Below are 57671 nucleotides of genomic sequence, written 5' to 3'. Positions count from 1 at the left end.
TGTGCTGCACGAGCAGCACGATCGAGATGGTGAGCATCGCGAACGGCTGGCGCGCCGCGAAACCGGGGAGCAGAAACGTCCAGGCGCCGCGGGTGCGCAGCAGCCGGCCGTATCCCGGGCGGGACGGCGCCGCCGGCTTCTGCGACGGCTCGGTGGTGACCGTGGATGCCACGGCCGTGCCTTTCTGCTGCCTGGTAGCGCGGCCCCTTCAGGTGGGGGGCGGCGCCGAGAGCTGTCCTCTTGCGCGGAACTGCGGTAGATACCGGTGTCCACTGCGAAGAGCGTTCCGGCCGCCATACGGTCGCGCCAGCTCTGCGTCAGGCAGAGTTGGTTCGATCAGGGTGCTTTCATAGTACAGGGCTCCACACCCCCGTACACCTGTGAAAACGGGCACCACGGGGGTCGTTCACCTGGGATTGGTGGGGGTGTGAACCGCCCGAAACGCACCCTTGACACGCGCCTCGCGGGCCCCGCGTCCGCAGCCGTTCGCACCCGCGCTCACCGCCCGGAGGGCGCACCGGGGCCCGCGCCCGCGCCCGCGGTACCGTTCGTGCCCAGCCAGCCCGCCAGCTTGCCCCCGTGCCCGACCGCGCGCAGCCGCCGTTCCGCCGCGTCGCGCACCGGGTCGGTGGCGACCACGAGAAGCTCGTCCCCGCGCCGCAGCACCGTCGCGGGCAGCGGAACAAACGATTTTCCTTCGCGGACGACCAGGGTGACGGCGGCCCCGGCGGGCAGCCGCAGCTCATTGACCTCGACGCCGTGCATCCGCGAGCCCTCGGGGATGGAGACGGACAGCAGATGCCCGCGCAGCCGCTCCAGGGGTGCGGACTCGATGCCGAGGTCGGCCGCCTCCGGGCCGTCGCCGAGCCGCAGTTTGCGGGCCAGCCAGGGCAGCGTCGGCCCCTGGACGAGGGTGTAGACGACGACCAGGACGAAGACGATGTTGAAGATCCGGTGGCTGGTGTCGACGCCGTTCACCATGGGGATCGTCGCCAGGATGATGGGCACGGCGCCGCGCAGCCCGGCCCAGGACATCAGGGTCTGCTCCCGCCAGGGCACGCGGAACGGCGCGAGGCTGACGAACACGCTCAGGGGCCGCGCCACCATGGTGAGCGCAAGCCCGATGATCAGGGCCGGCCAGATGTCGTCGCCGAGTTCGTGCGGGGTGACCAGCAGGCCGAGCAGGACGAACATGCCGATCTGGGCGATCCAGCCGAGTCCTTCGGCGAAGCCGCGCGTGGCGGGCCAGTGCGGCAGCCTGGCGTTGCCGAGCACCATGGAGGCGAGGTAGACGGCGAGGAAGCCGCTGCCGTGCGCCAGCGCGCCGCCGGCGTACGCGGTGACCGCGATGGCCATCACGGCGATCGGGTAGAGGCCGGAGGCGGGCAGGGCGACATGCCTGAGGCCCCAGGAACCGAGCCAGCCCACCGCGAGCCCTATGGCGGCGCCGATGGCCAGTTCCAGGGCTATCTCGCCCACCAGGACGTACCAGTGCTCGACCGGGCCCGCGGTGGAGAAGGCGACGACCAGGATGACCACCGGGGCGTCGTTGAAGCCGGACTCCGCCTCCAGCGTGCCCGTCACGCGCGCGGGGAGGGGAAGGCGCCGGAGCACCGAGAAGACCGCCGCCGCGTCCGTCGAGGACACCACCGCTCCGATGATGAGCGCCTGCCGCCACTCCAGCCCGACCAGGTAGTGCGCGCCCGCCGCGGTGACCCCGACGCTCACCCCGACCCCGACCAGGGCCAGCACGGAAGCGGGCGCCAGGACCGGTTCGACCTCCTTCCACTTCGTGCCTAGACCACCCTCGGCCAGGATCACGACCAGGGCCGCGTATCCGATGACCTGGGTCAGTTCGGCGTTGTCGAAGTGGATGTCGCCGATGCCGTCCTGGCCCATGAGGACGCCGATCCCCAGGTACACGAGCAGGCTGGGGAGCCCGCTGCGGGAGGAGATCCGGACCGCCGCGACGGCGACGAGCAGGACCAGGGAGCAGACGAGCAGGAGCTGGTTGAGGTGCTGGACAGTCAGTGGCGATTCCCTTCCTCGGCTCGCGCGCGGGCGACGCGGAGGCTCACGTACACAGGACCCGAGGGTGCGGCACTGCACACCCAAGCACTTCGTTACCTTACCTAACTCTTGACGCTTTCTTGACGCTTCGCCGGGCAAGATCGAACGCACGTGCCCGCTGGTTCCCGACTCCGCGTCAAGGCGCGTCAGACCCTGCGCCTATGGTTGCTCCAGCACTCCAGGACCGCCTGCCGCTCGCGTTAGGACAGCAAGGACAGCGATGCCCCCCAACACCACCGCCACAACGGGTGACAAGCCTGGCAAGTCCGGCAGGAAGAAGGGGCGCAGAGCCCGCCTGATCGTTCTGGTGCTCGTTCTCGCCATCGTCGGGGGCATCGCCTACGGGGCGTACTGGTCGATCAGCACGGTCCGCGCGTCCTTTCCGCAGACCAAGGGTTCGCTGACGCTCAAGGGCCTGTCCGGACCCGTGACCGTGAAGCGGGACGGCTACGGGATCCCGCAGATCTACGCCTCGTCCGACGCGGACCTGTTCATGGCGCAGGGCTACGTCCAGGCGCAGGACCGGTTCTACGAGATGGACGTGCGCCGTCACATGACGTCCGGGCGCCTGTCGGAGATGTTCGGCAAGGGCCAGGTGAAGAACGACGAGTTCCTGCGCACCCTGGGCTGGGACCGGGTCGCGAAGGAGGAGTACGACACCAAGCTGTCGGACTCCACGAAGAATTACCTCCAGGCGTACGCCAAGGGAGTCAACGCCTACCTCGACGGCAAGGACGGCAAGGACATCTCCCTGGAGTACGCCGCCCTCGGGCTCACCAACGACTACAAGCCAGCGCAGTGGACCCCCGTCGACTCGGTCTCCTGGCTGAAGGCGATGGCCTGGGACCTGCGCGGCAACATGCAGGACGAGATCGACCGTGCCCTGATGACCAGCCGCCTCGGTCCGCAGCAGATCAAGGACCTCTACCCGGAGTACCCGTACGGCCGCAACAAGGCGATCGTCCAGGAGGGCCAGTACGACCAGCTCACCAAGACCTTCGAGCAGAGCGGCTCCACGAGCGGCTCTGGGACCTCGACGGGCGCAAGTGCCTCCTCCACCTCATCGGCCACCGGTTCGGCGCTCACAAGCCAGCTGGCGGGCCTCTACAACGTCCTGGACGACGTCCCCACGGCCGTCGGCGTGAACGGCCAGGGCATCGGCTCCAACTCCTGGGTCGTCGAGGGCAAGTACACCATCACCGGCAAGCCGCTGCTCGCCAACGACCCGCACCTGTCGGCGTCGCTGCCCTCCGTCTGGTACCAGATGGGCCTGCACTGCACGACGGTCTCCAGCAAGTGCCAGTACGACGTCACCGGTTACACCTTCGCCGGCATGCCCGGCGTGATAATCGGCCACAACGCCGACGTCGCCTGGGGCATGACCAACTCCGGTGTCGACGTCACCGACCTCTACCTCGAGAAGCTCTCCGGCGACGGCTACCTGTACGACGGCAGGACCAAGCCCTTCACGAGCCGTGAGGAGACCATCGAGGTCGCCGGCGGCACGTCGAAGAAGATCGTCGTACGGCAGACCGCCGACGGCATGCCCCTGCTGTCCGACCGCGACGACGAACTCGTCAAGGTCGGCAAGAAGGCCTCCGTCGACACCGCCGCACCCGACCGCGGCGACGGTTACGGCGTCGCCCTGAAGTGGACAGCGCTCGAACCGGGCACCACCATGGACGCCGTCTTCGCCCTCGACAAGGCGTCCGACTGGAGCAGCTTCCGCGACGCGGCCGCTCAGTTCGACGTGCCCTCGCAGAACCTGGTCTACGCCGACACCAAGAACAACATCGGCTACACCCTGCCGGGGAAGATCCCCACGCGCTCGTCGGCCGACGACGGCTCCATCCCGGCGCCGGGATGGGACTCCAAGTACCAGTGGACCGGCTACATCAAGCAGGACGAGCTGCCCTACGAGTACAACCCGAAGCGCGGGTACATCGTCACCGCCAACCAGGCCGTGGTCGACAAGGACAAGTACCCCTACACGCTCACCACGGACTGGGGCTACGGCACCCGCAGCCAGCGCATCACCGACCTGATCGAGTCGAAGATCAAGGACGGCGGCAAGATCTCCACCGACGACATGCGCCAGATGCAGCTGGACAACAGCAGTGAGATCGCCAAGCTGCTGGTGCCCAAGCTGCTGAAGATCGACCTCCCCGACAAGGACGTGCGTCAGGCCCAGAAGCTCCTTGAGGGCTGGGACTACACCCAGGACGCCGACTCCGCGGCCGCCGCCTACTTCAACTCGGTCTGGCGCAACATCCTCAAGCTCGCCTTCGGCAACAAACTGCCCAAGGAGCTGCGGGTCAAGGGCCAGTGCCTGTGGGTCGACAAGGCCGACAGCACCGGTCCCGTCGACGACGACGCCAAGGTCCGCGAGTGCGGCGAGCGCGACGCCGACCAGGCCCAGCCGGACGGCGGCGACCGCTGGTTCGAGGTGGTCCGCACCCTCATGGACAAGCCGAACAGCGACTGGTGGAAGACGCCCGCGTCCGGCACCCGCCCCAAGGCCGACAACATGGACCAGCTGTTCAAGCGTGCCATGATCGACGCCCGCTGGGAGCTGACCGCCAAGCTCGGCAAGGACATCGACACCTGGAGCTGGGGCCGGCTGCACCGCCTGTTCCTGAAGAACCAGACCCTGGGCACCGACGGCCCGAGCATCCTCCAGTACGTCCTCAACCGCGGCCCCTGGAAGCTCAGCGGCGGCGAGGCCACGGTCAACGCGACCGGCTGGAACGCCGCCGGCGGCTACGGCGTCGTCTGGGTTCCCTCCATGCGGATGGTCGTCAACCTCGACGACCTCGACAAATCCAAGTGGATCAACCTCACCGGAGCCTCCGGCCACGCCTTCAGCGCCCACTACACCGACCAGACGAACAAGTGGGCCGACGGCGAGCTGCTCCCGTGGTCGTTCTCGGACAAGGCGGTCGACAAGAGCACCGGCGACACGCTCGTCCTCAAGCCCTGACCCCGCTGACCTGACGCCGCTGAAACGGCCCTCCACGCACGCGTGGAGGGCCGTTTCACCTACCGGTGCCCGCCGCCGCCCCGCGCCTCAAGGGCCGCAGGAGCCCGCGAACCGGCGGGCACCCGACGGTGTCACCACCGCCTGCACCGGCCGGTCGTGCGCCTCCGCCGGCACGCGCTCGACGACCTCCGTGTCGTACAGCAGCACCACCAGCGCCGGGCGCGCGCCCGCGCGATCCAGACGTGCCAGTACACGGTCGTACGACCCTCCGCCGCGCCCCAGCCGCATCCCGTGCGCGTCGACCGCGAGCCCGGGCAGCAGCACGACGTCGGCGCAGAGCACGGCGTCCGGGCCGAGGAGTTCACCTGAGGGCTCGAACAGCGCCATCTTCCCGCCGTGTTGGACGCGCGTGAGGGAGCCCTCCCCGGCGTAGGCGCCCCAGTCCAGGTCGTGGTCCGGCAGGAGCACGGGGAGCAGGACGCGTACGCCCCGTGTGAGCAGCGCGTCGAGCAGCGTGAGGGTGCCGGGCTCGCTTCCGACGGAGACGTACGCTGCTACCGTGCGTGCACGCGCCAGCTCGGGCAGTTCCAGAGCGTGCTCGGCCAGCGCGTCGGCGGACTCCCTGACGACATCGGTCGTCAACCTGTTCCTCACCCCCAGGAATTCTCGCCGCAACGTTCGCTTGTCAGTCTCGCCCCCAGGTTCACCGTGCTGCACAGGTCGTCCCCGCATCCTTTCCAACCAGCTCATATGAGTGCCAATTAACCGGAGCCTCAGATTCTTCGCAAAGGCACCGGATAAGGTTGCGGACATGACTCAGTCGCACCCCAGGATCAGCAAGGCTGTCATTCCCGCGGCAGGCCTTGGCACCCGGTTCCTGCCGGCCACCAAGGCCACTCCCAAGGAGATGCTGCCGGTCGTCGACAAGCCGGCGATCCAGTACGTGGTCGAGGAGGCCGTGTCGGCGGGGCTCGACGACGTCCTCATGATCACCGGACGCAACAAGCGTCCGCTGGAAGACCACTTCGACCGCAACTACGAGCTGGAATCGGCGCTCCAGAAGAAGGGCGACGCCAGCCGGCTCGCCAAGGTCCAGGAGTCCAGCGACCTGGCCACCATGCACTACGTGCGCCAGGGCGACCCCAAGGGCCTCGGTCACGCCGTGCTCTGCGCGGCCCCCCACGTGGGCCACGAGCCCTTCGCCGTCCTGCTCGGTGACGACCTGATCGACCCGCGCGACCCGCTGCTCCAGCGCATGATCGAGGTCCAGGAGCAGTACGGCGGCAGCGTGATCGCGCTCATGGAGGTCGACCCTGAGCAGATCCATCTCTACGGCTGCGCCGCGGTGGAGACCACTGTCGACGGCGACGTCGTCAGGGTGACCGGCCTGGTGGAGAAGCCGGACGCGGCGGACGCCCCGTCGAGCTACGCCATCATCGGCCGCTACGTCCTCGACCCGCACGTCTTCGACATACTGCGGCGCACCGAGCCGGGCCGCGGCGGCGAGATCCAGCTCACCGACGCCCTCCAGCACCTCGCCCAGACGTATTCGTCAGCGGCCACCGCCGAGGAGAAGGTCGGCGGCCCCGTGCACGGCGTCGTCTTCAAGGGCCGCCGCTATGACACCGGCGACCGCGGCGACTACCTGCGTGCCATTGTCAGGCTCGCGTGCGAACGTGAAGACCTGGGCCCGGACTTCCGGACCTGGCTTCGCAGTTACGTAGCCGAGGAGATGCAGCAGAGTTGAGCAGCGCCGCGACCCGCCCCGCCGGCCCGGACCACCTGTGGTCGGTGGACGAGCACCTGGAGGACATCCTCACCACCGTCCGCCCCCTGGAAGCCATCGAGCTGCAACTCCTCGACGCCCAGGGCTGCGTCCTGGTCGACGACGTCATGGTGCCGGTGTCGCTGCCGCCGTTCGACAACAGCTCCATGGACGGGTACGCGGTACGGGTCGCGGACGTGGCGGGCGCCAGCGAGGAGTTCCCGGCCGTCCTGGAGGTCGTCGGGGACGTCGCGGCGGGCGCGGTGGAGCTCACCCCGGTCGGCCCCGGCCAGGCCGCCCGGATCATGACCGGTGCCCCGCTGCCGCCCGGCGCCGAGGCCGTCGTCCCCGTGGAGTGGACCGACGGCGGACTCGGTGAGGGACCGGTCGGGGGGATGCGAGCGCGCAGCCTCGCGCCCGAGGGCGCCGAGGGGCACGTGCGCGTGCACAGGCCGGCCGAGGCACGCGCGCACGTGCGCGCGATGGGCAGCGACGTGCGGGCCGGCGACCGCGCGCTGGAGGCGGGCACCGTTCTCGGCCCGCCGCAGATCGCGCTGCTCGCCGCGATCGGCCGCGGCTCGGTACGGGTGCGCCCGCGCCCGCGTGTGGTCGTCCTGTCCACCGGCAGCGAGCTCGTCCAGCCCGGCGAGGAGCTGGGCAGCGGCCAGATCTACGACTCCAACAGCTTCGCCCTCACCGCCGCCGCCCGGGACGCGGGTGCCATCGCCTACCGGGTGGGCGCGGTCGTCGACGACGCCGACGCCCTGCGCGCCACCATCGAGGACCAGCTCGTCCGCGCCGACCTGGTGGTCACCACCGGCGGCGTGAGCGTGGGGGCGTACGACGTCGTCAAGGAGGCGCTGTCGCACGTCGGCGACGAGGACGAGGCGGGCGGCGGCGTCGACTTCCGCAAGCTCGCCATGCAGCCCGGCAAGCCCCAGGGCTTCGGCTCCATCGGCCCCGACCACACGCCCCTGCTGGCCCTGCCCGGCAACCCCGTGTCGTCGTACGTCTCCTTCGAGCTGTTCGTCCGCCCCGCCATCCGCACCCTGATGGGCCTCCCGGACGTGCACCGGCCCCGCACCACGGCGATCCTCAAGGCGAACAAGGCGCTCGGCTCGCCCAAGGGGCGCAGGCAGTTCCTGCGCGGGGCGTATGCCGACGGCGAGGTGACCGCCGTGGGCGGCGCCGGTTCGCATCTGGTCGCCGCCCTGGCGCACGCCGACGCGCTGATCGTCGTACCCGAGGACGCGGAGTCCGTCGAGCCCGGCAGCGAGGTCGAGGTCGTCCTGCTCGGCTGATCCGCGCGCGTACCCGTCCGCCGGGCGGTCCTGCCCGGTGGCGAGCGCCGGCTTGGCGGTAGCGTGTCGCGCACAGCAGGCCCGAGCGCCGCACCGCGACGGGCCCGGACCGGGAGCGCCACACAGCATGACTGAGCCTTCCCGGGGGGAGACCCCCGGACGCCCTGTGCCAGACCACCTGACGCACATCGACGACGCGGGCGCCGCCCGGATGGTCGACGTGTCCGGCAAGGACGTGACCGCGCGCACCGCACGCGCCAGCGGACGCGTCCTCGTCTCGCCCCGCGTGATCGAGTTGCTGCGCGGCGAGGGCGTCCCCAAGGGTGACGCCCTCGCCACCGCGCGGATCGCGGGCATCATGGGCGCCAAACGCACCCCGGACCTGATCCCGCTGTGCCACCCCTTGTCGGTCTCCGGTGTGAAACTGGATCTGTCGGTCGCGGACGACGCCGTGGAGATCCAGGCCACCGTCAAGACGACGGATCGCACGGGCGTCGAGATGGAGGCCCTCACGGCGGTCTCCGTCGCCGCGCTCACCGTGATCGACATGGTCAAGGCGGTCGACAAGGGAGCGGTCATCACGGACGTACGCGTGGAGGAGAAGACGGGCGGCAAGTCGGGCGACTGGAGCCGGGCGTGAACGCGGGGCCGTCCGCCGGTGGTGCGCCGCGCGCGCCGTACCGTGCGCTGGTGGTGACCGCCTCCAACCGCGCCGCCGCCGGTGTCTACGAGGACAAGGGCGGACCGCTGGTCGCGGCGGGCCTGGAGGGCTTCGGATTCGCCGTGGACGGGCCGCAGGTCGTGCCCGACGGCGACCCCGTGGCGGCCGCCCTGCGCGCGGCCGTCGAGGTCGGGTACGACGTCGTCGTCACCACCGGAGGCACCGGCATCTCGCCCACCGACCGCACGCCCGAGGCGACCCGCGCGGTGATCGACCACGAGGTGCCGGGCATCGCCGAGGCCGTCCGCGCGTTCGGACGGGAGAAGGTGCCCACCGCCGCGCTCTCCCGGGGCCTGGCCGGGGTGGCGGGCCGGACACTGATCGTCAACCTTCCGGGGTCCACCGGCGGGGTGCGGGACGGCCTGGCCGTCCTGGAACCGCTGCTGGCGCACGCCGTCGACCAGATCCGAGGCGGCGACCACCCCAGACCCAGCACCGGGGGTGCGAGCTGAACAGTCCGTCCTGGCCCGTCGTGCTGGGGGACGGCGATGTCGTCCTCCGGCCCATAAGGCTGCGCGACCAGCGTGCCTGGCGCGAGGTCAACCGGCGCAACCGCGACTGGCTGCGCCCCTGGGAGGCGACCATCCCGCCGCCCACGCCCAGCGGCCCGATCGCGCACCGCCCGACCTACCGGCAGATGGTCCGGCATCTGCGCGCCGAGGCGAACGCGGGCCGCATGCTGCCCTTCGTCATCGAGTACCAGGGGCGCCTCGTCGGGCAGTTGACCGTCGCCGGGATCACCTGGGGGTCGATGTGCTCGGGACACGTCGGCTACTGGGTGGACCAGGGGGTGGCCGGCCACGGGGTGATGCCGACGGCCGTCGCGCTCGTGGTGGACCACTGTTTCCGCACGGTTGGCCTGCACCGCATCGAGGTCTGCATTCGCCCCGAGAACCGGCCCAGCCGCCGGGTCGTGGAGAAACTCGGATTCCGTGAGGAGGGGCTGCGGCCGCGTTATCTCCACATCGACGGAGCCTGGCGCGACCACCTCGTCTTCGCCCTCACCGCGGAAGAGGTGCCCGAGGGGTTGCTCGGCCGCTGGCGGCGGGAACGCTCCCGGAGCGGGTCCCCGAAGACACCGGGCACGACCGGCACTCCGCAGGTGCCCTGGAATCCGCAGAACACTCCAGGGAATCCCGCCTAGCCGAAAAATGGAATACGTGTTCGAAAATGATCGACTGGTGACCGTCTAGGGGCATTGAATTCGCGGCTTCGACGGCCTGCTGATCGCATCGGTCACAAAAAAAGCTCGAAATATCAGCCAGATCGTGCGACACACCGGCGCAATTGGCAGATGGCCCCATGCAAACCCCTCTACCGTGTGAGGCGTGAGCAGCAGCGGCCTCATCTACGCAGTCATTGTCGGGGCCTGGGCCGCCTACTTGGTGCCGATGTGGCTCCGTAGGCAGGACGAGCTGAACGAGGCCCGTCCGACGGAACGCTTCAGCACCGCCATCCGGCTGCTGTCCGGACGGGCGGGGATGGAGCGTCGGTACGCCAGGGACCTGCGGGCGCGCTCCGCCTCTGAGGGGGAGCAGGGCGCCGGTGATACGGACGCCGTCACCGACTCGGTGGACGTCCGGGCCTTCGCCATGCCTCCGACCCGCCGTCAGGTTCGGGCAGAGGCGGAGCCGGAGGCGCCCGGGCGCCAGGAACCGGCGCGCGACCACGCGGTCGCACCGGCGGCCAAGTCCCCGTCCGCACCGGCCCGTCAGACGGGCACCACGCCCGCCCCGGCATCCGCCTCCGCGCGTAAGCGAGTTCCTGCTCCGCGGCGCGCACCCTCGACACAGACGGCCGCAGCGCGCGCCCGGCGTACGAAGGCACTCGCGCGCCGTCGGCGCACCACCGTGCTGCTCTTCGTCGCGTTCACACTGGGCGCGATCGTCGCCGCCGTCGGGGGGCTGGCGTTCCTGTGGGCGCCGGGCGTACCCGCCGTGATGCTGAGCGCCTACATCGCCTACCTGCGCGCCCAGGAACGCCGGCGGTTCGCCTACCACATGGACCGGCGTCAGGCCGAGGCCGCCGCCCAGCGGTTGCGGGAGCGCCAGCCGCGGCGGCGCGCGCCCCTGGACCCGGGCGCGGTCGCCGACGAACCGGACGGGGGACCAGGCACCGAGACCGACCCCGGCCTGTCCGCGCTCGCCGCGGACCGGCGCGCCCTCGTCGAACAGACCGACCACGCCGAGTGGGTCGACCAGCAGCGCGAGCGGCAGCGGCGGCCCGGGCACGGGGACAGCTGGGACCCGGTGCCGGTGCCACTGCCGACGTACGTGACCGCGCCGGTCGCGCCCCGCGCCACCTCCGATGTGGACCTGGGGGCGCCCGACGCCTGGAGTTCGGCGCGGTCCAGCTCCGTCGCGCCGGAACAGGAGACCAAGCCGGTCGCAGCGGATTCCGAGGCGGAGGCGCCGGAGTCCGCCGCCGACGACAGGTCGGCGGACGGCCGGACCGACGCGCGCCGCGCGGCTTCCGCGCGCCGGGCCCGCGAGCGCGGCCGCACGCCCCTGTTCGACCAGTACGAGGACGGCGACCGCCCGCGCGCGGCCAACGAGTGACCCGAGGAGAGCGCGGCGCGCCTCGCGTGACCCCTGCCCTGACCAGTCAGGGAACGGATTTCCAAGCACCCCGACGGGGATGCTAGAGTTTCACTCGTTGCAAGGGCCTGTGGCGCAGTCCGGTAGCGCACCTCGTTCGCATCGAGGGGGCCAGGGGTTCAAATCCCCTCAGGTCCACTGCACGATGAGATCCCGGCGATCATGACGATCGCCGGGATCTCCGTCGTTTCCGGGGCCTTTCGACGCGGTGGGCGCCGAAAGGCGAGTTGGTCCGGGGGCGAGGGCTGGGCGGTCACCCGGTGGGCGCGCTGCGGCAGTTGGAGCCGGCGCGGCGGCACCACGATCCGCGCGATGCCCGGCGCCGGGAACGAGGTCCGGCTCGGCGACTTGAGCAGCACCGTCCGGGACGGATCCATGCGCTCGACAGCCGCGGCGGGGGAGCCGGATGGCGGCCCCGCTCCGAGCGACCGGGTGTGACGTGGACTACGTGTCCGCCCGCAGGGGCTTCGCGTAGCAGCGGCTCGACTCGTAGTGGCGGTAGTAGCCGAACTTCACGCACGGCTCGTAGCCGCTGGAGGTGTACAGCGCGATGGCCTCCGGCTGCTTGGTGCCCGTCTCCAGGACCATGCGGAGCCGGCCGGCCGCGCGGGCGTCGTCCTCCAGGGCCGCGAGCATACGGCGGGCCAGGCCCCGGCCGCGCATCCCCTCGATGACGAACATGCGCTTGAGTTCGGCGTCGCCGTCCTCGTTGCCCTCGCCGTTCTCGTCCTGGCTGCGCCAGCCGCCGGTGGCCACGGGGCGGTCGGACTCGTCGTACGCGATCAGGTAGACGCCGTTCGGCGGTGCGAAGTCGGCCGCGTCCAGGACGGTGGCGTCGCCCCCGTCGCCGTAACGCAGGTGGTACTCGGCCTGGACCTCGTCGTTGAGCTTGACGGCGTCGGGATGGTCGAAGGCAACGGGACGTATATTCATGTGAGGCATCGTATATTCGTGCAGGCGAGAGCGCGGTGGACATCGGGACTCCGTCCAGTGTGCCGGTATCGTGCCCTGGTGCTGACTGTGACCTCGGTGAATGTGAACGGGCTGCGGGCCGCCGCGAAGAAGGGCTTCGTGGAGTGGCTCGCGGAGACCTCCGCGGACGTGCTCTGCCTGCAGGAGGTGCGCGCGGAGCCGCAGCAGCTCCCGGAAGAGGTGCGCGCACCCGGCGGGTGGCATGTCGTGCACGCCCCCGCGGCCGCCAAGGGGCGCGCGGGTGTCTCCCTGTACACCCGGCGCGAGCCGGACGGTGTGCGCGTCGGCTTCGGCTCCGACGAGTTCGAGGCGAGCGGGCGCTATGTCGAGGCCGACCTGCCCGGCGTCACCGTCGCCTCCCTCTACCTTCCCTCCGGGGAGGTCGGCACCGAGCGGCAGGACGAGAAGTACCGGTTCATGGGCGAGTTCCGCGCCCATCTGAAGGAGCTGCGGGAGCGGGCCGCCGCCGACGGGCGCGAGGTCGTCGTCTGCGGCGACTGGAACATCGCCCACCAGCGGGCCGACCTGAAGAACTGGCGCGGCAACACCAGGAACTCCGGCTTCCTGCCGGAGGAACGGGACTGGCTCGGCAGCGTCCTGGACCCGGCCGACGGCGGGTACGTCGATGTCGTACGCGCTCTGCACCCGGAGGTCGAGGGGCCGTACTCGTGGTGGTCGTACCGGGGGCGGGCTTTCGATAACGACACCGGCTGGCGCATTGACTACCAGATGGCCACGCCCGGGCTCGGAGGCAAGGCGGTCAAGGCGTTCGTGGAGCGCGCGGCCACACACGGGGAGCGCTGGTCGGACCATGCGCCGGTCACTGTCGTGTACGACCTCTGACGGGCTGGTCCCACTTGTCCATCCTGTTCATCCGCCGGTCCAGGGCCAGTGACACCTCCGCCTCCACCACGCTCCGGGCCAGGGGGCGCAGGCGCTCCATGTCCTCCTGGAGGCCGTGGCGCAGGACGAGCTCGGCGAAGAGCTCGGCGAGGGCGTCGGCGTGCTCGCGGACGCTTCGGCCGGCCGCCAGGACCTCCGCGAGCGGGAAGCCCTCGCGGACCAGCGCCTCCGAGGCGTCCAGCAGGCGTCGGCTGATGTGGACGATGTCGTCGCCGTCGGTGCCGAGGTAGCCGAGGTCCAGCGCGGCGACGAGGTTCTCCGGGGTGGCCTCGCCCTCGAAGCGGGCGGCGAGTTCCTCGGGGGTCAGGCGGACCGGCTCCTCCTCGCTGGGGGTGCCGACGCCGAGCAGGTCGGCCACATCGCGGCCGTGGTCGAAGGCTTCCGCCAGCTCCGCGATGCCGTTCAGGGTGTGGCCGCGCTCCAGGAGCGCCGAGATCGTGCGCAGCCGGGCCAGGTGATGGTCGTCGTACCAGGCGATACGGCCCTCGCGGCGCGGCGGGGGGATCAGCTTGCGTTCGCGGTAGAAGCGCAGGGTGCGCACGGTGATGCCGGCCAGGCCCGCCAGTTCCTCCATGCGGTACTCGCGCGGTCCGCCCTGGCCCGGGAGCCGGCCACGGTCTGCGGAGGTGCTTCGTCCACCGTCGTCTGCCACGTGCGAAGCCTATGTTGTACCGCCGGTAACTTTCGTGTGCGCGCCCCCTACCCATCGGTACGGAGCTGCTCTACAGTCCCATTGCGCCAGTGTTCACTGGCGTAATCATGGTCGATGCGTGGAGGCTCCGGATGGCCCAGCACGAGCAGGTACGGGTGGCGGTGATCGGGTCCGGGTTCGGCGGACTGGGCGCGGCCGTGCGGTTGCGCCGGGAGGGGATCACCGACTTCGTCGTCCTGGAACGGGCCGGCAGCGTCGGCGGCACCTGGCGGGACAACAGCTACCCGGGGTGCGCCTGCGACGTGCCGTCCCACCTGTACTCCTTCTCCTTCGCGCCCAACCCCGACTGGCCGCGCACCTTCTCCGGGCAGGAGCACATCCGCGCCTATCTGGAGCATGTCGCCGACGTGTTCGGGCTCCGGCCCCACCTCCGCTTCGACGCCGAGGTCAAGCGGATGACCTGGGATCCGGAGAAGCTGCGCTGGGACATCGAGACGGCCACCGGTTCGCTCTCCGCCGACGTCGTCGTCTCCGCCACCGGGCCGCTGTCCGACCCGAAGATCCCCGAGATCCCCGGGCTGGACTCCTTCCCCGGCGAGGTCTTCCACTCGGCCCGCTGGGACCACGACTACGACCTGCGCGGCAAGCGGGTCGCCATGGTCGGCACCGGCGCCTCGGCGATCCAGATCGTGCCCGCCATCCAGCCCGAGGTCGCGAAACTCACTCTCTTCCAGCGCACACCCCCGTGGGTGATGCCCCGCGTGGACCGCGCCATCAGCGCCGCCGAACGCCGGCTGCACCGGGCGCTGCCGTTCACCACCCAGGCCCGGCGGGGACTCCTGTGGGGCATCCGGGAACTCCAGGTCCAGGCGTTCACCAAGCGCCCCGACGAACTCGGCCTGGTCGAGAGTCTCGCCAAGCGCAACATGGCCCGCGCCATCAAGGACCCCGCGCTGCGCGCCAGGCTCACCCCGGACTACCGCATCGGCTGCAAGCGGATCCTGCTGTCCAGCACCTACTATCCGGCGCTGGCCCAGCCCAACGTGGACGTGGTGGCGAGCGGGCTCAGCGAGATCCGCGGATCGACGGTGGTCGCCGCCGACGGCAGCAGCGCCGAGGTCGACGCGATCATCTTCGGCACCGGCTTCCACGTCACCGACATGCCCATCGCCGAGCGGGTCGTCGGCGCCGACGGGCGGACCCTCGCGGAGGCCTGGAAGGGCGGCATGGAGGCACTGCGCGGTGCGTCGGCGGCCGGGTTCCCCAACTGGATGACGATCATCGGGCCCAACACCGGCCTCGGGAACTCCTCCATGATCCTCATGATCGAGTCCCAGCTGAACTACATGGCCGACTACCTGCGCCAGCTCCACGTCCTCGGGGGACGGGCAGCCCTCGACGCGCGCCCGGCCGCCGTGGCCGCCTGGAACCACAAGGTCCAGGAGCGGATGAAGCGCACCGTGTGGAACACCGGCGGCTGCACCAGCTGGTACCTGGACGCGAGCGGCCGCAACACCACCATCTGGCCCGGTACGACGACGGAGTTCCGGCGCGCGACCCAGCGGGTGGATCTCACGGAGTACGAGGTGATCCGCGCGCCCCTGACAAGCGATGGGGGCGGCGCGCACGGCGCCAGGTCCGGTGCGGAGGTGGGCGCGTGAGCCGGCTCACCCACGTGACCACCGGGCCGTACGCCCCGCCCGTACCGGCGCGAGAACTCACCGCCGTCTCCGCCGACGGCGCGCGCCTGCACGTCGAGGTGCACGGTCCCGAGAAGGCGCCTCCCGTCGTCCTCGCCCACGGCTGGACCTGCTCGACCGCCTTCTGGGCGGCACAGATACGGGAGCTGGCCGCCGACCACCGGGTCATCGCGTACGACCAGAGAGGGCACGGGCGCAGTCCCGCGAGCCCCACGTGCACCACCCAGGCGCTGGCGGACGACCTCGAAGCGGTGCTCTCGCACACGCTCGCCCGCGGGGAGCGGGCGGTGATCGTCGGGCACTCCATGGGCGGCATGAGCGTCATGGCGGCCTCCGCGCGACCGCGTTTCCGTGAGCACGCCGCCGCGGTCCTGCTGTGCAGCACCGGCAGTTCGCGGCTGGTCGCGGAGTCGCTCGTCATACCGTTGCGCGCCGGAGCTGTGCGCACCTGGCTCACGGCGCACGTCCTGGCCTCGCGCCTCCCGCTCGGACCGGTCACGCCCGTCGCCCGGCGCATCCTCAAGTACGCCACCATGGGCGCCGGTTCCGCCCCGCACATGGTGGAGGCGTGCGCGCGAATCGTGCACGCCTGCCCGCGCGCCGTGCGCCACGCCTGGGCGCGTGTCCTCGCGCAGCTCGACATCGAGGACGGCGTAAGGGAGTTGCGCGCGCCCACCGCGATCATCAGCGGCGCGTCCGACCGGCTCACGCCCCCTCTGCACGCCCGCGCGCTGGCCGCGGCGCTGCCGCACTCCCTCGGTCTCACCGAGCTGCCCGGCATGGGCCACATGACTCCGGTCGAGGCGCCGGAACTGGTCAACGGAAAGATCCGGGAACTGGTCACCGCGTATGTGACGCAGACCCCCGGCCGAGCCGGCGCCGAGGCGCCCGAGCGGATCAAGGAGGGCTCATGAGCAGGGTCGGTCTCGAAGGACAGGTCGCCGTCGTCACCGGAGCGGCGCGCGGGGTCGGCGAGTTGCTCGCCCGCAAGCTCTCCGCGCGCGGGGCGAAGGTCGCACTGGTCGGGCTGGAGGAGGAGGCGCTCAAGGAGGTCTCCGGGCGGCTGCACACCGACAGTGCGTACTGGTACGCCGACGTCACCGATCACGAGGCGATGAGCCGGGTGGCGCGGGAGGTCAAGGAGCGGTTCGGGAAGGCCGACATCGTGGTGGCCAACGCCGGGGTGGCGAACGGCGGTCCGTTCGCCGAGTCGGATCCTGAGGCCTGGCGGCGGGTGATCGAGGTCAACCTGATCGGCTCGGCGGTGACGGCACGCGCGTTCCTGCCGGTGCTCACGGAGAGCCGGGGCTATCTGCTGCAGATTGCGTCGCTGGCCGCGATCACGCCGGCGCCCATGATGACGGCGTACTGCGCGTCCAAGGCGGGCGTGGAGGCGTACGCGCACAGTCTGCGCGCCGAGGTCGGCCACCAGGGGGTGCGCGTCGGGGTCGGGTACCTGTCCTGGACGGACACCGACATGGTGCGTGGCGCCGACCAGGACGAGGTGATGCGGGAGCTGCGGCAGCGGCTGCCGTGGCCGTCGAACAAGACGTATCCGCTGGGCCCGGCGGTGGACCGGATCGTGGCCGGGATCGAGCGGCGCTCGGCGCATGTGTACGGGCAGTGGTGGCTGCGTGGGATGCAGGGCGTGCGCGGGTACCTGCCGACGCTGATCGGGACGGTCGGGCAACGCGAGATGAAGCGGTTCGCGCCCCGCTTGCAGGGCATGCGCACCGGACTCGTCGGCGCAGGTGGGGCAGCTGATGAGGAGGCGCGCGCTACGCAGCGTCACTGATCGAAATGCGGGCTGTAGCGCCCCGTGTGAGTCTGGTCGAGGCCCCACCGATGGGCCAATCCCCTCACCCTCCACGGGAGTGAACCCACATGGGTATGAAGGACAAGGCCGGCAAGACGCAGGCTCAGGCCAAGCAGAAGATGCACGAAGGCCAGGAGCAGGCCAAGCAGAAGATGCACGAAGGCCAGGAGCAGGCCAAGCAGAAGATGCACGAGGGCCAGGAGCAGGCCAAGCAGCGTGGCCAGCAGGCGCAGGAGCGTGGCCAGCAGATGCGTGAGCGCGGCCAGCAGACGCGTGACCGTGGTCGCCAGAACACGGACGACACCGAGCAGGAGATGCAGGACCGGTTCAGCCAGGACTACGACGCGTAGTCGTCGCACTGGCTTGGCCGAATTGTGTGGGGCGCCCTTCCTTTTGGAGGGGTGCCCTGCGTTTTGGTGCCCTGCGTTTTCGGGCGCCTACGGGGCGGGGCGCGGTGTTGGGATGCGCACCGGTGTCTCAGGGAGCTGTCGGTCGTGGGGGCAGTTTGGGGCGGGACCTGTCGGGGACCCCGCTGTGGTCCGGGGGGACTGCCGCCGGGTGGTCGGTCAGGAGGTCCAGGGCCAGTTGGATGGCGTCGTCCATCTCGACGTGGCGGCCCTCCGCCCAGTCCAGGGGGGTGCGCAGGGCCTCCACGTCGGGGGCGACGCCGTGGTTCTCGACGGACCAGCCGTACTTCTCGAACCAGGCCGCGTTCATCGGCACCGTGATCACCGTGCCGTCGCCCAGCCGGTGCCGCCCGGTCATGCCCACGACCCCACCCCAGGTGCGCTGCCCGACGACCGGGCCGAGCCTCAGCAGCTTGATCGCGGCCGTGATCATGTCGCCGTCGGAGGAGGTGGCCTCGTCGGTGAGCGCGACGATCGGGCCGCGCGGGGCGTTGGAGGCGTACGACACCGGCTGGGCGTTCCTCGTCAGGTCCCACCCCAGGATGGTCCGGGTGAGTTTCTCGACGACGAGTTCGCTGATGTGGCCGCCCGCGTTGCCGCGCACGTCGACGATGAGCGCGGGTCGAGAGACCTCCATGCGCAGATCGCGGTTGAACTGGGCCCAGCCCGAACCGCCCATGTCCGGGATGTGCAGATAGCCGCATCTGCCGCCGCTCACCTCCCGTACCACCGCACGGCGTTTGGCCACCCAGTCCTGGTAACGCAGCGGCCGCTCGTTGATCAGCGGGAGGACGGCGACCCGGCGCGGCGCCCCCGGCTCGCCGTCGCCCGGCACGAACGTCAGCTCCACCGTCGTACCGCCCGCCCCCGCGAGCAGCGGATACGGCCCGGTCACCGGATCCACCGGCCTGCCGTCCACGTGCGTGAGCACCGCGCCCTCCCGGATCCCCGTGCCCGCGAGCGGGGAGCGCGCCTTGGAGTCGGAGGAGTCGCCGGGCAGGATCCGCTTGACCGTCCAGCCGCCGTCCCGGCGTACGAAGTCGGTGCCGAGCAGGCCCTGGAAGCGCTGGTAGTGCGGTGGGCCCTCGTTGCGGCGGGCTGGGGTGACATAGGCGTGCGAGGTGCCCAGTTCGCCGAGGACCTCGCGCAGGAGGTCGGCGAACTCGTCGGGAGAGGCGACCCGTTCGACCAGCGGACGGTACTGGTCGAGCACCCCGTCCCAGTCGATGCCGCACATCCCGGGGTCCCAGAAGTAGTCGCGGATGAGACGGCCGGCCTCGGCGTAAGCCTGGCGCCACTCGGCGGGCGGATCGACCTGGTGCAGGATGCGGCGTAGATCGATCCAGACGGTCGTGTCGGCGTCGCCGGACTCGGTCGACGGCACGGCCCGCAGTTCGCCCTCGTCGACCACGACGAGGCGGCTGCCGTCGCCGCTGACGGTGAACCAGTCCAGATGGTCGACGAGTTCGGACTTCTTCGCCTTGCTGATGTTGAAGTACTCCAGGGTTGGTCGGCCGCTGGTGTCCGCGGGGTTGACAAAGGTCTCGCCGAGCGCGCCCGAGATCGGCCAGCGCAGCCAGACCAGACCGCCGCCCGCGACCGGGTACAGCGCCGAGTACTTCGAGGCGGTGACCGGGAACGGGGTCACCCGGCTCTCCAGCCCCTCCACCTCGACCGTGACCGCGCCGCCCTCGCCGGGCTCCTCGTCCTCGACGGGGTCCAGACCGCCCGCCGCCGGGCGCCCGTCGGGGCTGAGGGCGAAGGGGGAGGGAGTCGCCGAGGAGAGCGGGACCAGGTACGGGCGGCAGCCGAGCGGGAAGGACAGGTCGCCGGTGTGCACGTCGTACACCGGGTCGAAGCCGCGCCAGGACAGGAACGCGAGATAGCGGCCGTCGCGGGTGAAGACCGGGTTCTCGTCCTCGAAGCGGCCGTTGGTGACGTCGATGACGAGCCGGTCGCTGATGCGGGCCAGCTTGATCTGCCGCAGCGAACGGCCGATCCCTGGATGCGACCAGGTCAACCATGACCCGTCCGGTGAGAAGGCCAGATCGCGGACCGGACCGTTGATCGACCGGATCAACTCGGTGACCACGCCGTCGGAGCCCTCGCCGTCAACGGAATCAATGTCGACGGGGGCAGCGGCATCAACATGATCAACACCGTCCACAGAATCAACAGAATCAGCAGAAAAGGCAGGGTCGACGGAATCGGCGGAATCAACATCCACCACATCCACAGCGTCAACGGCGTCAATGGAATCAACAGATCCCTCGACGTCCTCAACGCCCTCGGTCACGTCGATGAGCAGCAGCCGCCCGTCGTGCGCCGCCACCGCCAGCCGCTCGCCCAGCGGGTCGGACACCAGTTCAAGGACCCGGCCCAGCTTCCCTGAGGCCAGCCGGCGCGGTGGGCGGTCGCCGCTCGCCCGGGGCAGGTGGGCGATCTCGATCGCGTCCTCACCGCCGGCGTCCGTGACGTAGGCGATCTGCCCGGTGGAGCCGAGCATCTCCGGGAGCCGTACCCGTACCCCCGGTGTGTCGGCGATGGTGCGGGCCGGGCCGTCGCGGTGGGTGAGCCAGTACAGGCTGCCGCGTACGACGACGGCGCTGGCCCGTCCGGTCTCGTCGGCGGAGACGCCGTCGACGTGCTGCGCGGCCGGCACCTGGTAGGGGCGGCGCCCGGCGCGTGCCCCGGACAGCCGCACGTCCAGCCTGCGCGGCGTCGAGTCCGGACCGAGGTTGTCGACGAGCCACAGGTCACCCGCGCACTGGTACACCACCCGGGTGCCGTCGCTGGCGGCGTGCCGGGCGTAGAAGGCGTCGTGGTCGGTGTGCCGGCGCAGGTCGGAGCCGTCGTAGGCGCAGGAGTAGAGGTTGCCGACGCCCTCGTGGTCGGAGAGGAAGGCGATCCGGCCGGCGACGAACATCGGGGAGTGCAGATGGCCGCCGATGTCGGCGAGCAGCCGCTGCCCGTGCAGCCAGAGCCGCCCCATGGCGCCGCCCCGGTAGCGTTTCCAGGCGGCCGGTTCGTGCGGCGGGGTGCCGGTGAGCAGCAGGGTCTTCCGCTCGCCCTCGATGTCGGCGACCTGTATGTCCGAGACCGGCCCCCAGGGCAGCTTGCGGCCCGGGTCGCCGTCGGGGAACACCTTGTAGGCCCACGTGAAATAGGAGAACGGCTGCCCCTGGGAGGCCACCGCGAGAATGTCGCCCTCCGGGGTCCAGCCGCACACCTGGGTGTCGGCGCTGCCCCAGTACGTCAGCTGCCGTCCCGGCCCGCCGTCCACGTCGGCCAGGTGGATCTCGGGCACCAGGCTGCGCCAACTCGTGTAGGAGACCTGGCGGCCGTCCGGCGAGAAACGCGGATGGCCGACCTTGGTGCGGTCGACGGTGAGCCGCCAGGCGCGACCCGGGGCGTCCAGCGAGGTCAGCCAGAGGTCGTCCTCGGCCACGAAGCACAACAGGTCACCGTGAAGGTGCGGCATGCGCAGATAGCTCACCTCCCCATGCTTTTCCGGGTACAGGGGCCCAGCAACTCGTGGGGACACACGAGTCGCCGACGCACGTGAGACAGCACACGTACGAAACGGTTTCGTTTCTATAGATCTCGGGGTATCTTCAACATGTACGTACCGAGGTGCCGACGGAACAGGGAAGGGTGAGTGGCATGGCTGATGTCGCAACGGCGCGTCGCAGTCGGATCACGCCCGAGCGCGAGGCCGAGCTGTACGAGGCCGTGCTCGACCTGCTCCGCGAGGTCGGCTACGACGCCCTCACCATGGACGCCGTCGCCGCCCGCACCAAGTCCAGCAAGGCCACCCTCTACCGCCAGTGGGGCGGCAAGGCCGAGCTGGTGGCCAAGGCGGTACGGCACAACAAGCCGGGCGCCGCGGGTGTCGACGAGATCGACACCGGCTCGCTCCGGGGCGACCTGCACGCCCTCACCCTGCGCTCGGACGACTGCGAGATGGAGCAGAACTCCGCGCTGATGCGAGGTCTCGCCATGGCGGTCCATGGCAACCCGGACCTCCTGGAGGCGTTCAAGGAGCATCTGATCGGGCCCGAGATGGCCGAGTTCCGCCGTGTGTTGCAGCGTGCCGTCGACCGGGGTGAGGTCCGTGCGGACAACCCGGCGATCGACTTCGTGATGCACATGATGATCGGTGGGTTCGCCGCGCGTTCCCTGATCGACGAGCAGCCGCCCACCCAGGCCTTCCTCCTGTCGTACATCGACGCCGTGGTGCTCCCCGCCCTCGGCGCGGCCACCCGCTGACCCTTCCCCACAGCCAGCCCACCTGACGCCTCCGCTCACGTCGTCGGGCCGGTCACCCCTGCCACCCACCGGGTTGATCACCCCTGCCCTGCATACCCCACGACCTGACCGGGAGTACGCCCTCGTGGCCACGTTCCTCTACAAACTGGGCCGTCTCGCCTTCAGGCGACGGCACTTCGTCGCCCTCATATGGGTGGCGCTGCTGACCCTCGCGGGCGTCGGCGCGGCCAGCGCCCCCGCCGCCGGCAACACGTCCTTCTCCATCCCCGGAACCGAGGCCCAGAAGGCCTTCGACCTGCTGGACCAGCGCTTCCCCGGCACCAGCTCCGACGGCGCCACCGCGCGCGTGGTCTTCAAGGCGCCCACCGGCGAGAAGATGACGGACAAGCTCAACAAGGCGACCGTCAAGAAGACCGTCAAGGAACTGTCCGACGGCTCCGAGGTCGCCTCGGTCACCGACCCCTACAAGGGCAAGGCCGTCAGCAAGGACGGCACGATCGCCTACGCCTCGGTCAACTACAAGGTCTCCGGCATGGCGCTGGAGAACTCCTCACGGGACGCCCTGAAGGCGGCCGCGCAGGACGCGCGGGACGCCGGGCTGACCGTGGAGGTCGGTGGTGACGCGCTCAGCGCCACGCCCGAGACCGGTTCCAGCGAGGTCATCGGTATCGCCATCGCCGCGGTCGTCCTGGTGATCACCTTCGGCTCGCTGCTCGCGGCCGGCTTCCCGCTGCTCACCGCGATCATCGGCGTCGGTATCGGCGTCTCCACCATCACGGCCCTGGCCAGCGCCCTCGACCTGGGCTCCACCACCTCCACGCTCGCCTCGATGATCGGCCTGGCGGTCGGCATCGACTACGCGCTGTTCATCGTCTCCCGCTACCGCGCGGAACTGGCCGAGGGCCGCGAACGCGAGGAAGCCGCAGGCCGGGCGGTCGGCACGGCGGGCTCCGCCGTCGTCTTCGCCGGTCTGACGGTGCTGATCGCCTTGGTCGGACTGTCCGTCGTAAACATCCCGATGCTCACCAAGATGGGTGTAGCCGCCGCGGGCACGGTCGCCATCGCCGTCCTGATCGCCCTCACCCTCGTCCCGGCCCTGCTCGGCTACGCCGGCCGCAAGATCAAGCCCGCCGGTGAGAAGAGCAAGCTGTTCGGCGGTGGCCGCGCCGCGAAGAAGCACGCCGGCAAGCCGAACATGGGAACCCGCTGGGCGAGCTTCGTCGTACGGCGCCCGGTCGCCGTGCTGCTGCTCGGCGTCGTCGGTCTCGGCGCGGCGGCGGTACCCGCGTCCTCCCTGCAGCTCGGCCTCGGCGACGACGGCTCCCAGCCGACCTCCACCACCCAGCGCCGCGCCTACGACCTGCTCTCCGACGGCTTCGGCGCCGGCTTCAACGGCCCGCTCGTGGTCGTCGTCGACGCCCAGGACAGCGACCACCCGAAGTCCGCGTTCAACAAGGTCGACAACGAGATCAAGGGTCTCAAGGACGTCGGCACGGTCGCCCCGGCCAGGCCCAACAAGGCCGGCGACACCGCGACCATCACCGTCATCCCGAAGTCCAAGCCGTCCTCGACCACCACCGAGGACCTCGTCCACGCGATCCGCGACAAGGGCACCGAGATCACCGCCGACACGGACGCCAAAGTCCTGGTCACCGGCTCCACGGCGATGAACATCGACGTCTCGCAGAAGCTCAACGACGCGCTGATCCCCTATCTGATCCTGGTCGTCGGCCTCGCCTTCCTCCTCCTGATCGTGGTCTTCCGCTCGATCCTGGTCCCGCTGAAGGCCGCCCTCGGCTTCCTGCTCAGCGTGATGGCGGCTCTCGGCGCCGTCGTCGCGGTCTTCCAGTGGGGCTGGCTGTCCGGCCTGCTCGGCGTCGAGGAGACCGGTCCGGTCATGTCCATGATGCCGATCTTCATGGTGGGCGTCGTCTTCGGCCTGGCCATGGACTACGAGGTGTTCCTCGTGACCCGGATGCGGGAGGCGTACGTCCACGGCGAGAAGCCGAGCCAGGCCGTCGTCACCGGCTTCAAGCACGGGGCTCGGGTCGTCACGGCCGCCGCCGTCATCATGATGGCCGTCTTCTCCGGCTTCATCGGCTCCAGCGAGTCCATGATCAAGATGATCGGCTTCGGTCTCGCGATCGCCGTCTTCTTCGACGCGTTCATCGTCCGTATGGCCATCGTCCCGGCCGTGCTCGCTCTGCTCGGCAAGCGCGCCTGGTGGCTGCCGAAGTGGCTGGACCGCCTGCTGCCCAACGTCGACGTCGAGGGCGAGGGCCTGCGCGCTCTGTCCGGCAACGACGCCGGCAAGGACGACGAGGACCGGGAGCTGGTACGCGCCTGACGCGCAGCTCGTGAAAGACCGCCGGTGAGGGTCCGTGGGGACGGGGCGCCCTCACCGGCTTCCTTGTGCCCCGCACGGACCGCGGTGTCAACCCGCGCATCGCGGCGTCGACTACACGCATCGCGGCGTTGACCACTACCGGCGCTGCGCGACGAGGTGACAGGGCTCGGCGCCGCCGCGGTGGACGGCCGCGTCGCGCTGCTGCTCGTTCGGCGGCGCTCCTGCTGGGGGTCAGGAAGCCCCGCGGCCGACAGCGGTTCTGGTCTCGCACAAGGGCCGGGCCCCGCTTCCTGAGGGAGGGTGGGGCCCGGCCCTTGTGGTACGGGCGCGTGACATGCGGGCGTTGCCCGGGTCCGGCGTCAAGTCGGCTGCCGGTCCGAACGACTTGCCGTTGCCTTGACGAACCGTTCCTCGAACGTTCAGCCGACCGCCTGTGCCTGGGTTGTGTGTCCTCCATAAAGTCCCTGCGGATTGCGGAAGAAGGGACGCATGGGACTCATGGACACACTCCACGCAGTCCGGGCCCGAGGGATCACCAAGTGCTTCGGCGACGTCGTCGCACTCGACACCGTCGACCTGGATGTGACGCAAGGTCAGATCCACGGCCTGGTCGGACCGAACGGCGCCGGCAAGACCACATTGCTCGGCCTGCTGCTGGGTCTGGCCGTCGCCGACGGCGGCCGGCTCGAGATCCTCGGCACGCCGGTCGACCGGGCGCTCGCCGCACCCGACGGCGTCGCCGGTTTCGTGGACGCGCCCGGTCTCTACCCCTCGCTCACCGCCCGGCAGAACCTCGCCGCACTGGCCGCACTCCGCGGCCTCGACGCGGGGACGGCGGGCATCGACGACGTGCTCGGCCAGGTCGGGCTCACCGATGTCGCCGACGACAAGACCCGCGGCTTCTCCCTCGGCATGCGCCAGCGGCTCGGGCTCGCCGCTGCGCTGCTGACCAAGCCCCGGCTGCTCGTGCTCGACGAACCGTCCAACGGCCTCGACCCGGCCGGGAAGAGACATGTGCACCGCGTCCTCACCCGGCTCGCCGCGCAAGGAACCAGCGTGGTGCTCTCCAGCCACCGTATGGACGACCTGGAGGCACTGTGCTCCGAGGTCACCATCCTCGCGACCGGGCGGATCGTCTTCTCCGGCCCGCTGAGCAAGCTGGCCGCCGAGAACCGTGAACTCGACTACCGGCTGCGCACCTCCGACCCCGAGGCCGCGCGCCGGTTCGCCGCCGACACGACCGGCATCCGGATCGTCGACGACAGCGGCGTGCGGCAGGACGCCGACATGCTCGTCGTACGCGCCCTGGTGCCCGCCCTGGACGAACTCGTCGCCAAGGTCGTGCGGTCGGATGTCGCGGTGCGTGAACTCGCCCCCGTCGTATCGCCGCTGGAGGCCGCGTTCCTCGCCCTCACCGAGCAGCAGGAGGCCGGCCGATGACCGTGGCCACAGCCGAAGGCGCCGTCGTTCCCGCCCGCCGCGTCCCCGTGTCGCGGGGCTACCGCTTCGAACTGGTGAAGCTGGTCTCGCAGTGGCGGATCCGCCTGCTGGTCCTCGCCTGCTGGATCGTGCCGGCACTCTTCGTCGCCGGGGTGAGCCAGCAGAGCACGCTGCCTGCCGACACGCTCTTCGGCCGGTGGATGCACGCTACGGGCTGGGCCGGCCCGCTGGTGATGCTCGGTTTCGCGGGCACCTGGGCGCTGCCGCTGCTGACGTCGGTGGTCGCCGGTGACGTGTTCGCCTCCGAGGACCGGCTCGGCACCTGGCGCCATCTGCTGGTGGCGGTCCGCTCGCCCGCGCGGATCTTCGTGGCGAAGTCACTGGCCAGCCTCACCGTCATCCTGCTGCTGGTGGCCGGTCTGGCCGTCTCCAGCGCGGTCGGCGGACTGGTGGCGGTCGGCAACCAGCCCCTGGTGGGACTGGACGGGCACCTGCTGACGACGGGAGACGCGGCCGGCCGCGTCCCGCTCGCCTGGGTCGCGGCCCTCGCCCCGACCCTCGCGCTCGCCGCGATCGGCCTGCTCGGCTCGGTCGCGCTGGGCCGCTCCCCGATGGGGCTGCTGCTTCCCCCGATCGTCGCGCTCGCGATGTCGGTCGCCCAGATGCTGCCGCTGCCCGTAGCCGTCCGCCTCGCCCTGCCCACCTACGCCTTCATCTCCTGGAACGGCCTGTTCACCAGCCCGGCCCAGCTCGCCCCGCTCCTGATCGCCGTCGCGGTCAGCCTGGTGTGGGCGGTGCTCGCGACCGTACTGGCCTATGTGCTGTTCGTACGGCGCGACTTCACCAACCCGGCCTACGACGGTTCCGGGCGCCGTGCGGTCACCCTCGGCGTGCTGCCGCTGGCCGCGCTGACCGCCGTCACCGTCGGAGCGGTCGCCGTGGCCACCCCGTCGACGGGTTCCGGGATCGAGCAGGACAAGCTGCAGCGGTCCCTCGCCACGGTGTTCGGCCACCTCTACCGACTGCAGACGCAGCAACTCCACCGACCCGCCGTCACCGAGGCCCAGCTGCGGGCCACGGCGGCATGCACCAAGAGCGACGGCCAGGCCGCCCAGGAGGGGGCGGGCAACGACTGGCGTTGCGTCGTGAGCTGGCATCTGCCCGGCGTCCCGGTCACAGGGACAGCCGTCTACCAGCTCGACATCACCTCAGACGGGCGGTTCGTGGCCGACGGCGACGGTCCCAAGGAAGTGAACGGTTACTTCCTCGTGCGGACTTCGACCGGCGACGCCCCGAATCCGCTGTGGCAGTTCGACGGCAACGTCGATCTGCTCGACACCCACTGAAGGGAACAGTTCCGTGCAGGTAATCCGCCAGCGCCGGATCAACGAGAACAAGCCGGTCTACCTTTTTGGCAGACGAGTCGGTCGCCGCACCATGCTGGTGACGGCGGGCATCGCCGTCGCCCTCGGCGTCACGAGCACCGCGGTCGCCTCGACCTACCAGTTCGGCACCCAGCAGGTCGGCCAGACCACCGCCAACGGCCAGGTGGTCTCCGCCGACCAGTACATCAACCCCTACGGCAGCCGCACCGTCATCAACGACGGCAAGATCATGTCGTCGACGGTCAGCCCGGACGGCAGCCACCTCGCGGCCTCCATCGCCGACGGTGACGCGTCGCTGGTCGTCATGGACCTCGCGACCGGGCAGGTGAAGCAGAAGGTCGGCACCAACGCGGCGGACAACCTGCGGATCAGCAGCGGCGCGGTCGGCCAGGAAGGCCCGACGTACTCGCCCGACGGCAAGCAGCTGTGGCTCGGACAGGCCAACGGCTACACCAAGTTCACCGTCAACGCCGACGGCACCCTCTCCACCCCGACGGCCGTTCCGATCCCGGCCGACGGCTCCAAGCAGGCGCTGGTGGGCGCGGCGGTGTTCTCGGCCGACGGCTCCACCGTGTACTCCGCGGTCAACGGCCAGAACAAGGTGGTCGCGATAGACGCGGCGACCGGAACGGTCAAGCAGAGCTGGGCAGTCGGCAACGCCCCGCGCGGTCTCGCCCTGGTCGGCGGCAAGCTGTATGTCAGCAACGAGGGCGGCCGCCCGGCCAAGGCCGGTGACACCACCATCAACTCCTACGGCACCAATGTCGTGGCGAACCCGAAGACCGGCGCCGCCACCACGGGCACGGTCAGCGTCATCGACACCGCCGACGCGTCCGCCGCCGTCGGCACCGTCGAGGTCGGTCTGCACCCGACCGCGGTGTACGCCAAGAACGGCGCGGTGTTCGTCACCAACACCGCCGACAACAGCGTGTCGGTCATCGACAGCCGCAAGGACAAGGTCGTCCAGACCATCGCGACCCAGCCGTGGCCGGAGGCCTCGGTCGGCTACGAGCCGAACGCGGTCACGCTCACCGACGACGGCCGGCTGCTGGTCACGCTCGGGCGCGCCAACGCGGTCGCCGTCTACCGCTACACCTCCGCGCAGCAGCCCGCCCGCTACGTCGGCCTGCTCCCCACCGACTACTTCCCGTCGGGGATCACCGCCCTCGGCAAGAAGGTCGTCGTGGCCAACACCCGTGGCATCGACGCCCTGCGTCCCGACGCCGCCGGCCACAACACCCACGACACCACATCGAGCCTGACCCAGTTCACGATGCCGAGCGACCAGGTCGTCAGGTCCGAGACGGTCAAGGTGTTCAAGCAGAACGGCTGGACGTCCAACTCGGTCAAGACCGCCAAGGGCAACAGCAACAAGAAGGCCGTCCCGGTTCCGAAGCGGATCGGCGACCCCTCGACGATCAAGCACGTCTTCCTGCTCGTCAAGGAGAACCGCACCTACGACCAGGTCTTCGGCGACCTCCCGCAGGGCAACGGCAACTCCTCGCTCACCCAGTTCGGCGAGAACGTGACGCCGAACCAGCATGCGCTGGCCCAGCAGTTCGGTCTGTACGACAACTTCTACGACGTCGGCACCAACTCCGCCGAGGGCCACAACTGGCTGATGCAGTCCGACAACCCGGAGTACACCGAGTCGTCGGCCGGCGAGTACACGCGCAGCTACGACACCGAGGACGACGTCCTCGGCCACCAGAAGTCCGGCTTCATCTGGACCGGTGCGCAGGCGGCCGGGAAGTCCGTCAAGGACTTCGGCGAGTTCCAGTCGATCGAGAGCAAGCCGGCCGGAGCGACCTGGCAGAACCTGTACTGCGACAGCAAGAACATGGCCGCGACCGGGGCACAGACCGCCTACCCCATCAAGACGGGCTCGGCGATCCCCTCGCTCAACGACGTGTCGGTGCAGGGCTTCCCGCTGTTCGACCTCAACGTCCCGGACATCTACAAAGAGCAGATCTGGAAGCAGGACTTCGAGAAGAACGGTCCGGCGAACCTGAACATGTTCTGGTTCTCCAACGACCACACCGGCGGCCCCGCGAACGCTGCCGCCGAGGTCGCCGACAACGACCTCGCGGTCGGCAAGATGGTCGACGAGATCACCCACAGCAAGTACTGGAAGGACTCGGCGATCTTCGTCGTCGAGGACGACTCCCAGGCCGGCCTCGACCACGTCGACGGCCACCGTGCCCCGGTCCAGGTCATCAGCCCCTACGCCAAGCACGGCACCGTCGACAGCCACTACTACTCGCAGATCACCATGGTCCGCACCGTCGAGCAGATCCTCGGGATCCACCCGATGAACCAGCTCGACAGCGCCGCCACCCCGATGTACGGGGCGTTCACCAAGAAGGCGGACAACACCCCGTTCACGGCGGTCCCCAACCGGACCTCGCTGACCCTCGGCGTGAACCCGCAGCCGTCCTGCGGCTCGGACACCCCGGCGGCCCAGGACACCAAGGCGGCGGCCGCGCCGACGACCGTGTCCGTGCCGGCGGCCCAGAAGACCGTCGCGGCGCAGTGGAAGACCTGGGCGTCGCACCAGCGGCTGACCGGCGTGAACGCCGTGCCGGACTATGCCAACCCCACCCAGATGAACCGGTACACCTGGTACCAGACGCACAACTGGACCAAGCCGTACCCCGGTGACAAGAAGATCTACGCACCGAACGACGTTCCGGGCGCCTACCTCCCGTCGTCGGAGAACGACGGCTGATCCGGCCTCCGTCACGTCAAGGGGTCCGGGCCGGCGTCACTGCCGGTCCGGGCCCCTTGCGCGTGTCATCGGGCCCGAGCCGCACGCGAGACGGCGCGCCGTGCGCCAAGCTGGCCTGTGGAAGACACGAACGACAGGGAGACGTCATGACCGACAAGCCGACCGTGGCTCTGCTGGGCACCGGCATCATGGGCGCCGCAATGGGCCGCAACCTCCTGAAGGCAGGGCTCACCGTCCGCGCGTGGAACCGCACCCGCGCCAAGGCCGAACCCCTCGCCGCCGACGGCGCCCAGGTCACCGACACCCCCGCCGAGGCCGTCGAGGGCGCCGACGTCGTTCTGACCATGCTGTACGACGGCGCGACCGCCCTGGAGGTCGTCCGCGAGGCCGCCGACGCGCTGCGGCCCGGGGTCGTCTGGGCGCAGTCGACGACCGCGGGACTCGACCAGATCCCGGAACTGGCCGCTTTCGCCCGCGAGCACGGCCTGGTCTTCTACGACGCCCCGGTCCTCGGCACCCGCCAGCCCGCCGAGGACGGACAGCTCACCGTCCTGGCCGCCGGTCCCGAGCAGGGCCGGGAGACGGTCGCGCCGGTCTTCGACGCCATCGGCGCCCGCACGCTGTGGACCGGCGACGACGGCTCCTCGGCCGCCGCGACCCGGCTGAAGCTGGTCGCCAACAGCTGGGTCCTCGCGGTCACCGCGGCGGCCGGCGAGGTGGTGGCCCTGGCCCAGGCCCTCGACGTCGACCCCCACAGCTTCTTCGACCTGATCGCGGGCGGCCCGCTCGACATGGGCTATCTGCGGGCCAAGGCGCAGCTGATCCTCGATGGCGGGATGACCCCGCCGTCCTTCGCGGTGGACACCGCCGGGAAGGACGCCCGGCTGATCGTCGCCGCCGGCGCGAGCCACGGTGTGCGCCTCGACGTCGCCGAGGCGGCCGCCGAACGCTTCGCCCGCGCCGCCGCCCAGGGGCACGCCGACGAGGACATGGCCGCCGCGTACTTCGCGAGCTTCGACGACAAGTAGCCGGTGACCGGGGCCGCGCCGACGTGACGGCTCGGCCCCCTGAGGAGCACCCTGGAAGCAGCGATTCCGGAGGTGGTCCCCATGATGCAAACCGCTGTGGGATGGCACGTCGAGCTGGAGTTCCTGGAGGACGACACGCATACGCGCGCAGTGGCCATGGTGCGTCTGCCCGACGGCACCGAGGTACGCGCGCACGGGCACGCGAGCCGTCATGACTCCGACAGCAATCAGCCCAGAGTGGGCGAGGAGATCGCGGGAGCCCGCGCTTTGAACGAACTGGCCATGCAGTTGCTGACCAAGGCGCATGGCGAGATCGACGCGGACTCCGGACGGCACTCGCACCCGATCAACGTGTGAGGCGCGCGATCGCGCCGGCGGTCGCGCGGGCGCGCAGAGCGTGGGCCGGCTGAACGGCTTCGTCGCGCTGCTGCTCGCCGCCGTCGGCGTGGCGGTCTGCCGGCGATGCGCGTGCCACGGAGGCGCGGGCGCCGGGGCGCGTGCGGCGGCTACGACAGCGCCGTACGCACCGCCCGTACCAGCGCCTGCGCCCGCGGGTCCGCCGTCACGCTCTTGCGGAAGCCGTTGGTGATATAGCCGAAGGCGATGCCCGACTCGGGGTCGGCGAAGCCGAGCGCGCCGCCGCGGCCCGGGTGGCCGAAGGAGGCGGGGGAGAGCAGCGGGGACGCGCTGCCGTGCAGCATGTAGCCGAGGCCGAAGCGGGTGGAGACGACCAGCACCCGGTCCGGCCCCGCCGACTGCTCGGCGCGGGCCAGCTCCACGGTCTGCGGTGTGAACAGCTGCGTGCCGCCGTCGACCTCGCCGATGAGGGAGGCGTAGAAGCGGGCCAGGCCGTCGGCGGTGGCGACGCCGTTGGAGGCGGGGAGGGCGGCCGCACGGTAGGCGGGGTCGTTCTCGTCCGGGAGCGGGCTGATCGCGCCGAAGGCGCGGCGGGTCAGGGACCCGGGGTCGGCGTACGCCTCGGAGACGGCCCGCTTGGGCCGGGTCCGCAGCGCGCCGGCGGTCTCCGGGGCCTCGACGGGCCCGACCCGCCCCACGCGCGCGTGCTCCGCCTCCGGCAGCCCGAGCCACAACCCGGCGCCGACCGGCCCGGCGATCTCGTCCGCGATCCACTCGCCGATCGGCCGCCCGGTCACGCGCCGCACCAGCTCACCGGTCAGCCAGCTGTACGTCTGTGCGTGATAGCCGTGATCGGTGCCCGGCTCCCACACCGGCGCCTGCGCCGCCACCGCGGCCGCACCCAGATCGGGGTCGGCGGCCTCCGCGGGCGTGAGCGGACGGTCCAGCACCGGCACGCCCGCGCGGTGCGCGAGCAGATGCCGCACCAGCGTCCGCTCCTTGCCGGCCGCCTTGAACTCCGGCCAGTAGTCACCCACCGGAGCGTCCAGGTCCAGCTCCCCGCGCTGCCGCAGAAGCAGCAGTACGGCGGCGGCGACGCCCTTGGTCGCCGAGCGCACGATCTGGGCCGTGCCCCGCTCCCAGGGCGCCTCGCCGTCGACGTCCCTGGAGCCGCCCCACAGATCGACGACCCGGTGCCCGTCCCGGTACACGGCCACCGCCGCGCCCCGGTCCCCGAGCAGCTCGAAGTTCCTCGCGAACGCGTCCCTGACCGGCTCGAAGCCCTCGGCCACAGTGCCGTTCACGTCCACGTCCGCCACGTCCCTCCTGATCGCCTGCGCCCGTGGGTGCAACGCCCCTGCGGAGCCTGCGATTCCGCGGTACCGAGGCCGTACGGGCGTGAGCTGCGCCTCAGTGGGGGAGCGGTGCGGTCAGCCGAGCACGATCGTCACGTCGATGTTGCCGCGTGTCGCGTTCGAGTACGGGCACACCTCGTGGGCGGCGTCCACCAGCTTCGCCGCGGTGTCCGGGTCCAGGACCGGGAGGGAGACGCTGAGCGCGACGGCGAGGCCGTAGCCGCGCTGCTTGTTGGGGCCGATACCGACCTTCGCGGCGACCGTGGAGCCGGTCAGGTCGTAGCCCGCGCGGTTGCCGACCAGGATCAGCGCGTTGTGGAAGCAGGAGCTGTAGCCCGCCGCGAAGAGCTGCTCGGGGCTGGTGCCGTTGCCGTCCCCGCCCAGCTCCGGAGGCATCGCGACCTTGAGCTCGATCTGGCCGTCCTGGCTGGTCACATACCCGTCCCGGCCGCCGTGTGCGGTCGCCTCGGCGACATACACGATCTTCGTCGGACGGGTGTCTACGGTGGCGCCTTCGATCACGGCGGGACCTCCCCCAGGGCAGAAACGATGGGTGGGCAACACGGTGGTGTGCAAGTGCATCGTGCACAAGGTACCGACCGGTAGGAAGCCTCGGACTGCCAGGGGTGTGGAAACCGCGGGTACCGGGGCGCGCGCTGCTACACGGGGCGCGAGGCCGCGTTGCTCGCCCGGTCCGCGAGCACCCGCAACTCCTCGCGCAACCGGGCCACGTCCGCGCCGTCGAGCCCCGTCGCCGTGAGCAGGGCGCCGGGTACGCGCGAAGCGCGCTCCCGAAGTTCCTCCGCACGCCCGGTGCACGCGACGAGTACCGAGCGCTTGTCCCGCTCCGCGCGCTCCCTGCGCACCAGACCCGCCGCCTCCAGCCGCTTCAGCAGCGGTGACACCGTGCCGTAGTCGAGGCGGAGCGCGCCGGCCAGGTCCTTCACCGTGGTCTCGCCCCGCTCCCACAGGACGAGCAGCACGAGGTACTGGGGGTAGGTGAGCCGGAGTTCGTCGAGGAGCGGGCGATAGGCGGCGGTCACGGCGCGCTGCGCCGCGTACAGCGCGAAGCACAGCTGGTCGTCCAGCCGTAGCGTCCCCGTGTCCTCTTGATGCGTCACCCGCCCATTGTCACGGACGCGGGGACGCGTGGGACGGCCGTCACGGAAACGCGTCACACGCCCCCGCGTCCCGCGGTCGCCGCGCGCGGGTCGAAGCCGAACGGCAGCTCCAGCCGGTGCGCGCGCATCAGCGTGTTGTCCGAGAGGAGGTCACCGGTGGGGCCGTCGGCGGCGATCGTGCCGTCGCTCAGGATCAGGGAGCGCGGGCACAGCTCCAGGGCGTAGGGCAGGTCGTGGGTGACCATGAGGACCGTGACGTCCAGCGAGCGCAGGATGTCGGCGAGTTCGCGGCGGGAGGCCGGGTCGAGGTTGGAGGAGGGCTCGTCGAGGACGAGGATCTCCGGTTCCATGGCGAGGACGGTGGCGACGGCGACCCGGCGGCGCTGGCCGAAGGAGAGGTGGTGCGGCGGGCGTTCGGCGAAGCCGGCCATGCCGACCCGTTCCAGCGCGGTACGCACGCGTGCTTCGAGTTCGGCGCCCTTCAGGCCGGCCGCCGCCGGCCCGAACGTCACGTCCTCGCGCACCGTCGGCATGAACAGCTGGTCGTCCGGATCCTGGAAGACGATGCCGACCCGGCGCCGGATCTCCGCCATGTGCCGCTTGCCGACCGGCAGTCCGGCCACCGTGACCGTCCCCGCGCCGCCGCTGAGAATGCCGTTGAGGTGCAGCACGAGGGTGGTCTTGCCGGCGCCGTTCGGCCCGAGCAGCGCGACGCGCTCGCCGCGTGCGACGGCGAAGTCCACGCCGAACAGGGCCTGGTGCCCGTCGGGGTAGGCGAAGGCGAGGCCGGAGACCTCCAGCGATGCGGTGGCAGTCACAGGGCCCATCCCAACAGACAGACGACAAGGGCGGACAAGGGCAGCGCGAGGGCGTGGGACCACTGCGCCCGGGACGCGGTCACCTCGTCGATGACGGGCATCGAACCGGCGTACCCGCGGCTCACCATGGCCAGGTGGACGCGCTCCCCGCGCTCGTAGGAGCGGATGAACAGCGCGCCGGCGGACTTCGCGAGCACGCCCCAGTGGCGCACGCCCCGCGCCTCGAAGCCGCGCGACTCCCGTGCGATCCGCATCCGGCGCATCTCGTCGGTGATGACGTCGCCGTAGCGGATCATGAAGGAGGCGATCTGGACGAGCAGCGGCGGGAGCTTCAGCCGCTGGAGCCCGAGGAGCAGTTCGCGCAGCTCCGTGGTGGCTGCCAGGAGGACGGAGGCGGCGACGCCGAGGGTGCCCTTGGCGAGCACGTTCCAGGCGCCCCACAGGCCGTTCACGCTGAGCGAGAGGCCGAGGACGTCGATCCGCTCGCCCTCCGCCACGAACGGCATCAGCACCGCGAAGGCGACGAACGGCACCTCGATCAGCAGCCGGCGCAGCACGAAGGACGCGGGCACGCGCGCGTGGTGCGCGACGCACGCGAGGAGCACGGCGTACAGGGCGAACGCCCACATCGCCTCGCGCGGTGTCGAGACCACGACCACCACGAAGGCGAGGGCGGCGGCGAGCTTGGTGTGCGGGGGCAGCGCGTGCACGGGGGAGCGCGCGTGCCGGTAGAGCCTGTGGGCGTGCCCGACGCCCATGTCAGAGCGCCTCGGACGGCTCTTCGGCGCCCCGGCGCCTGCGCACCGCCCAGAACACCGCGCTGCCCGCGACGACGGTCCCACCGACGCCGATGACGCCCGCGAGGCCGCCGGAGAGACGGGCGTCGGAGACGTCCCTGAGGCCGTAGTGGGCGAGCGGGGAGTCGGCGGCGGCGTGCTCCTCCGCCTTCACGTCGATGCCCTTGTCGTGGGCGACCTTCTCCAGCCCGTCGGGGTCGGCGGAGGCGTAGAAGCTGACGAACCCGGCGAGGACCAGGGAGGTGACCAGGCCGGTGATCCACAGCGTGCGCCGCGAGGTGCGCGCCGCCACGGGTGCCGTGGGCGCCGGCTTCGATGGGACCGCGTCCACCAGTACGCCGTTCACGCGCAACTTCAGCCCCTGCCGCAGCTCGCGCGCCCCGTACACCAGGTCCGGGCGTACGGCGATGACGGCGCCGACCGTGAGCGCGGTGATCGCGGCCTCGCCGATGCCGATGAGGACGTGCACACCGATCATGGCCGTGGCCACCTTGCCGATGGACACGTCGGTGGTGCCGCCGATCGCGTAGAGGAGCGTGAAGGCGACGGAGGCGGCCGGGACGGAGAGCAGGGCGGCGACGAAGGAGGCGGCGGTCACCGAACGCCGGGTGCGCGGCAGGACCTTCAGCAGGCCCCGGAAGACGGCGTACGCGACGACGGTCGTCACGATCGCCATGTCGGTGATGTTCACGCCGAGGGCGGTCAGGCCGCCGTCCGCGAACAGGATGCCCTGCATCAGCAGGACGACGGACACGCACAGGACGCCGGTGCAGGGGCCGACGAGTATCGCGGCCAGCGCTCCGCCCAGCAGATGGCCGCTTGTTCCGGCCCCGACGGGGAAGTTGAGCATCTGTACGGCGAAGATGAACGCCGCCACCAGACCGGCCAGTGGTGCCGTGCGCTCGTCGAGTTCACGGCGGGCGCCGCGCAGGCTCACGGCGAGGGCACCGGCCGCGACCACCGCGGTGCCCGCCGAGGTGGGGGCGTCGATAAATCCGTCAGGTACATGCACGGATCGATTTTAAGGTGTTGTTGCGAAGCTTTTGCAAGAGCGAGGGAGTCGTATATCGCACACGCATGGGCGTGCATGACGTATGACGGCCTCCACAAGCACAATCCGGAAAATGTGCGACATTGGATGAGAAGCGGATGGACAGCTTTCGCAAAGGTAACGGAGCGTAAAGGGCAGTCCGATGTCTGTAGTCGAGCAGTATGCGCGAGCCCACATCGTCACGGACGAGGACGCGCCGGAGGACCCGGGCGCGGTGCCCGTCGTCCTGCGTTACGACCCCGAAGCCGATCCGCGATCGGTTCGGGTGGGCCTGCCCGGGACGGACGAGTGGACGTTCTCGCGCGCGCTGCTGGAGCAGGGACTCAGGGCACCGGCGACGAGCGGTGACGTACGGGTGTGGCCGCTGGGACGGGTGCAGGCCGTGGTGGAGTTCCACTCCGACCACGGCACCTCGGTGGTGCAGTTCGAGTCGAAGGCGCTGCTGCGCTTCCTCAGGCGCACCTACATGGCCACCCCTGTGGCCGGCTAGCCCCTGTCCTACAGCGACGACCCCAGTTTCAGCAGCGCCGCCACGATGGGCCCGGCCGTGTCGCCGCCGTGGCCGCCCGCCTGGACCACGCCCGCGGCCGCCAGATCGCCCTTGTACGCCGTGAACCAGCCGTTCGGCTTCTTCTGCCCGTCGACCTCCGCCGAGCCCGTCTTGGCGCCGTAGTCCGGGCCGAGACCGGCCATCGCCTTGGCGGCCGTACCGTACGCCGCCGTGTACTGCATGACCTCCTTCAGCTCGGACTGGGTCTTCGCGGACATCGTGCGCGAGGCCTTCGCCACCGTCCGGTCGTCGACCGAGGGGGAGACCAGGTACGGCTGGTGGAAGGTGCCGGTCTCCACGGTGGACGCCACCGACGCCATGTTCAGCGGGTTCATCCGCACCCCGCCCTGCCCGATCAGCGAGGCGCCCATCTGCGCGCCGCTCTGCACCGGGACCGAGCCGTCGAAGGTCGGTACGCCGATGGCCCAGTTGTTCATGCCGAGGCCGTAGACCTGCTGGGCCTCGGTGGTCAGGTCGCTGTTGGACAGCTTGGGCGCGAAGTTGATGAAGGCGTTGTTGCAGGACGCCCCGAAGGCCATCTTGAACGTGCCCTGCTTGATCTCGGAGTCGTTGTCGTTGTGGAACGTCCACCCGGCGAGCTTGTACGTCTTCGGGCAGGGGTGCGAGGCGTCCGGGGTGATGAGCCCCTTCTCGAACAGCATCGTGGAGGTGACGATCTTCATCGTGGAGCCGGGGGCCAGTGAGCCCTGGAAGGCCACGTTGAAGCCGTGGCTGGAGTTGGCCACGGCGTAGATCTCGCCGGTCGACGGGCGCATCACGACGACCGAGGCGTTCTTCTGTGTGGTGACCTGCTTCTCGGCGGCGGCCTGGAGGGTCGGGCTGAGCGTCGTCTTCACGGTGCCCGGCGTCCCCTTGCTGAGCTCCAGGAGCGTCTTGTCGGACAGCTTCGCCTTCTCGGACGCCGCGCCGCGCACCACGCGCAGTTCGACGCCGGCCTTGCCGCCGGCCTTCTTGCCGAACTTCTCCCGCAGCCCGTCCAGGACAGTGCCCAGTGACGGGTACTTGGCGGTGGTGATCTCGCCGCCGTCGCGGTCCAGGGCCTTCACGGGCGGGGTGCCGGACTCGCCGGTGACCAGGGTGTCGCCGTCCTGGAGGTCCGGGTGGGCGACCGAGGCGTGCCAGTCGACCACCGGCTTGCCGTCGCTGGTCCGCCGGACGACGGTGAACGAGGAGTCGTACGCCAGTGGCTTGCTGATGCCCTTGTACGACACCGTCGCCTTGACGGAGAACGGCACCTTGGCGCCCGTACGCGTGCCCTCGGTGAGCGTGACGCCCGTGATGTGGGCGTCCTTGGTGTAGCCGGTGAGGAGCGCGACGCAGGCCTTCGCGTCGTCCGTGACGGCGGCGGCCTGCGTGACCTTGCCCTGCTGCCAGGACGCCAGGAAGGTCCTGGCGGTCGTCTGCACCTCGGTCGCCGACAACGGCCCGGTCTTGACGGGCTTGCTGTCCGCCGCCTTCGTCGACGCTGCGTCGGCGGCCCCGCCGCCGTACACCGCGTAGATCCCGAAGCCGGCGCCGACCACGACGACGGCGATCAGCCCGCCGATGACGGCGGGTCTGTTCTTCCGTCGTTCGACGACGCGTCTTCTGTTGCCCACAGCTCAGTTCCTCCGCGCACTTCCTCAGGGTCCCCGCCGCCCCCGTACCCCTCACGCACCCCAACGACGGCAACAGCCTAGAGTCCCGCCCTGTGGGAGTGACTTCAGCCACCGATCCGTAGCACACTCGCGACAATCGGACCGGCCGCGTCAATGCCGTGACCGCCGTCCTGGGTCATGGCCGCGGCCGCGACGTCATTGCGGTAGCCGGCGAACCAGCTGTTCGACTTGGACTGGCCGTCGACCTCCGCCGAGCCCGTCTTGGCGCCGATGCTGCCGTGCAGTCCGCTCATCACCCCGGCCGCGGTGCCGCTGGTGGCGGTGCGGTTCATCATCGTGCGCAGCTGGCCGACCGTACTCGCCGGCAGGCCCTTGGCGGTGGCCAGTTCGCGGCCGTCCAGTTTCTGTGCGACGAGCACCGGCTGCCGGAAGGTTCCCGTCATCGCGGTCGCCGTCACCGACGCCATGTTCAGCGGGCTCATCTGCACCTCGCCCTGGCCGATCAGGTTGGCCGCGGTGTCCGGGCCCCCGGAGGCGGGGACGCGCCCGTCGAAACTCGGGATGCCGACCTTCCAGTCGTTGCGCCCGAGTCCGAAGCGGTCCTCGGCCTCCTTGGTGAGCGAGTCGACCTGGACCGAGTCCGCGTACTTCACGAACGCCGTGTTGCAGGACCGCGCGAAGCTGTCCGAGAGGGTGGCGTTCGGATCCGGCTGAAGTCCCTTGAGGTTGCTGAAGGTCTGGCTCTGCCAGGTCGCGGTCGGCGGACAGGGCGCCGGGCCGTTCATCGTGGTGAGCCCGGTGTCGATGAGGGTGGCCGCGCTGATGATCTTCATGGTCGAGCCGGGTGCCAGCTCGCCGAGGAAGGCCGCGTCGAAGCCGTCCTCACGGTGGTTGGCGACCGCGAGTACCTCGCCGGTGCTGGGCTTGACGGCCACCACCGACGACTCGGCGTACTTCGTCACCGCCGACTCGGCGGCGGCCTGCACGCGCGCGTCGAGCGTCGTACGCAGCCTGCCGGCCCTGCCCTCCGCGAGGGTCAGCAGGGTGGTGTCGGCGGACTCCTCGGACGCGTGCTGGATCACCAGCTCCACGCCCGGGGTGCCCCCCGCCTTGTCGCCGTAGCGGCTGCGCAGCTCGTCCAGGATCGGGCCCAGGGACGGGTACTTGTCCTTGCTGAGGACCGCGCCGTTGCGGTCCACGGCCTCGATCGGCGGGCTTGCCGCCTCACCGGTGGACAGTGTGTCGCCGCGTCTGAGCTGCGGATGCACCACGGACGGCCGCCAGTCGACGAGCGGGCGGTGCGTGGTCTCGCCGCGCACGATCGTCAACGTGCTCCTGTAGGCGAGCGTTTTCGACTTCCCGTCGTAGGACACCGTCCCCTTCACGCTGAACGGCACGGTGGCGCCGGTCGCCCTGCCGGGCGTGATGTGCACGTCCTTGATGTGCGCGGTGGCGCTGAAGGAGGTGAGCACCGGTTCGGCGTCGGCGGAGTCGTTCGTGTACGACGCCGCGCTCGCCGACTCGCCCTTCTCCCAGGCCGCGAAGAACTTCCGCGTGGTGTCCTTGATCTCGTCCGTGGTGGGCGGCCCGGTCCGTACGACCGGTGTGCCGCTGCCGCCGTCGCCCCGCAACGTCGACAGCACGTTGTAGGCGCCGTACCCGGCTCCGCCCACCATCACGGTGCAGACGCTGCCGACTATGGCCGCCTTGACCCCCTTGCGCATGGCGCGAATCCCCTCCCCGAGCTTTCGCCGCATTTTGTGAACGCGTTCAAAAGCTTGTTGTGGTTCGCACTGTAGGCGGTTGTGGGGCCCCTGTGTCAGATGTTGATTAATTGTTGTCTGAAAGCAAATCAGGGATGTGGCTCATACCCAGGTATCGAGCCACATACGTGAACGCCAGGAGTCGATCGGAATCGCCGTACCGGTGTACAGCGGCCAGAAGTAGATGAAGTTCCAGGCGATCAGCAGGACGAGTAGCCCGGCCCCCGACGCGCCGATCAGCCGGCGGGTGTCGCTGGAGCCCGGCGGGCCGATGATCGCGCCGATCATCATCGCCACCGCGAGACACAGGAACGGCACGAAGACGACGGCGTAGAAGAGGAAGATCGTGCGCTCCTGGTACATGAACCAGGGCAGGTAACCGGCAGCGATGCCACAGGCGATGGCGCCCGCCCGCCAGTCCCGGCGGAAGGCCCACCGCCACAGGATGTACAGGATCGCGAAGCAGGCCGCCCACCACAGCAGAGGCGTGCCGATCGCCAGCACCTCACGCGCGCACTTCTCCCCGGCGTCCGAGGGGCAGCCGTCCGCACCCGGGGAGGGTGACTCGTAGAAGTACGACACCGGGCGGCCCAGCACCAGCCAGGACCACGGGTTGGACATGTAGGTGTGCGGCGACGACAGGCCCACGTGGAACAGGTAGACCTCGTGCTCGTAGTGCCACAGGCTGCGCAGCCAGTCCGGCAGGAACGTCCAGTCGCCGCCCTTGCCGTCGGTGGCCGCCCAGTTGCGGAAGTAGCCGCCGCTGCCGTCGGTGGGGGAGAGGATCCAGCCGATCCAGGAGGTCAGGTAGACGGCGATCGCCACCGGGACCGTCGCCAGGAACGTGATCCCCGTGTCGTACTTCAGGACCGCCTGGTACGGGTGCCGGGCACCGGCCACCTTGCGGGCGCCGACGTCCCACAACAGCGCCATCAGGCAGAACGCGGCCAGGATGTAGAGGCCGTTCCACTTGGTGCCGATCGCGAGGCCCAGCAGCGCGCCGGCCGCCCAGCGCCAGGGGCGCCGGCCGAAACGGAAAGCGTCGGCCACGCGCGCGTCGGGGCGGATCCGGCCGTCCGCGTCGGGCGGCAGCGCGGCCGCGAGTCTCTCCCGTGCCCTGTCCCGGTCGATCAACAGGCAGCCGAACGCCGCCAGCACGAAGAACATCAGCACGCCGTCGAGCAGCGAGGTGCGGCTCATCACGAAGTGCAGCCCGTCCACCGCCATCAGGCCGCCCGCCAGGCAGCCCAGGAAGGTGGAACGGAACATCCGGCGCCCGATCCGGCACAGCAGCAGCACGCTCAGCGTGCCGAGGAGTGCCGTCATGAAGCGCCAGCCGAACGGGTTGAAGCCGAAAGCCAGCTCACCGAGCCCGATGATGTATTTGCCGACCGGCGGGTGCACGACGTACGCCGCGTCCGCCGGGATCGTGACATGGCCGTTCGCCTGCAGGATCAGATCGTTGGCGTTCTTGTCCCAGTTGACCTCGAAACCACGGTGGACGAGCGCCCACGCGTCCTTCGCGTAATAGGTCTCGTCGAATATCACCGCCTTCGGGCTGCCCAGGTTCCAGAACCGCAGCAGGCCCGCCATCAGCGTCACCAGGAGCGGGCCACCCCAGCCGGACCAGCGCGTCATCCGCTCGGCGAGCGCCGGGGGCACACCCAGACCGAGCCACAGCCGGGAGCCGGGCCCGACGTACGGCGGGACCAGGCGGTCGACGACATCGGCGTGCGCGCCGGCGCCCGCGGCGCCTCTGCCGCCGGTGGTGTGCGCCGGGCTCGCCGGGTAGCCGAATCGGCGCAGCCGCTGCTGCCACGCCGACCGCTCGTCGAGCGGTGCCTGGCCCTGCCGGGTGTCCGTGGAGGACGCGGTACTGGTCACCGCGCCATCGTAGGGAACCGTTCTGTGTGAGTCCCGTGCAATGGGGCTTAGCGATGGGTTCCTTTGCGATCGGCGGCCGCCGTTCCCGGGGGACGGCGCTGTCAGTGGCTGCTGCGAGGATGGAGGCGTGACTGGAACCCTTGTCCTGGCAGGCACCCCCATCGGCGACGTCGCGGACGCGCCGCCCCGGCTCGCGACAGAGCTGACCGGCGCCGACGTGATCGCGGCCGAGGACACCCGGCGGCTGCGGTGGCTCACACAGGCGCTCGGTGTGACGCCCAAGGGACGCGTGGTGTCGTACTTCGAGGGCAACGAGGCCGCCCGCACGCCCGAGCTGGTCGAGGAACTCGTGGGAGGCGCGCGCGTGCTGCTCGTGACCGACGCCGGGATGCCCTCCGTCTCCGACCCCGGCTACCGGCTGGTCGCGGCCGCCGTGGAGAAGGAGATCCGTGTCACCGCGGTCCCTGGGCCGTCCGCGGTGCTCACCGCGCTCGCGCTGTCCGGGCTGCCCGTCGACCGGTTCTGCTTCGAGGGCTTCCTGCCGCGCAAGGCCGGCGAACGCCGCTCCCGGCTTCAGGAGGCCGCGGAGGAACGGCGCACCCTCGTCTACTTCGAGGCCCCGCACCGCCTCGACGACACCCTCGCCGCCATGGCCGAGGTCTTCGGCGCCGAGCGGCGGGCCGCCGTCTGCCGCGAGCTGACCAAGACGTACGAGGAGGTACGGCGCGGTCCGCTGGCCGAGCTCGCGGTGTGGGCCGCCGACGGAGTGCGCGGCGAGATCACCGTCGTCGTCGAGGGCGCCCCCGAGCGCGGTCCCGAGGAACTCGACGCGGCGGAACTCGTACGGCGGGTGCGGGTGCGGGAGGAGGCCGGCGAGCGACGCAAAGAGGCGATCGCGGCGGTGGCGGTGGAGGCGGGGATTCCGAAGCGCGTCGTGTTCGACGCGGTGGTCGCCGCGAAGCGGGCTGACGGGTGAGGCGATTTGGGCGGTGCCGTCGCCGGGGTCCGGGCGTTCCGAGGGGCGTTCCAAGGGGGCGCTCCTTGATCTATGAGCGAGTCGCGTCTCCCTTGAGCGTGCGCCCCTGACCTGCGGAAAGGCTTCCTCTGAGCAGGGAGCGTCTCTCTTGAGCGCGCGCCCCACGGGACGGTAAAGCAAGGGCGGCGAACGCAAAGCCCAGCCCTGTCCGACAAGGCCGATTTGGCAAGCAGGATCCAAATCGCATCCAACACTCGGCAGGTCCGTCGCGTTCGCGCCGGTGAAGGCGTCCACTGGTCAGCAGGGACGCACCCGTCCCTCACCCGATGGGATTCCGGGGGGAATCCCCACACCCGGGGTGCTTGTCCAGCGGACAAGAGGAGCTGGCATGAGTGAGATCGCAGGGCAGACCGGCCTCCGTGGTGCGGCCACAGCCGTCGTGCGCGAGTCGTATTCCTTCGCCTGCATGCGATGCGGGCACGGCTGGGAGCAGTCGTACGAGATAGAGCACCACACGGACGCGGACAACCACGAGTTCGTCATGTATGTGGCGAACGGCCAGGTCGTCCCGTCCCCGCTGAGCCGGCCCTCGTGCCAGAACTGCGACGGCCATGTCGTGCGGATCATGCGTGCGGGGCAGGTCTCGTCGGTGCACACTGCGGCGCACCGGTCGTCCCGGCCGCCGGTGCAGGGCGGCCGGGCGGAGGCGGCCGAGGAGACCGAGACCGGACCGGCGGCGGAGCCCTCGGCGCAGGTCAAGCAGGTCCACCACTGGCACCTGTCCGATCTCCTGCATCCCTTCCAGCGCAAGGCGAGCTGACCCGGGCGCGGGTCCGGCGGGGCGTGCCCCTTTCGTAGGATCGGGGCATGCCTTCGAACGCCTCCGCGAACGCCTCCGCCGCGGCCGACAAGAACGCGGCGCCGCCGCTCCCGGAACCCCTCCGGGTGCCGGTCGCCGACTCCCACACCCACCTCGACATGCAGTCCGGCACGGTCGAGGAGGGCCTCGCGAAGGCCGCCTCGGTGGGCGTGACGACCGTCGTCCAGGTCGGTTGCGACCTCAAGGGATCGCGCTGGGCCGCCGAGACCGCGGCGGAGTACGACAGCGTCCACGCGACCGTCGCCCTTCACCCCAACGAGGCCCCGCGCATCGTCCACGGTGACCCCGACGGGTGGTCGCGGCAGGGGGCCCGGACACCGGGCGGTGACGCGGCGCTCGACGAGGCCCTGGCCGAGATCGACCGGCTGGCCGCGCTGCCGCAGGTCAAGGGCGTCGGCGAGACCGGCCTCGACTACTTCCGCACCGGTCCCGAGGGCAAGGCCGCCCAGGAGCGTTCCTTCCGCGCCCACATCGAGATCGCCAAGCGGCACGGCAAGACCCTCGTCATCCACGACCGCGACGCTCACGCGGACGTGCTGCGCGTCCTCAAGGAGGAGGGCGCCCCCGAGCGGACGGTGTTCCACTGCTACTCCGGGGACGCCGAGATGGCCGAGGAGTGCGCCCGCGAGGGCTACTTCATGTCCTTCGCCGGCAACGTCACCTTCAAGAACGCCCGGAACCTGAGGGACGCGCTCGCCGTCGCCCCGCTGGAACTGGTCCTCGTCGAGACCGACGCGCCCTTCCTGACCCCGGCGCCGTACCGCGGACGGCCCAACGCCCCGTATCTCATTCCGGTCACGGTGCGTGCGATGGCCGTCGTGCGGGGCGTCGAGGAGGATGCGCTGGCGACGGCCCTGGGCGCGAACACGGCCCGCGCCTTCGGCTACTGAGAGTGCATCGATCATAACTGACGCATAACGCTCGCTCCGGCACACCTTGGGCCCGGCCGCAACCGTGCGTAGTCGTGCCGCTTTGGAGAGTGACCGGCGCTCCGCTAGGTTCTGGGAGCCCGATCCGGACCCCTCTGGCTCTCTGGAGCGTGTCGGCGTGAGCACATCGCAGTACAGGACGTTTGAGGCGTACGACCCCTACGGCGCGCCAGGTGCGCACGGCGGGGGCGGCGCGCACGGCGAGCACCGCGTGCACGACGCGCACGCGGTGCCCGGCGTGCACGACGCCCGGACGCAGGGATACGGCATGGCTTACGGGGGTGACACGTACCGGCCGGCGTACGAGGTCTCGGCGGAGGCGGGGACGCCGGTCTCCCCGACGGGGCAGGCGCAGGCGTATGCGAGTGCACCGAGTGAGCCGGTGCTTCCGCGGCAGAGCGAGCGCGTACCGGAGAGCGAGGCGCCCGACCCGGGCGTGCGCGCCGTGGTGGGGCGGCGTGCCACGCGCCGGCGGAAGGCGCGGTACAGCCAGCGCCCCGACTCCACCGTGCGCCGTCTGCTTCCGCAGGCGCTGGTCGTCGCGTTCCTCGCCGGCGGCACCACCGCGTTCCTCGCCAAGGACAAGGCGATCGAGCTGACCGTCGACGGCAGGCCGCGCGTCCTGCACACGTTCGCGGACGACGTGACCGAGCTGCTGGCCGACGAAGGCGTGCGGGTGGGCGCGCACGACGTGGTGGCGCCCGCCGCCGGCGCGGCGCTGGCCAGCGGCGACGAGGTCGCGGTGCACTACGGCCGCCCCGTACGGCTCACGCTGGACGGCCAGCCGCGCGAGGTGTGGACGACGGCGCGCACCGTCGACGGGGCGCTCAACCAGCTGGGGGTGCGAGCCGAGGGCGCGTACCTGTCGGCCTCGCGCTCCCAGAGCATCGGACGCGCCGGACTCGCACTCGACGTGCGCACCGAGCGCACGGTCACGATCTTGGCGGACGGCCGGACCCGCACCATCCGCACCAACGCCGCGACCGTCCGCGAGGCCGTCGAGGAGGCCGGGGTCACCCTGCACGGCCAGGACACCACCTCCGTGCCCCAGGCCGGCTTCCCGCGCGACGGGCAGACGGTGACCGTGCTGCGCGTCACGGACGGCAAGGAGGTGCGCGAGGAGACCATCCCGTTCGAGGTGCGGCGGACGCCGGACCCGACGGTGTTCGAGGGCACCGAGGTGGTCGAGCGGGCCGGGCGGCCCGGGCTGCGCCGGATCACGTACCACCTGCGGACCGTCAACGGGGTCCGGCAGAAGCCGCGCCGCGAGGGCTCCGAGGTGGTGCGCGAGCCGCGCGCGCAGCTCGTGAAGGTGGGCACCAAGCCGCACCCGGACTCCGTGAAGGGCGCCGACGGCCTCGACTGGCACGGTCTCGCCGTCTGCGAGTCCGGCGGCCGCCCGGCCGCGGTGGACCCCTCCGGGACGTACGGCGGGCTGTACCAGTTCGACACCCACACCTGGCAAAGCCTCGGCGGCAGCGGGCGCCCTCAGGACGCGTCGGCCGCGGAGCAGACGTTCCGTGCGAAGAAGCTCTACACGAAACGCGGCTCGACCCCGTGGCCGCACTGCGGGGCACGGCTGCACGGGTGACCGGCGGGAGCGATCCCGGCGGCCCGTACCCTAGTCCCGTGAGCAGCCCCGTCCCCGACTCCCTCCTCGGCCCGGCCGACATCCGTGAACTCGCCACAGCGCTCGGTGTACGCCCCACCAAGCAGCGCGGCCAGAACTTCGTGATCGACGCCAACACGGTCCGCCGTATCGTCCGCACCGCCGGGGTCCGCCCGGACGACGTCGTCGTCGAGGTCGGCCCGGGGCTCGGGTCCCTCACCCTGGCGCTCCTCGAGGTCGCCGACCGGGTGACCGCCGTGGAGATCGACGACGTCCTGGCGGGCGCGCTGCCCGCGACGATCAGGGCGCGCATGCCGGCGCGCGCGGACCGGTTCGCGCTGGTCCACTCCGACGCGATGCACGTCACCGAACTGCCCGGGCCCCCGCCCAGCGCGCTCGTCGCGAACCTCCCCTACAACGTCGCCGTCCCGGTCCTCCTCCACATGCTCGACACCTTCCCGAGCATCGAGCGGACGCTGGTGATGGTGCAGGCCGAGGTCGCCGACCGGCTCGCCGCCCCGCCCGGTTCGAAGGTCTACGGCGTGCCGTCCGTCAAGGCCAACTGGTACGCCGAGGTGAAGCGCGCCGGATCCATCGGGCGCAACGTCTTCTGGCCCGCCCCGAACGTCGACAGCGGGCTGGTCTCCCTCGTCCGGCGCACCGAGCCGCTGAAGACGACGGCGTCGAAGCGCGAGGTCTTCGCCGTCGTCGACGCGGCGTTCGCACAGCGGCGCAAGACCCTGCGGGCGGCGCTCGCCGGGTGGGCCGGGTCCGCGGCGGCCGCCGAGACGGCCCTCGTCGCCGCCGGGGTCTCGCCGCAGGCGCGCGGGGAGTCGCTGACGGTGGAGGAGTTCGCGAGCATCGCCGAGCACAAGGAGTCCGGTAAGTGAGCGTCACCGTACGCGTTCCCGCCAAGGTCAACGTCCAGCTCGCGGTGGGCGCCGCCCGCCCCGACGGCTTCCACGACCTCGCCAACGTCTTCCTCGCCGTCGGTCTGTACGACGAGGTCACGGTCACGCCCGCCGACGAGCTGAGCGTCACCTGCGAGGGCACGGACGCCGACCAGGTGCCGCTGGACCGCACCAACCTCGCCGCGCGCGCCGCGCTCGCCCTCGCCGAACGACGGGGCATCGACCCGGCCGTGCACATCCACATCACCAAGGACATCCCGGTCGCCGGCGGCATGGCCGGGGGGAGCGCGGACGGGGCGGCCGCGCTGCTCGCGTGCAACGAGCTCTGGCGGGCGGGCGCCCCGCGCGCCGAACTCCTCGCGATCTGCGCCGAACTGGGCAGCGACGTGCCCTTCAGCCTGGCCGGCGGCGCCGCCCTCGGCACCGGGCGCGGTGAACGGCTCACCGCCCTGGACGTCGGCGGCACCTTCCACTGGGTGTTCGCGATGGCCGCGCGCGGGCTGTCCACCCCGGCCGTCTTCCGCGAGTTCGACCGGCTCGCCGAAGGTCTCGACATCCCCGAGCCCGTCGCCTCCCGCGACCTCCTCGACGCGCTCGCCAAGGGCGACCCGGACGCGCTCGCCGCCGCCGTCTCCAACGACCTCCAGCCCGCCGCGCTCTCCCTCTTCCCGGAACTCGCGGACACGCTCGACGCGGGACGCGCGGCCGGCGCCCTCACCGCGCTGGTCTCCGGTTCCGGGCCCACGACGGCGTTCCTGGTCCGCGACGCCGCCGCGGCGGAGAAGGTCTCCGGGGCGCTCCTCGCCTCCGGCACCTGCCGCACGGTGCGCACGGCGACGGCACCCGCGCCGGGCGCGCGGGTGATCACCACGGCGGACGGCATCGGCGCCCCCGCCGGAACGTGACACCAGCGCTCACGGCGGCGCGTGACGCGGGACCGTGAGAAGGACGAGGGCCAGACGGCCACCCCCAAGTGAACGGCCGTCGTCAGGCGTGCCTTCGCTGTCACGCGGCGCTCGCCGGTGAGAAGGCCACCGGCTCCGTCCGCCTCGTCGGCACGCGAACGGCAGTGCCTCCGGGCCGAGTTGCGCCCCTCGCCGAACGGCGGCGTCACGGCCACGGTCGTCATCCCCGAGAGCGCGCGACGGCATGCCGGTCGAGGAGCGGTCCCCCAGGAGCGCCCGGCGCCTACGGCCGCGCTGATCCGGCGTCAGCGGCTGGGCGGGGCCGGCGCCCGACGCCGTACGGGCGGGGATCCGGCGCGCGGCCACGCGGGGAACAGGCGGGCACGGCGCGCGTCTTCCCGGGCAGGGCGTACTGCCCCCGCATGCGCGCTCCGTGGGAGACGCGGGCACTCTTCGCCCTCCCTTCACAAGAACCGCCGTATCTCCACCGGGAATTGGCCTGAATCGCCACCCTCCCAGTACGCGTGGGGCGGGCGGGACGGATAAGTTCGGTTGACGTTTCAACAGAACATCCGAACGTCTGCGGAAGGCACGTCCGTGTCCGAATCCCCCACCCCCTCCCACCGTAGGAAGCTGCCGCTGTCCCGGCGCGGCGTGATCGGGGCCGCCGGAGCCGTGGCCGCCGGTGCGGCGCTGACCCCGGCGGTCTTCGCGGCCACCGACTCCGGTACGGCCCCGGCCTCCGATGCCGCCGGCACCGAGCCGGAGACCTTCCCGGCCACCCGCACGGCCGCCGCGACCGGCACCGGCACGGCCACCACGGGCTTCCCCGCCTCCTACGTCGGTGTCCGCTGGGACGGCGACCGGGACGGCGTCACGATCCGTTTCGCGGGCAGCGACAGCAAGGACGTCACCCCGGGCTGCGCGACCCTGGAGGACGGCGGCCGTACGGCCCTGGTCGCGGCCGGCAGCGTCAAGGCGTACGAGCTGGCCGCGCCGGACGGCACGACGGGCCTCGGCTCCCTCGCGATCGACACCACCGGCGGCCCCGACCGCACCTTCCACGTGCCGAAGGAGCCGACACGCGTGCGGGGCGTGCGCTACCTCTCCCGCCCGGCCTGGGGCGCCGACGAGTCCAAGCGCTACAAGGACGGCAAGGTCAACTCGCCGGAGACGTACTACCCGCTCCAGACGATCACGGTCCACCACACGGACACGCCCAACAACGACCCCGACCCCGCGGCCACCGTCCGCGCGATCTACGAGTACCACGCGGTCACCCTGGACTGGGGCGACATCGGCTACCACTTCCTGATCGACGAGGCCGGCAACGTCTACGAGGGCCGCTACTCCGGCGACGACGGCATCCCCGCCTTCAACACCGCCGGCGACATGGTCACCGCCTTCCACACCGCCGGCTTCAACTCCGGCAACCTCGGTATCGCCCTCATCGGCACCCTCGTCGACCAGGGCCCCACCGCCGCCGCCAAGGCCTCCCTGACCCGGCTGATCAAGGTGATCGCCCGCTTCAAGGGCCTCGACCCGCAGGCCAGGGTCACCTTCGTCAACCCGGTCAACGGCGTCACCAAGGACGTCACCACCGTCTCCGGCCACCGCGACTGGCTGCAGACCGACTGCCCGGGCCAGACGATGTACGACCTCCTCGACGAGGTACGCGCTCAGGCGGGCGGAAAGTAGCTCCCGGCAAGGCGGCCTCCCGGCGCGCATTACGCTGGGAGGCTGACCGTCCCCCTGCGCAGGAGTGAAATGGCCGTCAACCTGGTCAATGTCGAGAACGTCAGCAAGGTCTACGGCACCCGTGCCCTGCTGGACGGCGTCTCGCTCGGCGTGTCGGAGGGCGACCGCATCGGCGTGGTGGGCCGCAACGGCGACGGCAAGACCACCCTCATCCGGATGCTCGCCAAGCTGGAGGAGGCCGACACCGGGCGTGTCACGCACTCCGGCGGACTGCGCCTCGGCGTCCTCACCCAGCACGACTCCCTCGACCCGGCCGCCACCGTCCGGCACGAGGTCATCGGGGACATGGCCGACCACGAGTGGGCCGGCAACGCCAAGGTCAGGGACGTCCTCACCGGCCTCTTCGGCGGCCTGGACCTGCCCGGGTTCCCCAAGGGCCTGGACACCGTGATCGGGCCGCTGTCCGGCGGTGAGCGGCGCCGTATCGCGCTCGCCAAGCTGCTCATCGAGGAGCAGGACCTGCTCGTCCTCGACGAGCCCACCAACCACCTCGACGTCGAGGGCATCGCCTGGCTCGCCCGGCACCTGCGGGAGCGCCGCTCGGCGCTGGTCTGCGTCACCCACGACCGCTGGTTCCTCGACCAGGTCTGCACCCGCATGTGGGACGTGCAGCGCGGGGCCGTCTACGAGTACGAGGGCGGCTACTCCGACTACGTCTTCGCCCGCGCGGAGCGCGAGCGGATCGCGGCCACCGAGGAGACCAAGCGGCAGAACCTGGTCCGCAAGGAGCTCGCCTGGCTGCGCCGGGGCGCCCCCGCCCGTACCTCCAAGCCGCGCTTCCGGGTCGAGGCCGCCAACGAGCTGATCGCCGACGTGCCGCCGCCGCGCGACACCAGCGAGCTGATGAAGTTCGCCTCCTCCCGGCTCGGGAAGACCGTGTTCGACCTGGAGGACGTCACCGTCCAGGCCGGCCCCAAGGTGCTGCTCAAGCACGTCACCTGGCAGCTCGGGCCCGGCGACCGCATCGGCCTGGTCGGTGTCAACGGCGCCGGCAAGACCTCGCTGCTGCGCGCCATGGCCGAGGCCGCGCGCACCGAGGGCGAGACGCAGCCGGCGGCCGGGCGGGTCGCCGTCGGCAGGACCGTCAAGCTCGCCTACCTCTCCCAGGAGGTCGCCGAGCTCGACCCGAACCTGCGGGTCCTGGAGGCCGTCCAGCAGGTCCGCGAGCGCGTCGACCTCGGCAAGGGGCGCGAGATGACCGCCGGGCAGCTGTGCGAGACGTTCGGCTTCAACAAGGAGAAGCAGTGGACGCCGGTCGGCGACCTCTCCGGCGGTGAGCGCCGCCGCCTCCAGCTGCTGCGCCTGCTCATGGACGAGCCCAACGTCCTCTTCCTCGACGAGCCCACCAACGACCTGGACATCGAGACCCTCACCCAGCTGGAGGACGTCCTCGACGGCTGGCCCGGCTCGATGATCGTCATCTCCCACGACCGGTTCTTCGTGGAGCGCACCACGGACCGGGTCTTCGCCCTCCTCGGCGACGCCACCCTGCGGATGCTGCCGCGCGGTATCGACGAGTACCTGGAGCGACGCCAGCGCATGGAGGAGGCGGCCGCCGCCACGGCCGTGGCCCCCAAGGCGCCCACGGCCGAGCGGAGCGCCGCCGACCAGCGCGCCGCCAAGAAGGAGCTCCAGAAGATCGAACGTCAGCTGGACCGCGTCTCCGAGAAGGAGACCAAGCTGCACGACCAGATCGCCGCGAACGCCACGGACTTCGCCAAGGTGGCCGAACTCGACACCCAGCTGCGCGACTTGGCCGGGGAGCGCGAGGAACTGGAGATGCGCTGGCTGGAGCTGGCGGAGGACGCGTAGCGAGGTCGCTTGCCGCGTCGTGGTGTAGGCGATCAAGCGTTGCGGGTTCCGGTACGAGGCCGCTGACGATCTCCGCGGACGCGGCAGCCCACGAGGCGCCCTGCGTACATGAGTTGACCACGAGGCGATCGTCGGCTGGCTCGCCCCAGGCGCCGCCGCCTGGCGCCGAGTGCTCACCCCGCTCACTCCGGCGCAACGGGACCTGTTCGTCGAGACCTTGCGCCCGTACGAGGCGGCGGTGGCGGAGGAACGCGAGCACTGAGAGCGCTTGCGTACGCCCGTGGAGGGCCCGTGAAAGCGCGTAACGGTGGCATCACGGGGCGGTTCTCCCTTGGGAACAGCGGCAGATGTGGGCCCGTGGCCTGTCGGTGCCGAGTGATACAAAGGTCCGTCTGAGAGCAGTCTGAGAACGCCCTGAGGCCCCTCGGGAGCCTCGGGGTGTGGCTAAAAGTCAGTAACGGGGGAAGATCGCTGATGACTCAGCCACCCAACCAGCCGCCGCAGCAGGGTGGATTCGGAGCACCGCAGGACCAACCGCCGCCGTCGGGCGGTGGCTTCGGCGCCCCGCAGCAGCCGCCCGCGCAGGGAGGCTTCGGTGCGCCCCAGGGCGCGCCCCCGCTTCCTGCCCAGCCACCCCAGCCGGGATACGGATATCCGCAGCAGCCGGGACCGTATGCGCAGCCCGGTCCATACGGCCAGGCACAGCAGCCCGGTCCATACGGCCAGGCACAGCAGCCCGGCCCTTATGGCCAGGCACAGCACCCCGGCCCGTACGGGCAACCGCCCCAGCCGGGTTACGGCTATCCGCCGCAGTACCCGGGCGCACCCGGCGTCACTCCGCCGCCCGGTGGCGGGGGCGGCGGGCCGTTCAGGGGGAGGCCCGCGCTGATCGTCGCGGCGGCCGTGGCGGGACTGCTGGTCGTCGGCGGCACCGTGTACGCCGTCACCAGCGGCGGGGACGACGGCAAGAAGCCGGTCGCCCGGCAGTCCGCCGACCCCAGGGCCTCCGGCACCGACGCCCCGGCCAACCCGGGCGACGGCGGCGGCGACGGCGGAGCGGACCCGGAGAACCTCAACGAGGGCCGCAAGTCCGGCGAGGCCAAGGTGCTCTGGTACAAGTCGGCACCCGACGCCCCCGCGTCCGGCGCCGACGCCCCCGGCATGTGGATCACCGGGAAGACCGCGGTGAAGGCGGCGTACAAGCAGGTCTTCGCCTACGGCGTGGGCGACGGCGCCCCGGCCTGGGATCCGATCACGTTCCCGCAGAAGATCTGCGCGGTCACCCCGCACCAGTCGGCCGCCGGCAAGGTCGTCGTGGCCTACATGAACGGCACCAGCGACCGGGCCAAGTGCAACCAGCTGCAGGAGATCGACCTCGACACCGGCCGCAAGGGCTGGACCGCGACCGTCGCCGACGGCGGCCTGTTCGACAGCGCGATCAGCATCGGGCTGACGATCAGCGGAAAGACGCTGATGGTGAGCCGCTCCCAGTCGGGCACGGCGTACGACCTCGGCGGCGGCGACAAGCTGTACGACAAGAAGAAGTACGGCGCGTCCTGCTTCCCGACGGCGTTCGCGGGCGGCACCAACCGGCTGGTCGAGGTGGCCTCCTGCGGGGCCGGCGGCGGCGACGAGCACGACGAGATCTCGGAGCTCGACCCGGCCACCGGCAAGGTCAGGTGGACCCAGCCGGTCAAGAAGGGCTGGTCGGTCCAGCGGACCTACTCCGTCGACCCGCTCGTGGTCTATCTGACCAACGAGGACAAGAAGGCCTGGAACATCTCGACCCTGGACGACAAGGGCACGTTCCGTTCCGAGGTGAAGGTCGACGAGAAGTTCGCCCCCGAGTGCGGCTGGGCGATCCTCGCCCGTGACCTCCAGGGCTGCCAGGGCGTCGCCGCCGACGCGAACACCCTCTATCTGCCGACGGACGTGAACGGCGGCGCCAACGAGATCGTCGCGATCAGCCTCGCCGACGGCAAGGCGAAGTGGCGTACCAAGTCCCCGACGGACGAGTCGATGTACCCGGTCAAGGCCGAGGGCGGCAAACTGGTCGCCTACGTAAGGCCGTCGTACGACGCGGGCGGCCAGGTCGTGTCGATCCCGACCACCGGCTCCGCCCACACCACCACGAGGCTGCTGCAGAACCCGCAGCACACCGCCGACATCGAGGACGGCTTCTACGACGGCGCGGCCGACTGGGTCGACGGGCGCTTCTACCTCTCCACCACGCGGCTGTCCGGCAGCGACGACGCGAAGGAGAAGCTGATGATGGCCTTCGGTAACTGAGCGGACGCGCCCGCCCGCCCCCTCCAGCAGTCCGCACCGGCCGCCGGCCGTCTCACCTGCTCTCCCCAGCCATCTCACGCGCCGTCCCCAGAGGTACCCCGTCATGACCCAGCCGCCTCCGCCACCGCCCAACCAGCCCCCGCGGCAGCCCGGTTTCGGCGCCCCCGCCGGCCCCCCGCAGCCGCCCGGACAGCCGGCTCCCCAGCCGGGCTACGGCTATCCGCAGCCCCCGGCCCCTCAGCCCGGCTACGGCTATGAGCAGCAGCCCCCGGCCCCTCAGCCCGGCTACGGCTACCCCCACCAGCCGCCCCAGTCCGGCTACGGCTACCCCGCACAGCCCCCGGTAACGGGCCCGAACCCGTACGCTCAGCAGGCCGGTTACGGCTACCCGGGCGGTCGGCCCGGCGGCCCCACTCCCACCCCCGGCAGGAACAACGCCACCCTGCTCATCATCGTCGCCGCGGTCGTCGTGATCGCGCTGATCGTCGGCGGCGGCATCTGGTACGCCAAGTCCTCCGGCGCCCACGGCAAGAAGAACGACACCGCCGGCTCCAGCGCCGGCGGCACCGGCGGCCAGGGTGGCAAGGGAGGCGGAGGCAGCGAGAAGGTGCCCGCCGACCCCACCTCCAGGGTCCTCTTCCAGGTCCCGCTGCCCACGGCGAACGACACCACGGTCACCGCCGGTTCCTGGCTCACCGACAAGGTGTACGCGAAGACCGGCGTCGCCCGGATCGTCGGCTACGACCCCGACTCGGGCGCCAGGTTGTGGACGGTCCCGCTGCCCGGCCCGGTCTGCTACGCCACCGGGCACGTCAGCGCGGACGGCAGGACCGCCGTCGTCTTCCAGCCCAAGATGCCGCCCAAGGGCTCCACGGCGGGCTGCACCCAGGTCGCCGCGATCGACCTGAACGCCGGTAAGAAGCTGTGGACGCAGACGGTCAAGACCGGTGACGTAGCGGTCAACTTCAACAATGTGACGGTCGCCCAGCAGACGGTCGCGGTCGGCGGCACCAGCGGCGGCGCCGCCTTCGACCTCGCCTCCGGCAAGCTCCGCTGGCAGCCCAAGCCGACCGACACCTGCTACGACGCCGGTTACGGCGGCGGCGCCAAACTGGTGGCGGTCCGCAGGTGCGGCAGCGGCGACACCGCTCAGCTGCACATCCAGACCATCGACCCGGTCTCCGGCAAGGTGATCTCCGAGTACGAGATGACCTCCGGCATCGACTACGCCGGCGTCGTGTCGACCGACCCGCTGGTGGTGGCCGCCGACGTCAACGACAGCGCGGGCGACGGCAGCGGCTTCTCGGACGTCTTCTCCATCGACAACAGGACCGGGCAGCTGCGCACCCGTATCTCCACGCCGGGCAGCGCGTACGCGGCCCGCTGCGACGGCATCTACCAGCTGGAGAACTGCAAGGGAGTGGTGGTCGGCAACGACCGGCTGTACCTGCCGACCGAGGAGCACGACGGCAGCGGGGACCACACCAGGACCAACGAGATCGTCGCCTTCGACCTGGCCACCGGCAAGCAGACCGGCCAGCGCGCGGACGCCGGCGACAACTACACGATCACCCCGCTGCGCATGGACGGTCCGAATGTGATCGCGTACAAGAGCCCGCCGTACGACAAGGGCGGCCAGGTCGTCAGTATCGACGGCGGTTCGTTCAAGGAGACCAGGCTGCTGGAGAACCCGGTGACGGCGGCGGTCAAGGCCGTGGAGACCAGCATGTCGCCGCAGTACGCGGAGGTCCTCTACTCCCAGGGGCACCTGTACCTGTCCGCCGTGTACGCTCACGCCGCCGGTTCGTCGACATCGGGCAAGGAGTACCTGGTCAACGCGTTCGGTGCGGGTGGCTGACGGTTCGTCAAGCGCAAGCGCCCGTGTCACCCGGCCCGTGATTCCGGTCCCGTCCCTGGTCAGGTGCGGGACCGGGCGCGTACCGCATCACACCCTCTCTTCACCCGCGAATACGAGAAAAGCCAGAGATTCCTCCGATCCGGGGCACTTCTCATCAGTAGGGGCAGCGCAACGTCGAACAAGCGTGTAGCTTCCGGGGGCATGAAGGACGGGGTGCCGGGGGGCCCTCTGTCCACGCGGACCAGTGGGCATCCATAGTGGGGCATCCATTGGGGGGGGGACTGGGGGGTTGCTCTATGGGAGTGCGGCTCATGGTGGTCGACGACCACCGGTTGCTCGCCGAGGCGCTGGCCTCGGCGCTGAAACTGCGCGGCCACCGGGTGCTCGCGGCGGCGGCGCCCGCGGCGGGCGCGGCGGAGCTGGTGATCGCACGCGCGCCCGAGGTGTGCCTGCTGGGTACGGCGACACCGGCCGAGCCGGGGATCTTCGACCCGGTGGTGAAGATCAAGAAGGAGCGGCCGCAGGTCGCGGTGGTGGTGCTGGGCCCGGTGCCGTCCCCGCGGGGCATCGCGGCGGCCTTCGCCGCGGGCGCCTCCGGGTACGTACGGCACGACGAGCGGATAGAGGGCGTCGAGCGGGCGATCATGAAGGCGCGGGCCGGTGAGGCGGCGGTGGCCCCGGCGCTGCTCCAGGGCGCGTTCGGTGAACTGCTCAACCCCGCCGCCCAGCCAGACGACGAGGGCCAGCGCCTCCTCCAGATGCTCACCCCGAGGGAGGTGGAGGTCCTGGTCCGGGTGGCCGACGGCGAGGACACGAGGCTGATCGCCGCGGGCATGGGCATCGCCCCGAGCACGGCCCGCACCCATGTGCAGAGGGTGCTGATGAAGCTGGGGGTGGGGTCGAGGCTGGAGGCGGCGGCTTTGGCGGCGCGCACGGGCCTACTGGACAGGGCCGGCCCGCTGAACAGTTCAACGGGGCCGGACCTCTAGCCGGGAAACACCCCGTGCCTACTCTTCAATTTCCTCCACAGGGGGCACCGGAGGCGGAGTGGGCCGCAGCCACAACCACACCAAGAAGAACACCCCCAGCAACAACATCCCGATCCCGGTCCACAGATTGATATTGATCCCCTGCGCCTTGTCGATCTCGGCCTCGGAGTCCGTGATCCCGGTGATCGTGACGATGATCCCGTACAGCACGAACAACCCGCCGATGATCCGCCGCAGATCGAAGATGCGCGCGGCGGTCGTGGACTTGCTCTCCAGCTCGGTGACTTCCCGGTGGACGTCCTGCTCGGAGTAGTGGAACCCGGACTGCCCGGAGTTGTCGGTCATGGTCTCTCCATTCT

At 70.9% G+C, this 57671-nt stretch carries 47 protein-coding genes and 1 tRNA gene (1 of these 48 running past the window's edge); 32 read left to right on the top strand and 16 right to left on the bottom strand.

Annotated elements, in window-relative coordinates; translation table 11 throughout:
* On the bottom strand, positions 1-172 hold the start of the coding sequence (locus ACZ7OO_RS19110) for an MFS transporter (RefSeq protein ID WP_471505922.1). It extends 1121 nt beyond the left edge of the window; the window shows 172 of its 1293 coding nt (coding positions 1-172); its start codon is at positions 170-172; the stop codon falls past the left edge of the window.
* Between the two features lie 326 nt (positions 173-498).
* A complete protein-coding gene (locus tag ACZ7OO_RS19105; protein WP_471505970.1) occupies positions 499-2109 on the bottom strand; it encodes a potassium/proton antiporter in 1611 nt (536 codons plus the stop codon).
* A gap of 181 nt (positions 2110-2290) precedes the next feature.
* On the opposite strand from ACZ7OO_RS19105, the gene ACZ7OO_RS19100 reads away from it, so the two are divergent.
* Complete coding sequence (locus ACZ7OO_RS19100) at positions 2291-5050, top strand: penicillin acylase family protein (RefSeq protein ID WP_471505921.1); 2760 nt, start codon at positions 2291-2293, stop codon at positions 5048-5050.
* Positions 5051-5137: 87 nt separating this feature from the next.
* On the opposite strand, the gene ACZ7OO_RS19095 is transcribed toward ACZ7OO_RS19100, so the two are convergent.
* Complete coding sequence (locus ACZ7OO_RS19095; RefSeq protein WP_471505920.1) at positions 5138-5782, bottom strand: 5-formyltetrahydrofolate cyclo-ligase; 645 nt, start codon at positions 5780-5782, stop codon at positions 5138-5140.
* Between the two features lie 79 nt (positions 5783-5861).
* On the opposite strand from ACZ7OO_RS19095, the gene galU reads away from it, so the two are divergent.
* From galU to ACZ7OO_RS19060, 7 genes are all read left to right on the top strand, one after another.
* Complete coding sequence (gene galU, locus ACZ7OO_RS19090) at positions 5862-6797, top strand: UTP--glucose-1-phosphate uridylyltransferase GalU (RefSeq protein WP_471505919.1); 936 nt, start codon at positions 5862-5864, stop codon at positions 6795-6797.
* The gene (gene glp / locus ACZ7OO_RS19085; protein WP_471505918.1) at positions 6794-8116 is read left to right on the top strand and encodes a molybdotransferase-like divisome protein Glp; all 1323 of its coding nucleotides are present in this window, start codon (positions 6794-6796) and stop codon (positions 8114-8116) included. Before galU ends, glp begins: the two co-directional genes overlap by 4 nt.
* Positions 8117-8243: 127 nt before the next feature.
* Entirely contained in the window at positions 8244-8756 is a 513-nt protein-coding gene (gene moaC, locus ACZ7OO_RS19080; protein ID WP_471505917.1) for a cyclic pyranopterin monophosphate synthase MoaC, read from the top strand.
* On the top strand, positions 8753-9289 hold the full coding sequence (locus ACZ7OO_RS19075) for a MogA/MoaB family molybdenum cofactor biosynthesis protein (protein ID WP_471505916.1): 537 nt from the start codon (positions 8753-8755) through the stop codon (positions 9287-9289). Before moaC ends, ACZ7OO_RS19075 begins: the two co-directional genes overlap by 4 nt.
* A 20-nt stretch (positions 9290-9309) precedes the next feature.
* Complete coding sequence (locus ACZ7OO_RS19070; protein WP_471505915.1) at positions 9310-9981, top strand: GNAT family N-acetyltransferase; 672 nt, start codon at positions 9310-9312, stop codon at positions 9979-9981.
* A 184-nt stretch (positions 9982-10165) separates the two neighbouring features.
* Positions 10166-11395: a divisome protein SepX/GlpR gene (sepX, locus tag ACZ7OO_RS19065; RefSeq protein WP_471505914.1), complete on the top strand. Its 1230-nt coding sequence runs from the start codon at positions 10166-10168 to the stop codon at positions 11393-11395.
* Positions 11396-11498: 103 nt separating this feature from the next.
* Positions 11499-11572, top strand: a tRNA-Ala gene (locus ACZ7OO_RS19060).
* Between the two features lie 306 nt (positions 11573-11878).
* On the opposite strand, the gene ACZ7OO_RS19055 is transcribed toward ACZ7OO_RS19060, so the two are convergent.
* Entirely contained in the window at positions 11879-12367 is a 489-nt protein-coding gene (locus ACZ7OO_RS19055) for a GNAT family N-acetyltransferase (RefSeq protein ID WP_471505913.1), read from the bottom strand.
* A gap of 78 nt (positions 12368-12445) precedes the next feature.
* Here ACZ7OO_RS19055 and ACZ7OO_RS19050 point away from each other — a divergent pair, with 78 nt between their 5' ends.
* Positions 12446-13249, top strand: a complete 804-nt coding sequence (locus ACZ7OO_RS19050; protein WP_471505912.1) for an exodeoxyribonuclease III — start codon at positions 12446-12448, stop codon at positions 13247-13249.
* Here ACZ7OO_RS19050 and ACZ7OO_RS19045 read toward each other — a convergent pair.
* Positions 13227-13883 carry a MerR family transcriptional regulator gene (locus ACZ7OO_RS19045; RefSeq protein ID WP_471505969.1) on the bottom strand — a complete coding sequence of 219 codons (657 nt, stop codon included), beginning with the start codon at positions 13881-13883 and terminating at the stop codon, positions 13227-13229. The genes ACZ7OO_RS19050 and ACZ7OO_RS19045 overlap by 23 nt on opposite strands.
* A gap of 209 nt (positions 13884-14092) precedes the next feature.
* On the opposite strand from ACZ7OO_RS19045, the gene ACZ7OO_RS19040 reads away from it, so the two are divergent.
* From ACZ7OO_RS19040 to ACZ7OO_RS19025, 4 genes are all read left to right on the top strand, one after another.
* Positions 14093-15622 (top strand): flavin-containing monooxygenase, encoded by a 1530-nt coding sequence (locus tag ACZ7OO_RS19040; RefSeq protein WP_471505911.1) that lies wholly within the window; start codon positions 14093-14095, stop codon positions 15620-15622.
* Complete coding sequence (locus ACZ7OO_RS19035) at positions 15619-16575, top strand: alpha/beta fold hydrolase (RefSeq protein ID WP_471505910.1); 957 nt, start codon at positions 15619-15621, stop codon at positions 16573-16575. Before ACZ7OO_RS19040 ends, ACZ7OO_RS19035 begins: the two co-directional genes overlap by 4 nt.
* Complete coding sequence (locus ACZ7OO_RS19030; RefSeq protein ID WP_471505909.1) at positions 16572-17456, top strand: SDR family oxidoreductase; 885 nt, start codon at positions 16572-16574, stop codon at positions 17454-17456. The genes ACZ7OO_RS19035 and ACZ7OO_RS19030 overlap by 4 nt, the downstream gene beginning before the upstream one ends.
* An 89-nt stretch (positions 17457-17545) precedes the next feature.
* Positions 17546-17827 carry a hypothetical protein gene (locus ACZ7OO_RS19025; RefSeq protein WP_471505908.1) on the top strand — a complete coding sequence of 94 codons (282 nt, stop codon included), beginning with the start codon at positions 17546-17548 and terminating at the stop codon, positions 17825-17827.
* 127 nt (positions 17828-17954) lie between these two features.
* Here the strand turns inward: ACZ7OO_RS19025 and ACZ7OO_RS19020 are convergent, their stop codons facing one another.
* Positions 17955-21380: a S41 family peptidase gene (locus ACZ7OO_RS19020; protein WP_471505907.1), complete on the bottom strand. Its 3426-nt coding sequence runs from the start codon at positions 21378-21380 to the stop codon at positions 17955-17957.
* 167 nt (positions 21381-21547) lie between these two features.
* Between ACZ7OO_RS19020 and ACZ7OO_RS19015 the strand changes: the two genes are divergently transcribed.
* The 7 genes from ACZ7OO_RS19015 to ACZ7OO_RS18985 all read left to right on the top strand — a co-directional run bounded on the left by ACZ7OO_RS19015 (position 21548) and on the right by ACZ7OO_RS18985 (position 31438).
* The gene (locus ACZ7OO_RS19015; RefSeq protein WP_471505906.1) at positions 21548-22153 is read left to right on the top strand and encodes a TetR/AcrR family transcriptional regulator; all 606 of its coding nucleotides are present in this window, start codon (positions 21548-21550) and stop codon (positions 22151-22153) included.
* A gap of 124 nt (positions 22154-22277) precedes the next feature.
* Entirely contained in the window at positions 22278-24500 is a 2223-nt protein-coding gene (locus ACZ7OO_RS19010) for an MMPL family transporter (protein WP_471505905.1), read from the top strand.
* Positions 24501-24998: 498 nt separating this feature from the next.
* A complete protein-coding gene (locus tag ACZ7OO_RS19005) occupies positions 24999-25940 on the top strand; it encodes an ABC transporter ATP-binding protein (RefSeq protein ID WP_471505968.1) in 942 nt (313 codons plus the stop codon).
* A complete protein-coding gene (locus tag ACZ7OO_RS19000; RefSeq protein ID WP_471505904.1) occupies positions 25937-27286 on the top strand; it encodes an ABC transporter permease in 1350 nt (449 codons plus the stop codon). Before ACZ7OO_RS19005 ends, ACZ7OO_RS19000 begins: the two co-directional genes overlap by 4 nt.
* A gap of 13 nt (positions 27287-27299) precedes the next feature.
* Complete coding sequence (locus ACZ7OO_RS18995; protein WP_471505903.1) at positions 27300-30053, top strand: bifunctional YncE family protein/alkaline phosphatase family protein; 2754 nt, start codon at positions 27300-27302, stop codon at positions 30051-30053.
* A gap of 146 nt (positions 30054-30199) precedes the next feature.
* Complete coding sequence (locus tag ACZ7OO_RS18990; protein ID WP_471505902.1) at positions 30200-31081, top strand: NAD(P)-dependent oxidoreductase; 882 nt, start codon at positions 30200-30202, stop codon at positions 31079-31081.
* A gap of 81 nt (positions 31082-31162) precedes the next feature.
* Positions 31163-31438: a DUF1876 domain-containing protein gene (locus ACZ7OO_RS18985; protein ID WP_471505901.1), complete on the top strand. Its 276-nt coding sequence runs from the start codon at positions 31163-31165 to the stop codon at positions 31436-31438.
* A 149-nt stretch (positions 31439-31587) separates the two neighbouring features.
* Here the strand turns inward: ACZ7OO_RS18985 and ACZ7OO_RS18980 are convergent, their stop codons facing one another.
* From ACZ7OO_RS18980 to ACZ7OO_RS18955, 6 genes are all read right to left on the bottom strand, one after another.
* Positions 31588-32748, bottom strand: a complete 1161-nt coding sequence (locus ACZ7OO_RS18980) for a serine hydrolase domain-containing protein (RefSeq protein WP_471505967.1) — start codon at positions 32746-32748, stop codon at positions 31588-31590.
* Positions 32749-32868: 120 nt separating this feature from the next.
* Complete coding sequence (locus ACZ7OO_RS18975) at positions 32869-33315, bottom strand: organic hydroperoxide resistance protein (RefSeq protein WP_471505900.1); 447 nt, start codon at positions 33313-33315, stop codon at positions 32869-32871.
* 137 nt (positions 33316-33452) lie between these two features.
* Complete coding sequence (locus ACZ7OO_RS18970) at positions 33453-33914, bottom strand: MarR family winged helix-turn-helix transcriptional regulator (protein ID WP_471505899.1); 462 nt, start codon at positions 33912-33914, stop codon at positions 33453-33455.
* Between the two features lie 53 nt (positions 33915-33967).
* Complete coding sequence (locus ACZ7OO_RS18965) at positions 33968-34741, bottom strand: energy-coupling factor ABC transporter ATP-binding protein (protein ID WP_471505898.1); 774 nt, start codon at positions 34739-34741, stop codon at positions 33968-33970.
* The gene (cbiQ, locus tag ACZ7OO_RS18960; protein ID WP_471505897.1) at positions 34729-35490 is read right to left on the bottom strand and encodes a cobalt ECF transporter T component CbiQ; all 762 of its coding nucleotides are present in this window, start codon (positions 35488-35490) and stop codon (positions 34729-34731) included. Before cbiQ ends, ACZ7OO_RS18965 begins: the two co-directional genes overlap by 13 nt.
* A 1-nt stretch (position 35491) precedes the next feature.
* Complete coding sequence (locus ACZ7OO_RS18955) at positions 35492-36541, bottom strand: energy-coupling factor ABC transporter permease (RefSeq protein ID WP_471505896.1); 1050 nt, start codon at positions 36539-36541, stop codon at positions 35492-35494.
* Positions 36542-36722: 181 nt separating this feature from the next.
* Between ACZ7OO_RS18955 and ACZ7OO_RS18950 the strand changes: the two genes are divergently transcribed.
* Positions 36723-37070: an SsgA family sporulation/cell division regulator gene (locus ACZ7OO_RS18950; RefSeq protein ID WP_471505895.1), complete on the top strand. Its 348-nt coding sequence runs from the start codon at positions 36723-36725 to the stop codon at positions 37068-37070.
* 8 nt (positions 37071-37078) lie between these two features.
* On the opposite strand, the gene ACZ7OO_RS18945 is transcribed toward ACZ7OO_RS18950, so the two are convergent.
* The 3 genes from ACZ7OO_RS18945 to ACZ7OO_RS18935 all read right to left on the bottom strand — a co-directional run bounded on the left by ACZ7OO_RS18945 (position 37079) and on the right by ACZ7OO_RS18935 (position 42396).
* A complete protein-coding gene (locus tag ACZ7OO_RS18945; protein WP_471505894.1) occupies positions 37079-38749 on the bottom strand; it encodes a penicillin-binding transpeptidase domain-containing protein in 1671 nt (556 codons plus the stop codon).
* A gap of 104 nt (positions 38750-38853) precedes the next feature.
* On the bottom strand, positions 38854-40473 hold the full coding sequence (locus tag ACZ7OO_RS18940) for a penicillin-binding transpeptidase domain-containing protein (RefSeq protein ID WP_471505893.1): 1620 nt from the start codon (positions 40471-40473) through the stop codon (positions 38854-38856).
* Positions 40474-40614: 141 nt separating this feature from the next.
* Positions 40615-42396, bottom strand: coding sequence for a dolichyl-phosphate-mannose--protein mannosyltransferase (locus ACZ7OO_RS18935; RefSeq protein WP_471505892.1), 1782 nt, complete (start codon positions 42394-42396; stop codon positions 40615-40617).
* 127 nt (positions 42397-42523) lie between these two features.
* Here ACZ7OO_RS18935 and rsmI point away from each other — a divergent pair, with 127 nt between their 5' ends.
* The 11 genes from rsmI to ACZ7OO_RS18880 all read left to right on the top strand — a co-directional run bounded on the left by rsmI (position 42524) and on the right by ACZ7OO_RS18880 (position 57312).
* Positions 42524-43372, top strand: a complete 849-nt coding sequence (gene rsmI, locus ACZ7OO_RS18930) for a 16S rRNA (cytidine(1402)-2'-O)-methyltransferase (RefSeq protein WP_471505891.1) — start codon at positions 42524-42526, stop codon at positions 43370-43372.
* A 388-nt stretch (positions 43373-43760) separates the two neighbouring features.
* On the top strand, positions 43761-44192 hold the full coding sequence (locus tag ACZ7OO_RS18925; RefSeq protein WP_471505890.1) for a hypothetical protein: 432 nt from the start codon (positions 43761-43763) through the stop codon (positions 44190-44192).
* A gap of 47 nt (positions 44193-44239) precedes the next feature.
* On the top strand, positions 44240-45142 hold the full coding sequence (locus ACZ7OO_RS18920; RefSeq protein WP_471505889.1) for a TatD family hydrolase: 903 nt from the start codon (positions 44240-44242) through the stop codon (positions 45140-45142).
* 157 nt (positions 45143-45299) lie between these two features.
* Complete coding sequence (locus tag ACZ7OO_RS18915) at positions 45300-46772, top strand: ubiquitin-like domain-containing protein (protein ID WP_471505888.1); 1473 nt, start codon at positions 45300-45302, stop codon at positions 46770-46772.
* A 38-nt stretch (positions 46773-46810) separates the two neighbouring features.
* Complete coding sequence (rsmA, locus tag ACZ7OO_RS18910) at positions 46811-47680, top strand: 16S rRNA (adenine(1518)-N(6)/adenine(1519)-N(6))-dimethyltransferase RsmA (protein ID WP_471505887.1); 870 nt, start codon at positions 46811-46813, stop codon at positions 47678-47680.
* On the top strand, positions 47677-48606 hold the full coding sequence (locus ACZ7OO_RS18905; protein WP_471505886.1) for a 4-(cytidine 5'-diphospho)-2-C-methyl-D-erythritol kinase: 930 nt from the start codon (positions 47677-47679) through the stop codon (positions 48604-48606). Before rsmA ends, ACZ7OO_RS18905 begins: the two co-directional genes overlap by 4 nt.
* Before the next feature lie 597 nt (positions 48607-49203).
* On the top strand, positions 49204-50304 hold the full coding sequence (locus ACZ7OO_RS18900) for a peptidoglycan recognition protein family protein (protein ID WP_471505885.1): 1101 nt from the start codon (positions 49204-49206) through the stop codon (positions 50302-50304).
* A gap of 69 nt (positions 50305-50373) precedes the next feature.
* Positions 50374-52176 (top strand): ABC-F family ATP-binding cassette domain-containing protein, encoded by a 1803-nt coding sequence (locus ACZ7OO_RS18895; protein ID WP_471505884.1) that lies wholly within the window; start codon positions 50374-50376, stop codon positions 52174-52176.
* Positions 52177-52650: 474 nt separating this feature from the next.
* On the top strand, positions 52651-54465 hold the full coding sequence (locus tag ACZ7OO_RS18890) for an outer membrane protein assembly factor BamB family protein (protein WP_471505883.1): 1815 nt from the start codon (positions 52651-52653) through the stop codon (positions 54463-54465).
* A 103-nt stretch (positions 54466-54568) separates the two neighbouring features.
* Positions 54569-56323, top strand: coding sequence for an outer membrane protein assembly factor BamB family protein (locus ACZ7OO_RS18885; protein ID WP_471505882.1), 1755 nt, complete (start codon positions 54569-54571; stop codon positions 56321-56323).
* Positions 56324-56619: 296 nt separating this feature from the next.
* Positions 56620-57312 carry a helix-turn-helix transcriptional regulator gene (locus ACZ7OO_RS18880; protein WP_352220302.1) on the top strand — a complete coding sequence of 231 codons (693 nt, stop codon included), beginning with the start codon at positions 56620-56622 and terminating at the stop codon, positions 57310-57312.
* Between the two features lie 18 nt (positions 57313-57330).
* Here ACZ7OO_RS18880 and ACZ7OO_RS18875 read toward each other — a convergent pair whose 3' ends face one another.
* A complete protein-coding gene (locus tag ACZ7OO_RS18875) occupies positions 57331-57657 on the bottom strand; it encodes a hypothetical protein (RefSeq protein WP_471505881.1) in 327 nt (108 codons plus the stop codon).
* Between the last annotated feature and the right edge of the window lie 14 nt (positions 57658-57671).

This window comes from Streptomyces sp. NPDC111744, assembly GCF_055634995.1.
Note: the sequence above shows the minus strand (reverse complement) of the source record. Positions and strands in the feature narration are given on the sequence as shown.

Coding starts and splice junctions, on each gene's coding strand:
- ACZ7OO_RS19100 (WP_471505921.1), top strand. CDS start 2,291: ATGCCCCCCAACACCACCGCCACAACGGGTGACAAGCCTGGCAAGTCC.
- ACZ7OO_RS19095 (WP_471505920.1), bottom strand. CDS start 5,782: ATGCGGGGACGACCTGTGCAGCACGGTGAACCTGGGGGCGAGACTGAC.
- galU (WP_471505919.1), top strand. CDS start 5,862: ATGACTCAGTCGCACCCCAGGATCAGCAAGGCTGTCATTCCCGCGGCA.
- moaC (WP_471505917.1), top strand. CDS start 8,244: ATGACTGAGCCTTCCCGGGGGGAGACCCCCGGACGCCCTGTGCCAGAC.
- ACZ7OO_RS19055 (WP_471505913.1), bottom strand. CDS start 12,367: ATGAATATACGTCCCGTTGCCTTCGACCATCCCGACGCCGTCAAGCTC.
- ACZ7OO_RS19045 (WP_471505969.1), bottom strand. CDS start 13,883: ATGGAGGAACTGGCGGGCCTGGCCGGCATCACCGTGCGCACCCTGCGC.
- ACZ7OO_RS19040 (WP_471505911.1), top strand. CDS start 14,093: ATGGCCCAGCACGAGCAGGTACGGGTGGCGGTGATCGGGTCCGGGTTC.
- ACZ7OO_RS19030 (WP_471505909.1), top strand. CDS start 16,572: ATGAGCAGGGTCGGTCTCGAAGGACAGGTCGCCGTCGTCACCGGAGCG.
- ACZ7OO_RS19025 (WP_471505908.1), top strand. CDS start 17,546: ATGGGTATGAAGGACAAGGCCGGCAAGACGCAGGCTCAGGCCAAGCAG.
- ACZ7OO_RS19015 (WP_471505906.1), top strand. CDS start 21,548: ATGGCTGATGTCGCAACGGCGCGTCGCAGTCGGATCACGCCCGAGCGC.
- ACZ7OO_RS19005 (WP_471505968.1), top strand. CDS start 24,999: ATGGACACACTCCACGCAGTCCGGGCCCGAGGGATCACCAAGTGCTTC.
- ACZ7OO_RS19000 (WP_471505904.1), top strand. CDS start 25,937: ATGACCGTGGCCACAGCCGAAGGCGCCGTCGTTCCCGCCCGCCGCGTC.
- ACZ7OO_RS18990 (WP_471505902.1), top strand. CDS start 30,200: ATGACCGACAAGCCGACCGTGGCTCTGCTGGGCACCGGCATCATGGGC.
- ACZ7OO_RS18985 (WP_471505901.1), top strand. CDS start 31,163: ATGATGCAAACCGCTGTGGGATGGCACGTCGAGCTGGAGTTCCTGGAG.
- ACZ7OO_RS18965 (WP_471505898.1), bottom strand. CDS start 34,741: ATGGGCCCTGTGACTGCCACCGCATCGCTGGAGGTCTCCGGCCTCGCC.
- cbiQ (WP_471505897.1), bottom strand. CDS start 35,490: ATGGGCGTCGGGCACGCCCACAGGCTCTACCGGCACGCGCGCTCCCCC.
- ACZ7OO_RS18950 (WP_471505895.1), top strand. CDS start 36,723: ATGTCTGTAGTCGAGCAGTATGCGCGAGCCCACATCGTCACGGACGAG.
- ACZ7OO_RS18940 (WP_471505893.1), bottom strand. CDS start 40,473: ATGCGCAAGGGGGTCAAGGCGGCCATAGTCGGCAGCGTCTGCACCGTG.
- ACZ7OO_RS18925 (WP_471505890.1), top strand. CDS start 43,761: ATGAGTGAGATCGCAGGGCAGACCGGCCTCCGTGGTGCGGCCACAGCC.
- ACZ7OO_RS18920 (WP_471505889.1), top strand. CDS start 44,240: ATGCCTTCGAACGCCTCCGCGAACGCCTCCGCCGCGGCCGACAAGAAC.
- ACZ7OO_RS18895 (WP_471505884.1), top strand. CDS start 50,374: ATGGCCGTCAACCTGGTCAATGTCGAGAACGTCAGCAAGGTCTACGGC.
- ACZ7OO_RS18890 (WP_471505883.1), top strand. CDS start 52,651: ATGACTCAGCCACCCAACCAGCCGCCGCAGCAGGGTGGATTCGGAGCA.
- ACZ7OO_RS18885 (WP_471505882.1), top strand. CDS start 54,569: ATGACCCAGCCGCCTCCGCCACCGCCCAACCAGCCCCCGCGGCAGCCC.
- ACZ7OO_RS18880 (WP_352220302.1), top strand. CDS start 56,620: ATGGGAGTGCGGCTCATGGTGGTCGACGACCACCGGTTGCTCGCCGAG.
- ACZ7OO_RS18875 (WP_471505881.1), bottom strand. CDS start 57,657: ATGACCGACAACTCCGGGCAGTCCGGGTTCCACTACTCCGAGCAGGAC.